Below are 57,671 nucleotides of genomic sequence, written 5' to 3' on the forward strand. Positions count from 1 at the left end.
TGTCCTGAACGTCTACACCGCGCTCGGCATACCCGTAACAGAGCCCGTAGGATAAGTGCGTCTGGGGAAAGGGGAAGTCCGGGCTTCACGCGCTTCGCGCAACAAAGCCGGTGCATTCAATACAGCGTCAGCATCAACCCAGACAATCGGCTTTCCCAAAGTCAAAAGCTTGAATTTTATATAGGTCGCTTTCAGGGAAAAAGCATTCTCCGCACCCATGGCTGGAAACGTCTCCACTGAAACGTTCTGACCGACGGATCGGCAGCAATCTTCCAGTCTTTTCAGATAGGTATCGTAGACACCGTCTCTCGTGCCGAAACTGACGACAGTTGACTCTCCATGACCCTTGGTACCGAAGTTGCCGGAACCTGAATCATCGACGTCCAGCATCCGGCACTGAGATGGCGCCACCAGAAATTGCTCTGGTTCGCTCGAACGGCGAAAACCGGAAACCCCGAAGATGCTTTTCTTCTTTTTCATGCCTACTAGCTAGCGACCGGTGATCTCAGATATACTTGGAACAAGTCCCTTTCTAAGCACCAGCCTCCCCTGTAACGTGTTCAGGGTGCATAAACACAACATGCAGATTGACGTCAACCAAAACAGATAGGCAGAGTCACCTAGTCTCGTCAGCCGTTAAACCGTAAATCTCCCAAAAACTCCGAAATGATTTGCCGTATCTCGCCTATCACAAGGGCCCCGTCTATCACACCCCCCTAAACATCACTAGCGCATCCACCTCCCCCAGATGTGGATGCGCGAAGGCGCCCGGCAGGCGCCCCACGACCTCGAAGCCCGCGCGTTTCCAGGTCTCCACGGCGCGGGTGTTGCTTTCCACGACGAAGTTGAACTGCATGGCGCGGAAGCCCTCCGTCCGGGCGGTCTCCAGCGCGTGGGCCAGCATCCGCCGGGCCAGCCCCCGGCCCCGCGCGGCCTCGCCCGTGACGAAGCCGCTGTTGCAGACGTGCGATCCGCCGCCCGCCTGGTTCCGGACGATGTAATAGGTGCCCATCACTTCGCCCGCGATCTCGGCGACGAACACCTTGCGGCCCCCGCCCGTCCAGTAGGCAAGGGCGGCGTCGGGCGTGATGTCGGGGTCGATGGCGTAGGTGTCGCCGGCGCGGAACACGGGCATCAGCAGCGCCGTGACGGCCTCGGAATCGCCCTCGCAGTAGGGCCGGATTTGCGGATCTGCGGCGGTCACCGCGGGGCCTTTCCCGCGGGACATTCTGAAGAAACGGTAAACGACAAGAGGTAAGTCATTGATTTTTCTTGGGCGCCGGAGTGTCCCGGCGCGGGACACCCCGGGACATCCCTTCAGATCAGTAGACGACGACGGTCCGGATCGACTCGCCCTTGTGCATCATCTCGAAGCCCTCGTTGATCTCCTCGAGCTTGATGCGGTGGGTGATCATGGGGTCGATCTCGATCTTGCCGTCCATGTACCAGTCGACGATCTTCGGCACGTCCGTGCGGCCCTTGGCGCCACCGAAGGCCGTGCCCTTCCAGGTCCGCCCGGTCACCAGCTGGAACGGCCGGGTCGAGATCTCGGCCCCCGCCGGCGCCACGCCGATCACCACCGACACGCCCCAGCCCCGGTGCGAGCATTCCAGCGCGTCCCGCATGACCTGCACGTTGCCGGTCGCATCGAACGAGTAGTCCACCCCGCCGATCTGGTCCCGCTCGGTCTTGGTCAGCTCGATGATCGCCGCCTTCACGTCGTCCACCTTCGAGGGGTTCACGAAGTGGGTCATCCCGAACTTGCGGGCCATCTCTTCCTTGTCGTCGTTCAGGTCCACCCCGATGATCATGTCCGCGCCCGCCATGCGCAGGCCCTGGATCACGTTGAGCCCGATGCCGCCAAGGCCGAACACCGCCGCGGTCGACCCGATCTCGACCCCCGCGGTGTTGATCACGGCGCCGATGCCGGTCGTCACGCCGCAGCCGATGTAGCAGATCTTGTCGAAGGGCGCGTCGTCACGCACCTTCGCCAGCGCGATCTCGGGCATCACGGTGTGCTGGGCAAAGGTCGAGCAGCCCATGTAGTGATAGATCGGCGTGCCATCGAGCATCGAGAACCGCGTCGTCCCGTCCGGCATCAGCCCCTGCCCCTGCGTGCCGCGAATGGCCGTGCAAAGGTTCGTCTTGCCCGACAGGCAGGACGGGCATTCCCGGCACTCGGGGGTATAAAGCGGGATCACGTGGTCCCCCGGCTTCAGCGTCGTGACGCCCTCGCCCACCTCGAGCACCACGCCCGCGCCCTCGTGGCCGAGGATCGAGGGGAACAGCCCTTCGGGATCCGCCCCCGAGAGGGTGAAGTCGTCGGTGTGGCACAGGCCCGTGGCCTTCACCTCGATCAGCACCTCGCCGGCCTTGGGGCCCTCGAGCTCCACTTCCATGATCTCCAGAGGCTTGCCGGCCTCCATCGCAACTGCCGCTTTCGTTCGCATGACGCGCTCCTTCCGTTTTTTGGCGACACTGCTTGAAACGCCGGGGTGCCGCAATAGCCGGAAGACCCGCCGGGGACGCAAATTTCGCCTTGCCCGGCACGCCGATGACGCGCTCCGGATGCAGGTCAGCGCCGCCCCGCCACCCCGGCTTGCAAACCGGCGGCAGGCGGGGCAAACCTCTGTCAAAATTTCTTTCCGTCCGGAGCACTCCATGCAGATCGAGACGATTGCCACCCAGCCGATCGAGGGGCAGAAGCCCGGCACCTCGGGCCTGCGCAAGAAGACCCCGGTCTTCCAGCAGCACCACTACCTCGAAAACTTCATCCAGAGCATCTGGACCGGCATCGGCGGGATCGCGGGCAAGACGCTCGTGCTTGGCGGCGACGGCCGCTACTTCAACGAACGCGCCGCGCAGGTCGTCCTGCGCATGGCCGCGGCCAGCGGCGCGGCCCGCGTGATCGTGGGTCAGGACGCGCTACTCTCGACGCCCGCCGCCTCGAACCTCATCCGCAAGCGCGGCACCGACGGCGGCGTGATCCTCTCGGCCAGCCACAACCCCGGCGGCCCCGAAGAGGACTTCGGCGTGAAGTTCAACATGCCCAACGGCGGCCCCGCCCCCGAAGGCGTGACCAACAAGATCTTCGAGGCGACGCAGTCGATCACCGAGTACAAGATCCTCGAGGCGCACGACGTGGACCTGTCGACGCCCGGGGAGACGACCCTCGGCGACATGGTGGTCGAGGTCGTGGACCCGGTCACTGATTACGCCGAGCTGATGGAGAGCATCTTCGACTTCGACGCGATCCGCGCGCTCTTCAAGGGCGGCTTCACCATCCGCTTCGACGCCATGCACGCCGTCACCGGCCCCTACGCCAAGGCGATCCTCGAGGGCACGCTCGGCGCGCCCGCGGGCAGCGTGGTGAACGCGAAGCCAAGCCCCGACTTCGGCGGCGGCCACCCTGACCCGAACCCGATCTGGGCAAAGCCGCTCATGGACCTGATGATGGGGCCCGACGCACCCGACTTCGGCGCGGCCTCCGACGGTGACGGCGACCGCAACATGATCGTCGGCAAGGGCTGCTACGTGACCCCCTCGGACAGCCTTGCCGTGCTCGCCGCCAACGCCACGCTGGTCCCGGCCTACGCCGGCGGCCTCAAGGGCGTCGCGCGCTCCATGCCCACGAGCGAGGCGGTCGACCGCGTGGCACAAAGCCTTGGCATCGACTGCTTCGAGACGCCCACCGGCTGGAAGTTCTTCGGCAACCTGCTCGACGACGGGCGCGCCACGCTCTGCGGCGAGGAAAGCGCCGGCACCGGCAGCGATCATGTGCGCGAGAAAGACGGCCTCTGGGCGGTGCTCTTCTGGCTGAACGTGCTCGCCAAGCGCGACCAGCCCGTGGCCGAGCTCATGGCCGACCACTGGAAGACCTATGGCCGCAACTACTACTCGCGCCACGATTTCGAGGGCGTGGACGCCGAGGCCGCCAACACCCTGATGGACGAGCTGCGCGGGAAACTCGCCGATCTGCCCGGCACCAAGGCCGGGGATCTGACCGTGAAGGCCGCCGACGAGTTCGCCTACGACGATCCGGTCGACGGATCGCGCGCGGAACAGCAGGGCATCCGTCTCTACTTCGAGGGCGGCGAACGCGCCGTACTGCGCCTCTCGGGCACCGGCACCGTAGGCGCCACCCTGCGCGTCTACCTCGAAAACCTCGTCACCGCCCCCGGCGACCTGCACGAGGACCCGCAGAAGGCCCTTGCCCCGGTCTTTGCCGCCACGGACGAGATCGCCGGCATCAAGACCCGCACCGGACGCGACGCGCCCGACGTCATCACCTGATGGTGTCGCATCATGGATAACCTTCGCGGCATCGGCTTCATGGTCGCTGCCATGGCGCTCTTCGCGGTGGAAGACGCCTTCATCAAGGGCGTCTCCGCGCAACTGCCGACGGGCCAGATCCTGCTCTTCATCGGCATCGGCGGGGGCATCGTCTTCGCCCTCATGTGCCGGGCGCGCGGCATCCGACTGCTCGGCCCGGCCCTGCTTTCGCGGCCGGTCATGCTGCGCAACCTGACCGAGATCGTGGGCACGCTCGGCTTCGTCACGGCCATCACCACGATCCCGCTCGCCACCGCATCGGCGATCCTTCAGGCCGCGCCGCTTTTCGTGACCATGGGCGCGGCCCTCTTCTACGGCGAACCCGTGGGCTGGCGCCGCTGGAGCGCCATCGCCGTAGGCTTCGTCGGCGTGCTGGTCATCATCCGTCCCGGCCTTGCCGGCTTCGATCCCTTCTCGCTCTTTGCCGTGATGGGGGTCATCGGCCTTGCCGGGCGCGACCTCGCCTCGCGCGCCATCCCGCGCGAGATCACGAGCTTCCAGGTGGCGACCTACGGCTTCTTCATGGCGATCCCCACCGCGCTCATCATGCTGATCTTCGACCACGACGTCGCCATGCCCGAACCCCGGCACTGGCTGATGATCGCGGGCGCCATCACCGTGGGTCTGATGGGCTACGTGGCCATCACAACCGCGGCGCGGACCGGCGACGCCAGCGCCGTGACCACCTTCCGCTACACGCGCCTCGTCTTCGCACTCGCCATCGGCATGATCGTCTTCGGCGAACGCCCCGACGCGCTCACCTTCCTCGGCGCGGCCCTCATCATCGGGTCGGGCCTCTTCACGCTCATCCGCGAACGTCGGCTGGCGCGGGCACAGGCCCGCAGCCTCGCGCCGCGTCCGGGGGTGGGCTGACCAACCGGTGCGCCGACCGAAGGCGCCCCTGCCATTTTCAACCGGCGGCTGCTAAAAAGACCGCAAGACACGCAAACCCGAGGGACCTTTCCATGACCACCATCATCGACATTTTCGGCCGCGAAATCCTCGACAGCCGCGGCAACCCCACGGTCGAGGTCGACGTGACGCTCGAAGACGGCAGCATGGGCCGCGCCGCGGTGCCCTCCGGCGCCTCCACCGGCGCCTACGAGGCCGTGGAACGCCGCGACGGCGACAAGGGCCGCTACATGGGCAAGGGCGTTCTAGACGCCGTGGCCAGCGTCAACGGCGAGATCGCCGAGGAACTCGTCGGCATGGACGTGACCGACCAGATCTCGCTCGACATGGCGATGATCGAACTCGACGGAACCGACAACAAGGGCCGTCTCGGCGCCAACGCCATCCTCGGCGTCAGCCTCGCCGCCGCCAAGGCCGCGGCCGAGTTTACCATGCAGCCGCTCTACCGCTACGTCGGCGGCACCGCCGCACGCACCCTGCCCGTGCCGATGATGAACATCATCAACGGCGGCGAACACGCCGACAACCCGATCGACATCCAGGAATTCATGATCATGCCGGTCGCCGCGACCAGCATCCGTGAAGCCGTCCGCATGGGCTCCGAGGTGTTCCACACCCTCAAGAAGGAACTCTCCGCCGCCGGCATGTCCACGGGCCTCGGCGACGAGGGCGGCTTTGCCCCCGAACTCAAGGGCACCCGCGACGCGCTCGACTTCATCCTGAAGTCCATCGAGAAGGCCGGCTACAAGCCCGGCGAGGACATCTACCTCGCGCTCGACGCCGCCTCGACCGAGTACTTCGAGAACGGCAAGTACGAGATGAAGGGCGAAGGTCTCTCCCTCACCCCGGAAGAGAACGTCGACTACCTCGCCAAGCTCTGCGACGACTACCCGATCATCTCGATCGAGGACGGCTGCGGCGAAGACGACTGGGAGGGCTGGAAGCTTCTGACCGACCGTCTCGGTGACAAGGTCCAGCTCGTCGGCGACGACCTCTTCGTGACCAACCCCACCCGTCTCCAGATGGGCATCGACAAGGGCTGCGCGAACTCCATGCTCGTCAAGGTGAACCAGATCGGCTCGCTCACCGAAACGCTTCAGGCCGTGGACATGGCGCACCGCGCGCGCATGACCAACGTCATGTCCCACCGCTCGGGCGAAACCGAGGACGCCACCATCGCCGACCTCGCGGTGGCCACGAACTGCGGGCAAATCAAGACCGGCTCGCTGGCGCGTTCGGACCGGCTCGCCAAGTATAACCAGCTGATCCGCATCGAGGAAATGCTCGGCGAAGTTGCTCAGTATGCCGGTCGCTCCATCCTGCGCTGAAGAAATCCGAACATTCGCGTAACAATCGCCCGGTCCGGCAATACGAGAGTTTGCCGGACCGGGCTTACCCTGTAATACTCCACGTCAATATGTCGAGTATGCAGGGTCATGCCACAGAGCAAGTTTGGTAGGAGGCTGGGCGCGGTCCGGCGGGCCGAGTTCGGCTCGCCAATGGAAACTGCGGCCCGCTCGATCGGGATCCTCGCGACGTCGGCGGCGCTCTACCTTGCCAGCCACGATCCGATCTTCCCGATCTGGTGCGCCTCGTACTTTCTCTTCGAGGGGCTTTTCCTGCTGATCGCCGGGTGGCCCCCCAAGCGGAACATCCGCGCCCATTTCGGGCTGGCGATCCTCTTCTACAATCTCTCGGCGCTCAACTTCGCCTGGCTGCCGCTCTACATGATATGGCTGGGCGAACCGGGCTACGCGCTTGTCGGCGGGCTCGGCATCTTCGGGATGCTGCTCTACACCCTGCACCGGACCGAGTACGAGGCGAGCCTTGTCATCTCGGATTGCCTGCACGCCGTAGTCGTCGCCGGCGCCTTGCTGGTAATTATCGAACCCAGGATCGACAGCACGGCCATGCAGGTCGCCGGCTTCATCTGCGCCCTCGCCGTCGCCAAATACTTCTGCCTTGGCATGTGGGCCAAGCTACGCAACCAGGCCCAACACCGGCGCACCGAACAGCGCTACGCCGCGGCCCAGAAGGAACGCGCCCTGTCGCAGTTCGTCGGCGGCGTGGCCCACGACTTCAACAATCAGCTCACCGCCATCCTTGGCAATCTCGAGCTGATCGACCACCTGCACGATCCCTCGGATCGCGCCCACGCCATGCGCGCCGTCCACGAGGCCGGCGGCAACGCAGCCCAGACGGTGCGCCAGCTGCTGGCCACCACGGGACGCGCCCCCCTGAGGCCGCGGTGGATCGACCTCAACCACTTCGTCGACACCCGGATCAGCTACATCCGCGATCTAATGGGCGATGCGATCCGCCTGGACGTGGGGCCGATCCCCGAACATGCCCGGGTCACCGCCGATCCGGGCATGCTCGAAACCGCGCTCGTCGAACTTTGCCAAAACGCTCGCGATGCCATGGAGGAGGGAACCGGGCGCATCCGGATCTCGGCCACCGACGAAAGCCCTGGCGGCCGTCAGGCGCCGCGCTTCGCGCTCGTGGTCGAGGATGACGGACCGGGCGTCGATGACAGCGCGCTCGCGATGCTCACCGAACCCTTCTACACCACCAAGGGCGTGGGCGAAGGTCCGGGGCTGGGGCTTTCCGCGGTCAGGGGATTTGCCCACCAGTCAGGTGGAGAACTCAGGATTGGCCGTTCCGCGATGGGCGGCCTTCGGATCGCGCTGGTCCTGCCCGAGGTGATGGCTCAGCTGCCCGCGTCGGGCGCCTCGTAGACGCCCTGTTCCTTCAGCGCGTCGATCACTTCCTTGGGCATGTAGGTCTCGTCGTGCTTGGCAAGGATCTCGCTCGCCTCGAACACACCGTCCACGTAGCGGCCGGTGCCGACCATGCCCTGGTTCTCGCCGAAAAGATCGGGCAGCACGCCGGTAAAGACCACCGGCACCACGGCGCCCCCATCGGTCACGGAAAACCGGATCACCTCGCCCTCACCGCGCACGAGCGAGCCCGCCTCGACGAGCCCCCCGATGCGGAAGGTCTCGTGCGGTTGCGGCGGCGCCGCAATCACCTCGGTTGGCGAACGAAAGAAGTTGATCCCGTCCCGCATGGCATATCCGATCAGCGCGGTCGAAATGACCAGCGCCACCGCGAGCAGGGCCACCACCTGGATGCGACGCTGTTTCTTGAGCGATTTCAGGGCCATCTGGGTATGCCTCTCCGATCCGTCGACACTGCCCGCAGGCAGTCTGGGCGACACTATACGGAATCGCCGCACCCCGCGACAGGACCTAGATCAAATTGCTGCGGGTCCCGCGTCAGGGGAAACAGGGCGCCAGCATGAGCCCCGCCGTTTCCTCTTCGCCCAGCATCAGGTTGGCGTTCTGCAACGCCTGCCCCGACGATCCCTTGCACAGGTTGTCGAGCGCCGCGACGACCTGGCACTGCCCCGCGCCACGCTCCGCCGACACGCCGATGTGACAGAAGTTCGACCCGCGCACGTGATGCGTCGATGGCGCCTGTCCCAGCGGCAGCACCTCGATGAAGGGCTCTTCGGCATAGGCCGCGCTCAGCGCCGCGTGCACGGCCTCCGCCTCGCCCTTGAGATAGCAGGTCGCAAGGATGCCCCGGTTGAAGGGCGCGAGGTGTGGCGTGAAGCGGATGTTCACCGGCCGCCCAGCGAGCGCACTGAACTCCTGGTCGAACTCGCCCAGGTGCCGGTGCGTGCCGCCAAGGCCGTAGGCATTCGTGCCTTCCGACAGCTCCGCGTGCAGCAGGTTTTCCTTCAGCGACCGGCCCGCGCCGGAGACGCCACAAATCAGATCGAGGATGATCTCGTCAAGGTCGATGACCCCGGCCTCGATCAGCGGCCGCAGGATGAACTGTCCCGTGGCCGCGTTGCAGCCGGTGCCCGCCACCAGCCGCGCGCCCGCGATCTCGTCGCGGTAGAATTCGGTCAGCCCGTAGACCGCCTCCTTCTGCAGCTCGGGCGCGGCGTGATCGTTGCCGTACCACCGCTGGTAATCCGCCGGGTCGCGCAGCCGGAAATCCGCCGACAGGTCCACGATCTTCAGATGCCCCGGCAGCTGCGAGATCACCTCCTGGCTCGTCTTGTGCGGCAGCGCGCAGAAGCACAGCTCGATCCCGGAAAAGTCGATCTCTTCCCAGGTGACAAGATCCGGAAGGTCGAGGTGGCGCAGGTGCGGGAACACCGCGCCAACGCTCTGGCCCGCCTTGGAATTGGCGGCGAGCGCCGCGATCTCGATCGAGGGATGGGTGGCGATCAGCCGGATCAGCTCGGCCCCGGTATAGCCGGAGGCGCCGATGATGGCGACGGAATGGGTCATGACGTACCTGCGAAGTCTGAAGTGAAGAAAGCAAAGTTCAAGCGCCCGCGCGGGACGCGCTGCACCTTCATCGTCGCATGTTACGGGCGTCGAAACGCATCATGACGGATCTCCTTGCAGGTGCAGTAGCGCCGGGCGGTGCGAGAATCAAGTCACGCTCGGCAGGGCGCCCGGTCAGGCCGCCTCGAAGCTCATGGATTTCCGCAGGAAGCGCGTGGCGTTGTCCGACACCTTGCGCGGATTGCCCGTGGTCAGGAAGCGTTCGCCCTGCCCAGGTCCCACCATGTGCGGATGCCGCTCAAGGTAATCCGCCAGCGACTCGGCCACGATCGAGGCCTGCGAATAGACCGCCACCTCCGGCCCCAGCGCCTCCTGGAAGACATCCTGCAGAAGCGGGTAGTGCGTGCAGCCGAGGATCGCCGCCTGCGGGCGCGGCATCTTGCGCTTGAGCGCGTCCACGTGGCTGCGCACCAGTGCCTCGGCCAGGATCATGTCACCTTCCTCTATGGCATCGACCAGCCCGCCGCAGGCCTGCGCCTCGACGTCGACGCCGATGGCGCGGAAGGCCAGTTCGCGCTGGAACGCCCGGCTGCTCACCGTCGCGGGCGTCGCGAACAACGCGACGTGCTCCACCGCCACCTCGCGCGGGGGCGAGTTGTCGCCCCACGTGCGCTCGGTCATGACCTCGATCAGCGGCACGAAGACACCGAGCACCCGCTTGTCCGCCGGGACCCAGCTTTCCTGCATCCGTCGCAGCGCTGCGGCCGAGGCAGTGTTGCAGGCGAGAATCACAAGATCGCAGCCAGCGTCCCAAAGGCGCTCCACAGCGGCGGTGGTCAAATCGTAGATGTCATCGGCGCTCCGCACCCCGTAGGGCGCGTGCTTGCTGTCGGCGAAATAGACGAAGGGCACGTCGGGCAGCCGCTTCTGCACCGCGTCCAGCACCGTCAGGCCGCCAAGCCCGGAATCGAAAACCCCAACCGCCATGTCTGCCCGCCTTCCCGCGCTCAGTACGGGCGCCGCACCGTTTCTGTCTCGCCGGCCCGCACCCTGTTGTGCCGTTCCTCGAACTCGAACCCGTAGTCGTAGGATTTGAGAGGAATCGGGGAAAGCTCATAGGTCCGTTTGCGCAGGAAATCCATCATCGCCCGGCTGTCGCGCGCATAAGGCGCAAGCACCTCGGGCGGAATCGGCTCACCGATGGCCACGCGCACGGGCGTATCGACCCGCTTGCGGAACTCCTTGATCAACAGCCCCATGCGCAGCGTGTTGTGCAGGTGGCTCGCCAGTTGGAACAGCCGCGAGGTGTGTCCGTCGAAGTAGACCGGCACCACCGTCGCGCCCGACTTGGCGATCATCTTCGCGGTAAAGCTGCGCCAGCCCGGGTCCATGGGCTGCGCAAAGGGTCGCGCCGCGGTCGACACGGTCCCGCCGGGAAAGATGCCAATACAGCCGCCCTCGGCGAGGTAGCGCAGCGCCTCTTTCCGCGTGGCGAGGTTTTCCTGCACCGCCTCCTTGCTCTCTTCGAAGCTGACCGGAAGCACCACACGGTCGAGATCCTGCGCCTTGCGAAAGATCTTGTGCGCCAGGATACGAAAATCGCCCCGCACCACCGACAGGATATGCCCCAGCATCAGCCCGTCGAGAATGCCGTAGGGGTGGTTCGCGATCACGATCACCGGCCCCTCGGCGGGGATGTTGTCGAGACTGCCCGCGATCACGTCGAGCCCCAGCCCGTACCGTGCCACCATGACCTCCCAGAAGCTGCGGCCCCCTGCCACGTCGTCCTCGTATCCCTTCGCCCGCCGGATCAGCCCGATGCGTCCGGTGGCGTTCTCCATCAGCCGGATCATCGCCCGGCCGCCCCGCGTGCTGGCGGAGTAGGAATAGGAAATGTCGCGTGCGGCACTCGGGTGCCGCGGGTGACGCCGTAGGGGCATCCGCATCGGTCCTCGCGGTAGATTGGGTGCGCGGTGGAATAGAAGATGTGGAGGGGAAGTGTAACGGACAAGTAAAGAAATTGCATCAAACCTGTCGAACGGCAGCGGGCCGCCTGTGGCGGCGGCCCGGCCGTGGCAGAGGGGATCACTCCGCCGCGTGCACCATGTCCTGCGGCGCCTTCCGCAGCGCGGCCAGCAGTTCCTCGCGCCGCTTCTCGGCCTTGGCGGCGTTGTCCATCTTCACCGGGCCATAGCCCCGGATCTGAAGCGGCAACTCCGCCAGCGCCACAAGCGCATCCATGTGAACCGCATCCGCCTTCGGCAGCCACTCGGCCATGTCGGCCTCGTACTGCGCGATCAGCGCGCGCTCCATCTTGCGCTCTTCAAGCCGGCCGAAGGGGTCGAGCGGCGTGCCGCGCACGAACTTCATCGCCGCCAGCACCCTGAACCCGGTCAGCATCCGCTCGCCGTACTTGCGCTTTTTCGGACGCCCCTCCGGGTCCTCGCCGTTCAGCACCGGCGGCGACAGGTGGAAGCTCATCTTCGGATCGCCGTCGAAGACCTCGGCCACCTTGTCGCGCGTCTCGAGGTGCATCCGCGCCACCTCGTACTCGTCCTTGTAGGCGAGCAGCTTGTGATAGCCCTTGGCAACGGCCTCCTTCAGACGCTTGTCCTCGATGCCGTCGACAAGCTTGCGGTACTTCCGCGCCAGCCGCTTGGACTGGAACTTCACCAGCGCATCCTCGCGGTAGGCGATCTTCTCGTCGAGCGACTTGGGCATCTGGACCACCTTGGGCTCCATGACGCCCCGCGCCTCGACCGGATGCAGGATGGCCCAGCGGCCGATCTCGAAGGCGCGCAGGTTCTTCTCCACCGCCGCCCCGTTCAGCGTGATCGCCTCGGCGATCGCCTCGTGCGGCACCGGGATCAGCCCGCGCTGCCAGGCCGCCCCGAACAGCATCATGTTCGAGAAGATCGAGTCGCCCATGGTCGCCCGCGCCAGCTCGGATGCGTCGAAGAGGTCCAGCCGCTCCTTCATCCGCGCGCTCAGCGCCACTTCCAGCCGATCGGCGGGCAGCGAGAACTCGGTATCGCGGGTGAAATCGCCGGTGATGATCTCGTGGCTGTTGACCACGGCACCCGTGCGCCCGGCGGCTGTCAGGCCCAGTGTCTTGGCCCCCGCGCTCACCACAAGGTCGCCGCCGATCAGCGCGTCGGCCTCGCCGGTGGCCACGCGCACGGCACTGATGTCCTCGGGGCTCTTGGCCACGCGCAGGTGGATGTGCACCGCCCCGCCCTTCTGGGCGAGCCCCGCCATCTCGATCATGCCCGCGCCCATGCCGGCGATCTGCGCCGCCTGCGCGAGCACCGCGCCAATGGTCACGACGCCGGTGCCGCCGACGCCGGTGATGACGATGTTATGCGTCCCGTCGATCTGCGCCATCTCCGGATCCGGCAGGTCCGGAAGCTCCAGCGCCGTGGTCGCGGCCTTCTTGGGCACCGCGCCTTCCAGTGTCACGAAGGAGGGGCAGAACCCCTTGAGGCACGAGAAATCCTTGTTGCAGGCCGACTGGTCGATGGCACGCTTGCGCCCCAGCTCAGTCTCCTCGGGCAGGATCGCCACGCAGTTGGACTGCACCCCGCAATCCCCGCAGCCCTCGCAGACATCGGTGTTGATGAAGACGCGCTGGTCGGGGTCGGGGAATTCCTTCTTCTTGCGCCGCCGCCGCTTCTCGGCCGCGCAGGTCTGGATGTAGAGGATCGCCGAGACGCCCTCGACCTTGGTGCAGCGCTCCTGCACCTCCTGCATCTCGGCCCGCTCGAAGACCTCGAGCCCCTTGGGAAAGACCGACGGGTCGATCTGTTCCTTCTCGTCGTGCACCACGTAGATCTTCGAAACGCCCATGGCCTCCAGCTCGGCGGCGATCTGCGAGGGCGACAACCCGCCGTCGTTCTTCTGCCCGCCGGTCATGGCGACCGCGTCGTTGTAGAGGATCTTGTAGGTCATCGTGGTGCCCGACAGCACCGCCGCCCGGATCGCCTGGATGCCGGAGTGGTTGTAGGTGCCGTCACCGATGTTCTGGAAGACATGCTCCGTCTTCGAGAAAAGCGATTCCCCGATCCAGTTCGCGCCCTCGGCCCCCATGTGGGTGTAGCCGGCCGTGTCACGATCCATCCACTGCGCCATGTAGTGACAGCCGATGCCCGCGTAGGCGCGGCTCCCCTCGGGCACCTTGGTCGAGGTATTGTGAGGACAGCCAGCACAGAAATACGGCAGACGCGCCGCGATATCCTCGGCGTTGTCCGCGCGCGAGGCTTCCTCGACCCGATGCAGATGCGCCCGCAGCGCCTCGGTGCCGCGGCCCTCGTCAACAAGAACCTCCCCCAGCTTCTGCGCGATCCAGACCGGATCCAGCGCGCCGCGTTCGGGGAACATGACCTCGCCGCCGCGAGCGCCCTTGCGGCCACCCCAAACGCGCAGCCCCGGGTTCCCGAACAGCGCCTCCTTGATCTGGCCCTCGATAAGCTTGCGCTTCTCCTCGACCACCACGATAAGGTCGAGCCCCTCGGCCCATTCCTCGATGCCCTTCGTGTCGAGCGGGTAGACCTGCCCCACCTTGTAGGTGGTGATCCCCAGCCGCTCGGCCTCGGCCTCGTCGATGCCCAGAAGCCCGAGGGCATGGACGAGATCGAGCCAGTTCTTGCCCGCCGCCACGAAGCCGATCTTCGCGCCGGGCCGGCCCCAGATGCGCTTGTCCATGCGGTTCGCATGCGAAAACGCCTCGGCCGCAGGGCGCTTGTAGTCCAGAAGCCGCGCTTCCTGATCATGCGGGCTGTCGCCCAGACGGATGTTCAGCCCGCCCGCGGGCATGGTGAAGTCCGGCATGACAAAGGACATGCGGTCCGGACGCCCGTCCACCACGGACGTGGCCTCGACCGTGTCCTTCATGGTCTTGAGCCCGACCCAGAGCCCCGCATAGCGCGACAGCGCGTAGCCGTAGACCCCGTAATCGAGGATCTCCTGCACGCCAGCCGGGCTGACCACCGGCATGTTGGCGTCGACCATGGCGTATTCGGACTGGTGCAACACGGTGGAGCTTTCGCCCGTGTGATCGTCGCCCATAGCCATGACCACGCCGCCGTGGGGCGACGTCCCCGCCATGTTGGCGTGCTTCATCACGTCGCCCGACCGGTCCACGCCGGGCCCCTTGCCGTACCAGAGCCCGAAAACCCCGTCGAACTTGCCCTCGCCACGAAGCTCGGCCTGCTGCGCCCCCCAGATGGCGGTGGCGGCCAGGTCCTCGTTCAGCCCTTCCTTGAAGATCACGTCCGCCTCGGCGAGGTATTTCGCCGCGCGGTTCATCTGCATGTCGACCGACCCGAGGGGCGATCCGCGGTAGCCGGTCACGTATCCGGCCGTGTTCAGCCCCGCTGCGCGGTCGCGCGCCTTCTGCATCAGCATCAGCCGAACCAGCGCCTGGGTGCCGTTCAGCAGGACGTTATCCTTCGTCAGGTCAAAACGGTCGGACAGCGAAATCTGCGATTTGCTCATTTGTACAAGCCTCCTGCGCCCAACTTACAGGCAGGGGGAGGAGGTAAAAGGTCAGATATACTGTCCCATGCGGAGATTTTTCCAGTTTTTACGACTTCGGGTTATGGTGCACTGGAAGATGGCGATTTAAGTCGCACATTATGCAGACGCAGAAACCGGGCAGCCTATGATGGACTGGGACAAACTCCGAATCTTCCACGCCGTGGCCGACGCCGGCAGTCTTACCCACGCGGGTGAGGTGCTGCACCTGTCGCAGTCAGCGGTCTCCCGACAGATCAGGGCGCTGGAGGAACATCTTGATACCAACCTGTTTCACCGCCACGCCCGCGGGCTGATCCTGACCGAGCAGGGCGAACTCCTGTTCGACGCCACACGTTCGATGGTGAAACGCATCGACGCCGCAACCGCTCGCATCCGCGACAGCGAGGAAGAGGTCTTCGGCGAACTGCGCGTGACCACGACCTTCGGCTTCGGATCGCTCTGGCTCGCCCCGCGCCTGCCCAAGCTCTACGAACAGTTCCCCGAGCTGAACATCGACCTGCTGCTGGATGAACGCGTGCTCGACCTCCCCATGCGCGAGGCCGATGTCGCCATCCGCATGAAGGAGCCCTCGCAGGCCGACCTGATCCGCAAGCGCCTCATGAGCATCCGCATGCGGCTCTATGCCAGCCCCGAGTATCTCGACGCCTTCGGCACCCCCGAAAAGCTCGAGGACATGTCGCAGCACCGGCTGATCTGCCAGAACACCCGCTCGGCCCAGGTCGCCGCCGGCATGATGCTCGTGCAGGAGCTTATGACCCACAACGTCCGCTCCACGCTGACCGTGAACAACTACTTCGGCGTGCTGCAGGCGGTGGTCTCGAATCTCGGCATCGGCGTCCTGCCCGACTACATCATCGAGGATTTCCCCCACGTGGTCCGCGTTCTACCCGAGGTCGAATCGATCGAGGTGCCGGTTTTCCTCGCCTACCCCGAGGAACTGCGCCATTCGAAGCGCGTCGCCGCCTTCCGCGACTTCGTCCAGAACGAGATCATCGCCCACCGCCGCACACTCAAGGCGCTTGTCGGCACCGAGTGAACTCGCCTTAAGGTTACATTCACAAATTGTGGTATGCGGGCCACGCATGGCGGCAATGCTGCAGATGCGTGGTGATTGCGCTTGATCGACTCGGCGCAGATGACATATTCGGCAGACGAAGCTTGAAGCGCTCAACGGCGCATCATCTTCATACCTCCCTGTTGGACTACGGCCGAGCTTTGTGCTCGGCCTTTTTTTTCAGCAACTGCGGGGGATCAAACCTGTCTCTCTCAACTCTGCATCTGTGCGAAGGCATGAAATGCGCTGGCCGAACCCGATCCCAGCCCGTCAGTTCTGTCAACATCCCGCCACTTCAGCTCAGGCGCGGGATCGCAGACGCAGAAAAAAGACCGCCCCACAATCACGTGGGGCAGCCCGGGCACAAATCTTGTGCGAAAGAAAAACAAAACGATGCCATCCTAGGGCGTTTCCGCCCGGTCCGGCGCTATCGGGGCCGCGCTACGTGCGCCCCACGATCTCAACGGCGGAACAACCGGTCGTGGCCGAGGGCGCGACGCGGGCTGTAGGCCAAGGCCGCCACGGGCGACCGCCGACGGCGGCGGCGCATCATCATTTCCGCGCAGCCCACGGCTGCGACAGTTCCGAGCAGGCAAAGCGCCAGGCTGACATAATTCTGGGACATGAGGCCTCCATCATCTGCGGGAGTTGCCCCATTACTACGCCTGATCCCCCCACAAGGTTGCAATCACCGCCCTTCCGCGTGCTCCGGGGGCTTTTCTGTCCCCCTCCCTTGCCATAAACAGCGCCCAACTTAATGCGGGGGATGGCATGCAGGAACCGGAGATCACCGAAGAGCTGATCGAGGCACACGGGATCAGGCCCGAGGAATACGCCGAGATCCTGCGCATCCTGAACCGCGCGCCCACCTTCACCGAGCTCGGTATCTTCTCGGCCATGTGGAACGAGCACTGCTCCTACAAGAGCTCCAAGAAGTGGCTGCGCACCCTGCCGACCGACGGCCCGCAGGTCATCTGCGGCCCGGGCGAGAACGCGGGTGTCGTGGACATCGGCGACGGCCAGGCGGTCGTCTTCAAGATGGAAAGCCACAACCATCCCTCCTACATCGAACCCTATCAGGGCGCGGCCACCGGCGTGGGCGGCATCCTGCGCGACGTCTTCACCATGGGCGCGCGCCCCATCGCCGCCATGAACGCGCTCAGCTTCGGTGAAAAGGATCACCCCCGCACCCGTACCGTCGTGCATGGCGTGGTCGAGGGTATCGGCGGCTACGGCAATTCCTTCGGCGTGCCCACCGTGGGCGGCGAGGTCCGCTTCCACCCCGCCTACAACGGCAACTGCCTCGTCAACGCCTTCGCCGCCGGCCTCGCCGATACCGACAAGATCTTCTACTCCGCCGCCAGCGGCGTCGGCCGCCCGGTGGTCTACCTCGGTGCCAAGACCGGTCGCGACGGCGTCGGAGGTGCCACAATGGCCAGCGCCGAATTCGACGAGGGCATCGACGAGAAACGCCCCACCGTCCAGGTCGGCGACCCCTTCACCGAAAAGCGCCTGATGGAGGCCTGCCTCGAGCTCATGGCCACGGGCGCCGTAATCTCGATCCAGGACATGGGCGCCGCGGGCCTGACCTGCTCGGCGGTGGAGATGGGCGACAAGGGCGGCCTCGGCGTCCGCCTCGACCTCGACCGCGTGCCGGTGCGCGAAACCGCCATGACGGCCTACGAGATGATGCTCTCCGAAAGCCAGGAGCGCATGCTCATGGTGCTCGACCCCGAGAAGGAGGATGTCGCCCGCGCCGTCTTCGACAAGTGGGACCTCGACTTCGCCGTGGTCGGCGAAACCATCGACGAGGACCGCTTCCTCATCATGCACGGCGGCGAGGTGAAGGCCGACCTGCCGCTGCGCGCCCTTTCCGGCAACGCCCCCGAATACGACCGCCCGTGGGAGCCCTGCGAGCCCCCGGCCCCGCTCGAGGACGTGCCCCAGGTCGATCCCGTCGACGCGCTGCGCATCCTCGCGACCTCGCCCAACTACTGCTCGCGCGCCTGGGTATACGAGCAATACGACAGTACCGTCATGGCCGACACGGAAAATGGCCCCGGCTGGGGCGCGGGCCTCGTGCGCGTGCACGGCACGGGCAAGCACCTCGCCTTCACCTGCGACGTGACCCCGCGGTACGTGCGCGCCAACCCCGAGATGGGCGGCGCCCAGGCCGTGGCCGAGGCCTGGCGCAACCTCTGCGCGCTCGGCGCCAAGCCGCTGGCGACCACCGACAACCTCAACTTCGGCAACCCCGAAAAGCCCGAGATCATGGGCCAGTTCGTCGGCGCCCTCAAGGGCATCGGCCGCGCCTGCACCGCGCTCGACATGCCCATCGTCTCGGGCAACGTCTCGCTCTACAACGAAACCGACGGCGTGCCGATCCTGCCCACCCCTTCGATCGGCGCCGTGGGCCTCATCGCCGAGGGCGAAGAGCCGATCCTCGGCCGCGCCCGCGACGGGCACGTGGCGCTCATGGTCGGCCGGCAGGGCTCGCACCTCGGCCAGTCCGCCCTGCTCTACGAGGTCTTCAACCGCGAGGACGGCGACGCCCCCGAGGTCGATCTCGACGAGGAGCGCCGCAACGGCGAGTTCATCCGCGACAACCGCGACTGGATCCGCGCCTGCACCGACCTCTCCGACGGCGGCCTCGCCATGGCCGCCTTCGAGATGGCCGTGGCCTCGGGCACCGGCGTCAGCATCGACAGCGACGACACTGCGACGCTCTTCGGCGAGGACCAGGGCCGCTACCTCGTCGCCTGCAACTTCGACGCGGCCGAGGCCCTGATGATCGCTGCCGGCCGCGCCGGCGTCACGCTCACCACCGTGGGACGCTTCACCGGCGACGACGTGAAGTTCGGAGGCTCCTCCGCCCCCCTAGACGAACTCGCCCACGCCTGGAAAGGCGCCTTCGCCGAGCACTTCGCCTGACGCTGGGGCGCCACGCCCCGCTTCTTCTTGGTCCAAATATTCCGGGGTCCGGGGCAGAGCCCCGGTCCGTCGCTTGCAGGGGACGCGCCCCACCGACCACCGAAGCGCCGAGGGCCAATCCCCGGGGCTCTGCCCCGGACCCCGAGGTATTTGGGGCGAAAAGAAGCAGGGCGGCGCGGCGGCCGGCGTTGCGCCCCCTTCCCCGCCGCGCGAAATCCCCCATATTCAAAGCATGCTCAAGTTCACACCGATCCTGCTCGCGATCCTCTACGCGCTCGTCATGTACCGCTTCTCGAACTGGCGCACCGCCAAGGAACTCGATGCGAAATCGACCGAGCTCGCCGATCCGCGGCTGAAGAAGATCACCGACCGGCTCGCCGCGGCGCTCGATCTGCCGCGCGTGCGGGTGAACATCTACGAGATCGATCCCGTGAACGGTCTTGCTGCCCCCGACGGGCGCATCTTCATCACCCGCGGCTTCTTCCGGAAGTATCAGCAGGGCGAGGTCAGCGCCGAAGAGCTCGCCAGCGTCATCGCGCACGAGCTTGGCCACGTGGCGCTTGGCCATTCGCGCCGCCGCATGATCGATTTCTCGGGCCAGAACGCCGTACGCATGGCGCTGTCGATGGTGCTGGGGCGGCTGATCCCCGGGCTCGGGATCTACATCGCCAATGCGGTCGCCTCGCTGCTGGCCGCCCGCCTCTCGCGGCAGGACGAATACGAGGCCGACGCCTATGCCGCGGCGCTGCTCTCCAAGGCCGGCATCGGCGTCGGCCCGCAGAAATCGCTCTTCCGCAAGCTAGACGCCCTGACCCAGGGCCGCTCGGGCAGCGCGCCGGCCTGGCTCATGTCCCACCCCAAGACGGACGAGCGCATCGCCGCGCTCGACCGGCTCGAGGCGCGCTGGGGCACGGAGTGACCGCGCACCGCAGCCTTCACTCGCCGTAGCCGCCGGGCGTCGGCGTCACCACGACCACCACGTCGCCCTCGTCGACGCTCGCCTGATCGCAGGCCTCGAGCACCTCGGTCTCGCCGTCCGCGCGCCGGATCTCGGTGCGCCCGCAGCGCCCCTCGGCGCCGCCCTTCAGGCCGCGCGGCGCAAGCCCCCGGTGCGAGGACAGGATCGAGAGGTCCATCGGCTCGAGGAACCGGATCGCCCGCGTCGTGCCGTCACCGCCGTGCTTGCGACCCGCGCCGCCCGACCCTTCGTCGATGCGGAACTCCTCGAGCATAACCGGGTAGCGACTTTCCAGAACCTCCGGGTCGGTGAGGCGCGAGTTGGTCATGTGCACGTGCACGCCCGCCTGCCCGTCGAACTCGCGCCCGTCGTTCATGCGGCCCGCGGGGGACCCGGCGCAGATCGTCTCGTAGTACTGGTGCCGGTCGTTGCCGAAGGTGAGGTTGTTCATGGTCCCTTCGCTGTTCGACATGGCCCCGAGCGCGCCGAAGAGCGCATTGGTCACGTGCTGCGAGGTTTCCACGTTGCCCGCCACGACCGCCGCCGGGTAGCGCGGCGCCAGCATGCAGCCGTCGGGCACCTTGATGGTGATCGGCCGCAGGCAACCCGCATTCATCGGGATGGGGCTTTCGACCATGACGCGGAAGACGTAGAGCACCGCCGCCCGCGTCACCGGTTCCGGCGCGTTGAAGTTGTTCTTCTGCATCTCCGAGGTGCCGGTGAAGTCCACCGTGGCCTCGCGCCGCTCGCGGTCGATGGTGATCTTCACGCGGATCTCCTGCCCGGTGTCGGTCGGATAGGTGTATTCCCCGTCCTCGAGCCGCGTCAACACGCGCGCCACCTCGGCGGCGGCATTGTCCTGCACGTGACCCATGTAGGCCTGCACGACCTCCAGCCCGAACATCCCGATCATCCGACGCAGCTCTGCCGCGCCGCGGGCGTTGGCGGCGACCTGCGCCTTGAGGTCGGCGACGTTCTGGTCCGGGTTCCGGCAGGGATATTCGTGATCCGTCAGCAGTTCGCGCAGCGGCCCGTCGCGGAAACGGCCGTTCTCGACCAGCAGGAAGTTGTCGATCAGCACCCCTTCCTCGTCCACACTGGTGGCCCGCGGCGTCATCGACCCCGGCGCGACGCCCCCCACATCTGCGTGGTGCCCGCGCGAGGCGGTCCAGAACAGGATGTCGGTGCCGTCCTCGTCGAAGACGGGCGTGACCACGGTGATGTCCGGCAGGTGCGTGCCGCCGTTGTAGGGCGCGTTCAGCGCAAAGACGTCGCCGGGGCGCACCTTGCCCTCGTTCTGGCGGATCACCGCCTCGACCGAGCGGTCCATGCTGCCCAGGTGAACCGGCATGTGCGGGGCGTTGGCCACCAGCGCGCCATCGGCGTCTAAGACCGCGCAGGAGAAGTCGAGCCGTTCCTTGATGTTCACCGAGCGCGCCGTCTTTTGCAGCGCGACGCCCATCTGTTCGGCGATGTTCATGAAGAGGTTGTTGAAGACCTCGAGCAGGATCGGATCGGCCTCGGTCCCCGCGGCGTGATCGCGGCGTGCGGCCTCGGCGCGGGTCATGACGATGTGGTCATGCGCGCTGATCTGCCCCTGCCAGCCGGGCTCGACCACGACGGTCTGGTTCTTCTCGATGATGAGCGCGGGGCCCGCGAATTCGCTGCCGGCATGCAGGCTTTCGCGCCGGATCACCGCCGCATCGTGCCACTTGCCGCCCGAAAAGACCGGCACCGTGGTCTCGGCCTCGGCGCCGGCGCTGTCCAGCGCCTCGTTGGGTTCGACATCGTCGTCCTTGGCGTGGGCTTCGCCCTCGACCTCGACCGCCTCGACCACCAGCGCCGCATCGGGATCAGTAAAGCCGAATTCCGCCTCGTGCGCGGCCTCGAAGGCCTTGCGCGCCGCATCGGCATCGCCTTCCCAGGTGACCGGCAAGGGCGTGTCGGTGCCCGCGTAGCGCAGGTGCAGGCGACGGCGCATCTCGGCCTCGCCCCGGGCCACGCCCTGCTCGGACAGGGCCGTCGCAACCTCGCTCTCCAACCGGCCGAGGGCCTCCTCGATGCCCACCAGCGCCGCGTCCGAGAACTCCGTCTCGAGCCCCTGCTGGCGGGATTCCGTCACGCGGGCGAGACCGATGCCGTAGGCCGACAACAGCCCCGACAGCGGATGGATCAGCACCTGCGTCATGCCGAGCGCATCGGCCACGAGGCAGGCATGCTGCCCGCCCGCGCCGCCGAAGGCGTTGAGGAGGTAGCGGGTGACGTCATGGCCGCGCTGGACCGAGATCTTCTTGATGGCGTTGGCCATGTTCTCGACCGCGATGCGCAGGAAGCCCTCGGCCACCTCTTCGGGCGCTTTTCCTTCGGCCTCTGCAATCTCGGCGAACTTGGCGGCCACCGTCTCGCGGTCGAGTTTCTGATCCTGGTCGGGGCCGAAGATGGCGGGGAAGAAGTCGGGGTTGAGCTTGCCCAGCATGACGTTGGCATCCGTCACCGTCAGCGGCCCGCCGTTGCGGTAGCAGGCCGGCCCCGGGTGGGCGCCGGCGCTGTCCGGCCCTACGCGGAAGCGCCCCGGATCGGCATGCAGGATCGAGCCGCCACCTGCGGCGACGGTGTGCACGCGGACCATCGGGGTGCGCATCCGGACACCGGCGACCTGGGTCTCGAACGCACGCTCAAAAGCGCCGTCGAAGTGGGCGACGTCCGTGGAGGTGCCACCCATATCGAAGCCGATGACCTTGTCGTGCCCGGCGATCTGGCCGGTGCGGGCCATGCCGACGACGCCGCCCGCGGGACCCGACAGGATCGCGTCGCGGCCCTTGAAGCGGTCGGCGGCGGTAAGACCGCCCGAGGACATCATGAAGAGCAGCGTGGGGCCGTCTTCGTCGGGCGGCGTCGCACCAAGCGCACCGGCCACCTTCTCGACGTAACGCGACAGGATCGGCGTGAGGTAGGCATCCACCACCGTCGTATCGCCCCGGCCCACCAGCTTGATCAGCGGCGAGACCTCGTGGCTCACCGAGACCTGGCCCAGCCCGACCTCGCGCGCCACCGCCTCGATCTGCTTCTCGTGCTCGGGCGCGGTCCAGGCGTGCATCAGCACGATGGCCACCGCGTCGATGCCGTCGGCCTTGGCCTCTTCCAGCGCGCCGCGCACGGATTCGGGGTCCAGCGGGGTTTCCACCGTGCCGTCCGCGCGCACCCGCTCCTCGACCTCCACGACCCGCTCGTAAAGCTGTTCGGGCAGCGTGATCTCCTTGGCGAAGATGTCTGGCCGGTCCTGATAGGCCAGCCGCAGCGCATCGCGGAAGCCCTTGGTGATCAGCAGCAGCGTCCGATCGCCCTTGCGTTCCAGCAGCGCATTGGTGGCCACGGTGGTGCCCATCCGCACGGTACCGACGCGGGCCGGGTCGATCTCGTCCTCGCCAAGATGCCGGCGGATGCCCTCGATGGCGGCATCCTCGTAGACGCCCGGATTCTCGGACAGGAGCTTCATCGCGGCAAGCGCGCCATCCGGTGCGCGGCCGATGACGTCGGTGAAGGTGCCGCCCCGGTCGATCCAGAAATCCCAGCGATTCGTCTCTGTCTGCCTGTTCATTGAGCTGTCTCCGGGGCGTTGAATTACGTTTCGATGGCAAATCGTTGACAAAATGAAAACGTCTGGTCAAGCTTTCCTTGTCCGGAGCGCGTGCGGCCCGCCCCGGTTTTGCCAAGGCCGCCAGAGAAACAGACAAAACAGGGACCGAAGATGACCGTATCCTTCACCAAACCGCTTCTTGGCGGCGCGCTGGCCGTTCTGGCCGGCCCGGCCCTTGCCGAAACCTGGGACATGCCCACGCCCTACGGCGACAGCGTCTTCCACACGCAGAACGTCATGCAGTTCGCCGAGGACGTGGCCGAGGCCACCGACGGCGAACTCGAGATCACCGTGCATTCCGCAGGCTCGCTCTTCGCCCACCCCGAGATCAAGGACTCCGTCCGCCGCGGCCTGGCGCCCATCGGCGAAACCCTGATGTCGCGCCTTGCCAACGAGGACCCGATCTTCGGCATCGACTCCATCCCCTTCCTCGCTGCCTCCTACGAAGACGCCGGCAAGCTCTGGGAAGCCTCGCGCCCCGTGGTCGAGGAAAAGCTCGCCGAACAGGGCCTGACGCTGCTCTATGCCGTGCCATGGCCGGGCCAGAGCCTCTACACGCAGGAAGAGGTTGAAAGCACCGCCGACCTCGAGGGCGAAGCCTTCCGCGCCTACAACACCGCGACCGAGCGACTGGCCCAACTGATGGGCGCCGTGCCCACGCAGATCGAGACCGGCGACATCCCGACCGCCTTCTCCACGGGCCGCGTCGACGCGATGATCACCTCGCCTTCCACGGGCGTCTCCTCGCAGGCCTGGGACTTCGTGTCGGTCTTTACCGACATCCAGGCCTGGCTGCCCAAGAACATGATCATCGTGAACACCCGAGCTTTCGAGGCGCTGCCGGACGAGGTGCAGACCGCCGTCATGGAAGCCGCCGCCAGTGCCGAAACGCGCGGCTGGGAAATGTCCTCGGCCGAGACCGCTGACCAGATCGCCACGCTCGAGGAAAACGGCATGACGGTCGCCGCGCCCTCGGACACCCTGTCGCAAGAGCTGGCCGAGATCGGTGAAACCATGACCCAGGAATGGCTCGACGAGGCCGGCGAAGAAGGCCAGGCGGTCATCGACGCCTATCAGGGCGAGTGATCCCCCGGGGGCCGGCACCGCGCCGGCCCCTTTTTCGTGGTCCCCCGCGGGCCGAACGCCCCTCGTGATCCGGAGCGCTCCATGCGACGTTTCCTAGACCGGCTCTATGCTGGCGCCCTCGCGCTGGCCGCCGCCACCTTCGCCGCCATCGCGGTGCTCGTCCTTCTGCAGGTGCTCGGACGGTTGCTCGACCGCGCCGCGCGCGCCCTGGGCGCGCCACCGCCGGGCTTCACCATCCCCTCGCTGGCCGAAATCGGCGGATTTCTCTTTCTTGCCGCCGTCTTCCTGGGCCTCGCGGGCACCTTCGCCCGCGGCGGCCACGTGCGCGTCACCCTGCTGATCCGCGCCCTGCCCGACCAGATCGGCCGCTGGCTCGCCGCGCTGGTCGCCCTTGGCGCCGCCGCCCTCGCAGTCTTCTCCACCTGGTCGAGCTTCCTGCAACTGCGCGACAGCATTGCCTTCAACTCGGTGAGCTTCGGCATGGTCGAGGTCCCGCTCTGGATACCTCAGCTCGTCATGACGCTGGGCCTTGCGCTCTTTGTCGTCGCCTTGATCGACGCGGCAATCACCCTGATCCGGGGCGGCACGCCCGTGCATGACCTGGCCGAAAGCGGGGGGGTCGAGTGATGGAACTCGCAACGCTTGCACCGCTTCTTCTGGTCGTGCTCTTCGCGACGCTGGCCGCCGGGCTCTGGATCGGCTTCGCGCTGATCGCCGTGGGCCTCGTTGCGATGGTCACGGCCTCCTCTGCCCCGGCCGAGCTGGTCTTCGCCACCCGCGTCTGGGGCGGGCTGACGGTCTGGGACCTGACCTCGCTGCCCATGTTCATCTGGATGGGCGAGATCCTTGTCAGGTCGCGGCTGTCGTCGGACATGTTCGCGGGGCTCGCCCCCTTCACCCGCTACCTGCCCGGCCGCCTGCTGCACGTGAACGTGCTCGGCTGCGCCCTCTTCGCCGCCGTTTCGGGCTCCTCCGCGGCCACGACGGCCACGATCGGCCGCATGTCGGTGCCGGAGCTGACCTCGCGCGGCTACGACAAGACGCTGGCCATTGGCACGCTGGCGGGGTCGGGCACCTTCGGCTTTCTCATCCCGCCCTCGATCATCCTGATCGTCTACGGCGCCGCCACGGAACAGTCGATCGCGCGACTTTTCCTTGCCGGTCTCGTCCCGGGGCTGATGCTGGCACTGATGTTCTCGGGCTTCATCATGGCCTGGGCGCTGCTGAACCCGTCCAAGACCCCGGACTACGAGCCGGGCGAGGATGACGGCCAAAGCCTGCGCGCCTTCCTGCGGCTGCTGCCCGTCGTCGGGCTGATCGCCGCCGTGATCGGGTCGATCTACGCGGGCGTCGCCTCACCCACCGAGGCCGCCGTCATCGGCGTCGCAGGCGCGCTGATCCTGGCCTCGGCAACAGGCGCCATGAGCTGGCGCGGCTTTGCCGACGCGCTTCAGGCCGCCACCGTGACCACCTGCATGATCGCCTTCATCATGGCGGGTGCGGCCTTCCTGACCGTGGCCATGGGCTACACCGGCATTCCCCGCGCGCTCGCCGCCTGGATCGGCGAGATGGGGCTCTCGCCCTATGCGTTGCTCGCCGCGCTGACGGTCTTCTTCATCGTCATGGGCATGTTCCTCGACGGGATCTCCATCGTGGTGCTGACCGTGTCGATCATCCTGCCCATGGTGACCGAGGCCGGCATTGATCCGATCTGGTTCGGCATCTTCCTTGTGCTCGTCGTCGAGATGAGCCAGATCACCCCGCCGGTGGGCTTCAACCTCTTCGTGCTGCAGAAGATCACGGGCGAGGACATCCTCACCATCGCGCGCTACGCGGCGCCCTTCTTCGGGCTGCTCTGCGTGGCGGTGGCGATCCTGTCGGTCTTCCCGCAGATCGCGCTCTGGCTGCCAGGGACGCTGAACTGATGGCGGAGGACGGCAAACACGACGTGGGCCCGGTCGTCAGCTCGGCCCACCTCGCCAACTCGGCCCTGCCCGAAGCCTCGGAGCTGGAATTCGCGCTGACCATGGCGAACCACGCCTTCCAGCGATGGATGACCCGCTGCATGGCCGCGGCCGGGGCCGAGGGCATGGCCCCGCTCGAGATCCTGATCCTGCACCTCGTGCATCACCGCGAGCGCCCCAAGACGCTCGCGGACATCTGCCTGGTGCTCAACATCGAGGACACGCACCTGGTCAACTACGCCCTGCGCAAGCTGACCGAACGCGGGCTGATCGACACCGGGCGCAAGGGCAAGGAAAAGACGGTGAAGATCACCGCCGAAGGCGCCACCCTCTGCACCCGCTACGGCGAGGTGCGCGAGGCGATCCTCGTGCGCGGTCTCAAGGCCACCGGCGTCGATCCGGCCGAGGTCTCGCGCCTTGCAGCCCTCCTGCGGGCCATGTCGGGCAGCTACGACCAGGCCGCCCGCGCGGCCGCCAGTCTCTAGGCGTTGTCAGCCGGGGGCCGGGTCTCCGGCAGCGCCCGCCGCGCAGGGGGCCTCCCGTTGCCTACTTCAGAAGATGGCTCGTGGTGTAGCCCGTCCGGGAACTGACCTCCGGCCAGGCGATGCTGGCGTTCAGCGCAGCGACGATCAGGATCACGACGGCGGCGATGGACAGATGCTGGATGACCCCGATCGAGCGATTGAGGGTCGGGGCGATTTCCCCGCATTTTCCACACAGGTCGCTTCCGGGCCGAAGCTTATGGCCACAGCTCACGCAGCGTATCAGACGAAACGCCATGACTTTGAACTCACTTCAATTACATACTTGTTACACGCGATCGCAAGTGGCTTTCGTTAACCACTTCCCCCGGGGCAATACAACCGGAACGATACGCGGGATCATTGCAGCGTTGTTCAGTAGCCCAGAGGGCACAGCGGCGGCGCGTCCCGGTTTGACCTTGCCCTAGGGCCTCGCCGCGGGAAGCAGTTCGAAAACGCCTTTAGCCGCATCCTCGCCGTTGATCTGAACGGTCACGCCGTGGGGGCCCGGATGCAGTCGGAAGGTGGTCGCATCGCCCTTGAGCCGGTGCGCCTTATCCAACCGCATCGGCTCCCCCGCCTTCACACGCGTCGCCCTCAGCTTGAACACCTTTTCCGCGTCCCCGCCGGGGCGCGCGAACCGCAGGCGGTAGTCCACCATCACCGGCAAGTCCTCAGCCGCATCCAGCACCACGGCAAACCGAAGATCCTCGCCGATCCGCGCGGCCTCCGGCATTTCCAACCGTACGCTTACGGCCCCCGCCCGGTAGCCCAGGAAATCCAGCGCCCCGCGCTCGCCGCGCTTGACCGCCGTGCGCAGCGCGTGCCGCGTCATCCAGTCGAGCTCGCGTTTCTCCTGCCGCCCCTCGGCATGCCACGCGCCCAGATGCGCCAGCACCCGATCGGGCATCACCTTCGACAGGTCGTTCATGTGGTTGGCCACCGACCGCGTCACGTAACGCGTCGGATCGGCATGTAGCATGTCGAGGAACCGAAGCGGCACCTCCGGCGGCAGCGAGATATTCCGCGCCCAGGGCAACCGCGGCCGCGTGCCTTCGCTCACCAGCCGCCGCACGTGGTAATTGTCGTCTTCCGTCCAGCGGCCCAGCCGTGCCAGCGTCACCTCGCGATGCGCGTCGATGAAGGGTCGGATGTAGAACTCCATGGAAAACCGCCGCGTCGCCGCGTGCAGCAGGTCGAGCGCGCGCTCGGGATGATCCATCCCGTGCCGCACCGCCAGCACACCCGGCACCGCGTGGATGAACCGCCCGAAATCATCGTCCGTCCGTGACGCATCCAGCGGCGGGGGCATCGCCGCCTCCAGCGCCTCCGCCATGGCAGGAAACTCCGACGGCAGCCGCGGCTCGAGACAATCGGCAATCCACTCCAGCCGCTCCAGCAGCCCGCGCCCCTCCAGCCCCGCCACGACCTCCGCGTGAAAGGCGTCCCGGTCGAACCCCGGCAGCACGGCGAACTCATCCGCCAGGTCCCGCAGGGACTCGGCGTTGAACAACTGGTCGGCGAGCGAAAACCCCGCCCCGCCGCCCGTCCCGTCGGGCCCCCGCGCCATGTTCAGATCGTCGCGTTGGTGGCGCCGCCGTCGATCAGGATGTTCTGCCCGACGATGAAGCCCGAATGCTGCGAGCAGAGATAGGCGCACATCTTGCCGAACTCCTCCGGCGTGCCGTAGCGCCGCGCCGGGATCGTCGCCTGCCGCTTCTCCCGCGCCTCGTCCATCGAGATGCCCTCGCTCTTGGACACGCCACCGTCCAGCGCCTCGGCCCGTGCCGTGTCGTGGATGCCCGGCAGCAGGTTGTTCACGATCACCCCGTGCGGCGCCACCTGCCGCGCGGTCCCCGCGACATAGCCTGTCAGCCCCGTCCGGGCCGAGTTCGACAGCCCAAGCTGCGGGATCGGCGCCTTGACCGACTGCGAGGTGATGTTGACCACCCGGCCCCAGCCACGGTCGATCATCTTCGGCATCAGTTCCGTCATCAGCGCGATCGGCGCCAGCATGTTGGCATCGAGCGCCGCGATGAAATCGTCGCGCGTCCAGTCGTGCCACATGCCCGGCGGCGGTCCGCCCGCGTTGTTGACCAGGATGTCCACCTCGCCCGCGGCTTCCAGCACCTTTGCGCGGCCCTCTTCCGTGAAGATGTCGGCGGCCACCGCCACGACTTCGACACCATAGGCCTCGCGGATCTCCGCGGCCGTCGCCTCAAGCGCCTCCGCGCCCCGCGCGTTCAGCACGAGGTTTACGCCCGCCTCGGCCAGTGCCTCGGCGCAGCCGCGGCCCAACCCCTTGCTCGAAGCGCACACCAGTGCCCGCTTGCCCGCGATCCCAAGATCCATTGCCGGTCTCCTTCCCGTATCGTTGTGCCCCCGGCCGCGCCGGTGAACTTGGCGCCACAATCCCCCGTCTGGCCGCCGCCTTCAAGCGCGCGATCCCCTGCGTCCCGAGGGCGCCTTGCACCGCGGCCAATCGCCCGGGATAGTCGGGACAGCACGATCCGGGCCGCCCGCGCCCGAAGCCGAGGGACGCCATGCAGAAACTCGCCAAACTCCTCGTCGCGACCGACCTGTCGCACCGCTCCGACCGGGCGATGCGCCGGGCCTTCGCGCTGGCCAAGGCGCACGACGCCGAGCTGATCGTGGTCAGCGTGCTCGACGACGACCTCCCCGAGGACATGATCGGCGAGCTTCACGCCCGCGCCGAGAGGAGGCTCGAAGGCATGTGCGAGACCCTGGGCCCCGGCGTCCGCCACAGCATCGACCTGCGCAAGGGCGATCCCAGCGAGGAACTTCGCGAAGCGCAGCAGGCCCACCAGCCCGAGCTGTCGGTGATCGGCGTGCACCGCACGCGGAACTTCTTCGATGCGCTCAGGGAAACCACCATGATGCGGCTCGTGCGGCTCAGCAAGACGCCCGTCCTGCTCGCCCGCGAACCCGCCGAGGAAGCCTATGACCAGGTCGTCGCCGCGGTGGATTTCTCGCCCGCCTGCGGCGTCGCCCTCGCGCTCGCCCACAAGCTGGCGCCCGCGGCCCAGGTCACCCCGGTTCACGCCGTCCACGTGCCCTATGCCAGCATGATGAGTTCCATGGCCCGCGGCGAGGATGAACTAACCCGTGCCTACCTGCGCGAGGCGACCGCCGAGGCCCAGGCCTGGAGCATGGCGCAACATCTGCCCAAGGGGCGTCTCGCGCCGGTCCGTGTCGCCGTCGGCGCGCCCTACAATTCGCTGCATCAGGCGGTAAAGGACGTGGGCGCGACACTCCTCTGTGCCGGCGCGCATGGGCGCGCCAGCGCAGCGCCGGCGGTGCTTGGCGCGGTGGCGAACGACCTCATGCGCGATCCGCCCTGCGACCTTCTCATCGCCCGCCCGGGCCTGTCCTGAAGGCCGCGCGGGCTCAGTCCTCGCGGAGTGCCTCTATGAGCTCGTCCTTGGTCATGTCGGAGCGGCCCTCGATGCCGATCTCCTGCGCGCGCTCGTACAGATCGTCCTTGCTCCACTCCTCGTAGGGCGGCTGCTTGCCACCCTTCTTCGAAGGCTGCTGGCTGTCGTTGGCCTTGGCATTCGTGATGCGCGCGGCCTTCTCCTTGGACATGCCCTTGTCGCGCAGTTCCTCGTACATGTCCTCGTCCTTGATCGACGGATCCGGCATGGCAAAGCTCCTTGTGTCTGCTGCCATCCGAACCGCGCCACCAGCGGGCAGGTTCCCGCGCCGGCCGTGCCGTCACGAGGTGACGAAGAACTCTTCCAGCACGATTTTGCCGCCCGCCACGTGATAGAGGCCGATCTCGCGCGACTGCATGCGCTCGCCGCTCGCCTTGTAAGTGGCATCGATCGTGAAGATCACCGCGAAACGGTCCGGCCCATGCAGGAAAGGCCCCTCCACCTCGCCGCCGTGCACCTCGAAATTCTCGGCCCACCAGGCGTGCTTCTCGCGGATCCCGGCAAGACCCATGGCCTTGCGACCCCGGCCCATGTCGTGCGGCTCCACCGAGATGGCCTCGGACGAATAGAGCCGCCCGAGGTTCTCTTCTTCATTGCCGTCCCGGCAGCCCGCCACCAGCGCGGCGGCGATCTCTTCCAGCGTCATGAGCTCCTCCCCTGTCATGCACCGCACCAGAATGCGCGGCCCGCACGACAGGGGCAAGAGACCGAGAGGTGCCGGGATCAGAACCCGGCGAAATCGAGCGTGCTCAGCGGACTGCTGAACAGACCCTCGTCCTTGCCGCGGCCCATCTGCCAGCGCAGCCCGGCGCTGACGGCACCAGCGTAATCGTCCCCGTCGGTGACCCGGCCAAGCTCGCCGTAGAATTCCACGTCGGGCGACAGGTCGACGCTTCCGCCGACATAAAGCCCGGTGGCCGCGTCGTTGTCGTAGCGCGTGCGTGTCACCTCGCCGTGCAGGTCGAAGGTGCCGAAGCCCTGCTCGTAGCCCGCGGTCAGCAGGTCGGCATAGTCGCCGTCCATGCTCAGCCGGTCCACGCCGCCATAGGCCTTGGAAATGCCCGGCACGAACTCGTAATGGCCCTCGACGCTCAGCGCGTTCATCGGATCGTCCTCGGCGTCGTAATGCGTCACGCCGCCTTCGACGCGCACCGGACCCGCGAGGTACATGGCCTGCATCGAATAGAAGGTCGCCGGTTCGAAATCGTCATCGTCGAAGGGCACCAGCCGCCCGACGCCGACACCGAAGCTCAGCGCCCGGTCCATGTCGTAGCGGCCCAGAAGCCGGAACGAGAAGGCATCCGCATCTTCATCGGCATTCAGCCCCAGATAGCCCAGGTCGCCCTGCACCCCGAAGCCCCGGCCGAACCCGTAGCCGACATTGGCATCCACCTTGCTCAGCGAGACGGTCTGGTCGTCAAACGCGATCCGGGAATGACCGGTGTCCACGTCGAGCCCCTGAAAGCTCTGCGCGGATGCGCTGCCTGCACCGATGAGAGAAACTGCTGCCGCCGCAATGATCGGGATCTTTTTCATGTTCTTCACTCCGCTCGAAGATTGTCCCTGCCGCTCCTGATGCACCGCGCGCGCGTGTGACGCCAGACCGGAACCGGCCGCCGCGCCGCTTTTTTCGCGCCCCTGTGCCCCGCCGGACTCAGAGTCGACCGCCCCGCCCGCATCTCTTTTGCACCGCCACGGCGAACAACACCGGCTCCGGTGTCGTTGGTCCCCGGACCGCGGCCCACACGCTGCGCAGACACTCAGAAGACCAGGAGACATCCATGCAGATCGATCTTTACGGCAAGACCGCCCTCGTCACCGGCTCCACCAAGGGCATCGGCCTCGCCACCGCCAAGGGCCTCGCCGCCAGCGGCGCCAAGGTCGTCGTCAACGGCCGAAAGCAGCACGACGTCGACGTCGCCGTGACCGAGGTACAGCAGCACGTCCCCGGCGCCGAAGTGTCGGGTATCGCCGCCGATCTCGGCAGCGCCGAGGGCTGCAAGACCGTGACCGACGCCCTGCCCGACTGCGACGTGCTGGTGAACAACGCCGGCATCTTCAAGCCGGAGGATTTCTTCGAGGTCCCCGACGAAACCTGGCAGCAGTTCTACGACGTCAACGTCATGTCCGGCGTCCGTCTCGCCCGCCACTACCTGCCCGGCATGCAGAACCGCGAATGGGGCCGCGTGGTCTTCCTGTCCTCGGAATCCGCCTTCAACATCCCGCCCGAGATGATCCACTACGGCATGACCAAGACCGCCGTCACCGCCGTCGCCCGCGGCCTGGCAAAGCGCATGGCCGGCACCGGCGTCACGGTGAACTCCGTCATGCCCGGGCCGACGCTGTCGGAAGGCGTGGCCGCGATGCTCAAGGACGACATGGAGAAAAACGGCAAGTCGCTCGAGGAAGCGGGCCGCGACATGGTCATGTCCGACCGCCCCAGCTCGATCCTCCAGCGGCCCGCCTCGGTCGAGGAGGTCGCCAACATGATCGTCTACACCTGCTCGCCGCTCGCCTCCGCCACCACCGGCGCCGCGCTGCGCGTCGAGGGCGGCATCGTCGACACGCTCTGAGCGAATCCACGCGACCCGCACGCGGATTTCTGGACACCCGCCCCGCGGGCACCAGTTACTCCGGGCGGCGGCCCCGAAAGCCGCCGCACCGGACATTCGCAAGACACGGGCAGACATGAGAGTTACGAGACACTGGATCGCGGCGCTGCTGATCCTCGCAGCCGCCATGGCGGGCACCTTCACCCCGACCCGAAGCCTGGCCCAGGAGACGGCCCCCGCCGAAGGAACAGAAGGCGAAGACCCGCCCAGCAATCTCGATCTCCTGCTCGACGTGATCGAGGACGACGCCACCCGCGCCGCCCTCATCGACCAGCTCCGCGAGGCACAGGCCCGCGCCGAAACGCCCGTCGACGACCAGATCGTCGAAACCCTCGCCCCCGGCGCCGCCACCCCGCCCGAGGAACTCTCCTTCTCGCGCCGCATCGCGCTCATCACGCAGGAGGTGGCTGAAGGCGTCGCCACCCGCGCCGAAACGCTCTGGACCCAGCTCACCCGCGCGCCCCGCGTCTTCCAGGGCCTCAGCGGCGGCGAGGCCGGCGTCCTGCTCGAAGCGCTCCAGCAGCTTGCCATCATCATCGTCGCGACCATCGCGGTCTTCATCGTGCTGCGCCGGCTGGGCAAGTCGCTCTACGCGCGCATGGGCGCCAAGGCCCGCGACAGCGGCGTCCTGCGCACCGTGCTGCTGTTTTGCGCATCGGCCGCGATCGATGCGCTGATCGTCGTCGTGGCATGGGCGGCGGGCTATCTCATCGCGATCCTCTTCCTCGGCACCATGGGCAGCATCGGCATCCGCCAGACGCTCTACCTCAACGCCTTCCTGCTGGTGGAGATGGCCAAGGTCGCCGTGCGCCTCGCGCTCTCGCCCTCGGCGCGCAACCTGCGGCCCCTGCCGGTCTCGGATGCTGGCGCGCAGTACCTCGCCAGTCGACTCAACTTCATGGTCGGCCTCGTCGGCTACGGCCAGCTCCTGATTGTCCCGATCATCAACACCAACGTCTCCTTCGCGGGCGGGCGCGCCATCTCGGCGCTGATCTCGCTCGTCGTCGTGGCCTTTGCCATGTGGCTCGTGGTGCGCAACCGCCGCGCCGTGGCCGACTGGCTCGAACGCGGCGGCCAACCCGCGGAAGAACACGCCGAGGAGCGCCGCTTCGCCGAGCAGGCCGCTCGTGAAGAAGCCGAGCTTGCCACCGACACCGTCGGAGAGACCCCCGACCAGATCACCGGCGCGGCCGAAGAATACCCCATGGGGTCCGACGCCGACACGCCCGAGAAGCGCTCGCGCCGCAGCGGCGCGCTGCACTTCCTTGCCCGCCAATGGCACTGGTTCGCGCTGGCCTATCTCCTGGTGATGCTGGTGCTCGTGCTGGCGCAGCCCAACGCCGCCTTCCGATCACTGATCAACTCGGGTCAGGTGCTGCTCGTGGCACTGCTGGGCATCACCCTCTCGGGGATGCTGACCCGCATCATGGTGCGCGGCGTGCAACTGCCCGACAACATCACCGCCCGCCTGCCCCTGCTGGAGAAGCGGCTTAACACCTTCGTGCCCCGCGCGCTCTTCGTGCTGCGCTTGCTGATCTTCGTCGTGGTGGTGGCCGTGGCGCTCAATGCCATCAGCCTGATCGACCTGCGTGCCTGGATGGCCAGCCAGATCGGCCTGCAGCTCACCAGCACGCTCTTCTCGGTGGCCGCCGTGCTGCTGGTCTCCTTCCTGATCTGGGTGGCGCTGTCGTCCTGGGTGGACTACCGCCTCAACCCCGATTTCGGCTCGGTCGCCACCGCCCGAGAACGCACGCTGCTCACGCTGCTGCGCAACGCGGCCACCATCGCGCTGCTGATCATCACGCTGATGTTCGTCCTGTCCGAGATCGGGCTCGACATCGCGCCGCTGCTGGCCTCCGCCGGGGTGCTCGGCCTGGCCATCGGTTTCGGTGCCCAGAAACTGGTTCAGGACATCATCACCGGCATCTTCATCCAGCTCGAGAACGCCATGAACGTTGGCGACGTGGTGACCGCCGGCACCACCACCGGCGTGGTGGAAAAGCTCACCATCCGCTCGGTCAGCCTGCGCGACCTCAACGGCACCTACCACCTCATCCCCTTCTCCTCGGTCGACATGGTCTCCAACTACATGCGCGAGTTCGGCTATTCGGTCTGCGACATGGGCGTGGCCTACCGCGAGGACATCGGCGAGGTGAAACAGGCCATGCACGACGCCTTCGACAAGCTCCGCGCCGACCCCGACCACGCGCCGTCCATCCTGGGCGACCTGGAATGGTTCGGCGTCAACGCCTTCGGCGACAGCGCCGTGGTGGTCCGAACCCGCATCAAGTGCCGCCCCGGCGACCAGTGGGGGATCGGGCGCGCCTACAACGGCATCCTGAAAGAGATCTTCGACGAACGCGGCATCGAGATCCCCTTCCCGCACCAGACCCTCTACCTGGGCGAATCCAAGTCCGGCGCGACCCAGCCTTTCCGGGTCCGCATGGAAGGCGGCTCCGAGGACACCGGGACGGCCTGACCGGACCGTCCCTACGGCTCAAAGCCCATCGAGCGCCGGACCCCGAAATCGGTCCGGCGCTTCTTTTTTAGGGTACCAGCCGCGCATCGCCGCCGCACGCGGCGGCGATCCAACCGTTGATCCCTTGGCCCGGAACAAGGGGCTTCAGCCCCGCCGGGCCAGCGCCAGACCGCGGGGACGGTCCGGCGCTGGCCCGGCTGCGCATCCACCTTTGGAAGACGTTGTTTCAGCGCAAGGACCTGCCCACGGGAACATCCGCACGCAGCCGCACTCGGACACGCCGAAGGCATGCTTCCAGCATTACCACGCGCGGCGGGCCTTCGGCCTTGATTCCGCGCAGGGAGCTTCGCACTCGAACCGGACCTCTCCCGGGGAAACAAACCAGCCCCCGCCCAAAACCCAGAAAATCTGCCTACCTAGGCGTCCGGCGCCCCGCCGTTTAGGGCCAAACCCTAAGTCCCGGTTAACGCGTCCAACCAACCCATTGATTTCATTACGCTGGAAAAACGTCCCGGCCCGGGACACCCCCGTGACACGCCTCAGATCCACCGCCCGAGGCCCATTGCCGAAGCCACCCGTCGCACGTATATCCCGCCCATGCTCGACGCCGCCTCAAACCGCCCCGAACTGCCGGCCGAAATCGCCCGGCGCCGCACCTTCGCGATCATCTCGCACCCGGATGCGGGCAAGACCACGCTGACCGAGAAGTTCCTTCTCTACGGCGGCGCGATCCAGATGGCCGGCCAGGTCCGCGCCAAGGGCGAGGCACGCCGCACCCGCTCGGACTACATGCAGATGGAAAAGGACCGGGGCATCTCCGTCTCGGCCTCGGCCATGTCCTTCGACTACCAGAAGTTCCGCTTCAACCTCGTCGACACGCCCGGCCACTCGGACTTCTCCGAGGACACCTACCGGACGCTGACGGCGGTGGACGCGGCCATCATGGTCATCGACGGCGCCAAGGGCGTGGAAAGCCAGACCCGCAAGCTCTTCGAGGTCTGCCGCCTGCGCGACCTGCCGATCCTGACCTTCTGCAACAAGATGGACCGCGAAAGCCGCGACACCTTCGAGATCATCGACGAGATCCAGGAAAACCTCGCCATCGACGTGACGCCCGCCAGCTGGCCCATCGGCGTCGGCCGCGATTTCTTGGGCTGCTACGACATGCTCAACGACCGGCTCGAGCTCATGGACCGCGCCGACCGCAACAAGGTGGCCGAATCCATCCGCCTCGAAGGCCTCGACGATCCCCGTCTGGACGAAAATATCCCCGCGCACCTGCTCGAACAGCTTCGCGAAGAGGTCGAGATGGCGCGCGAACTGCTGCCCAAGCTCGACCCGCAGGCCGTGCTCGAAGGCCACATGACCCCGATCTGGTTCGGCAGCGCGATCAACTCCTTCGGGGTGAAGGAGCTGATGGACGGCATCGGCTCCTACGCGCCCGAACCGCAGCCCGCCCGCGCCGAGCCGCGCCAGATCGCACCCGAGGAAACCAAGGTTACCGGCTTCGTCTTCAAGGTGCAGGCCAACATGGACCCCAAGCACCGCGACCGCGTGGCCTTCGTCCGGCTGGCTTCGGGGCACTTCAACCGCGGGATGAAGCTCACCCACGTTCGCACGAAAAAGCCCATGACCGTCTCGGCGCCGGTGCTTTTCCTCGCCTCCGACCGCGAACTGGCGGAGGAGGCCTGGGCCGGCGACATCATCGGCATCCCCAACCACGGCCAGCTGCGCATCGGCGACACGCTGACCGAGGGCGAGGCGCTCAAGGTCACGGGCATCCCCTCCTTCGCACCGGAACTGCTCCAGAACTGCCGCGCGGGCGACCCGATGAAGGCCAAGCACCTGGAAAAGGCTCTCTTCCAGTTCGCCGAGGAAGGCGCCGCCAAGGTCTTCAAGCCCGCCTTCGGCTCGGGCTTCATCGTGGGTGTCGTCGGCGCACTGCAGTTCGAGGTTCTGGGCAGCCGGATCGAGATGGAATACGGCCTGCCCGTCCGCTTCGAACCCTCGCAGTTCACCTCGGCCCGCTGGGTCCACGGCGACAAGCTGCCGGTGGAGAAGTTCACCAACGCCAACAAGCAGCACATCGCGCACGATCACGACGGCGACACGGTCTACCTGACCCGCCTGCAATGGGACATCGACCGCGTCGAACGCGACTACCCGGACGTGACGCTCAGCGCGACCAAGGAAATGCTGGCGTAAGCCGAGGCGCGGCCGCTCAGGCCGCGCCCCTCGTCGCGTCGTAGCCGTAAAGCCAGTCGAACTGCTTCACCATCTGCCCCGGCGCCGCCCGGCTGGCGAGGCCCAGCACCATGTGCGCCGCGCCCCGGATCAGAGGGTTGCGCAAGTGGTACTTCCACGCGTTGCCATTGGCCGCCGCGATCACCTTCGCCGCCCGATCCCGCCTGCGCGCCTGGTAACGCTGCAGCCCCGCCGCCACGTCCGGCGCCCCGTCCAGCGAGGCGGCAAGCACGAAGGCATCCTCCAGCGCAAGGTTCGCCCCCTGCGCAAGGAAGGGCAGCGTCGGGTGCGCCGCATCGCCGAGGATAGCCACGCCCTCACCATGCCAGCGCCGCGCCACCGGGTGGCGGAACAGCCCCCAGAGCCCCGGCGCCTCGGCCCCCTCCATCAGGCGCCGCAGCTCCGGCGACATGCCCGAGAAAGCCGCGCGCAGGTTCGCCGCCTCGTCGCGATGGCTCCAGCCCTCGGCGACCCAGCCCTTGCGTTCCTCGACCGCCACCATGTTCACCACGCTGCCGTCGCGCAGCGGATAGGTCACCACGTGCCGTCCGGGCCCCATGTGCACCCGAGCCTCGGCCGGATGATCCGTCACGTTCGGCACCACCGCCCGCCAGGCCACCTGCCCGGTAAAGAAGGGCTCGGCCGGCCCGTTTAGCGCGGGTCGCAGAACCGAATGCAGCCCGTCAGCCCCGACCACGAGATCCCCGCCGCAGCGATCCCCGTTGGCGAGCGAAATGGCCGGCGGCGCGCCCGGCGTCACCTCGGCCACCTTCTGGAGCAGCCGCAGCTTGACGCCCGCCTCGCGCGCCGCCGCACCCAGCAGGTCGATCAGATCGGCGCGATGCACGAAGTAATAGCCCGGCTCGGCCCCGGTCAGATCGACCCGCGCGACCTCGGCCCCCCGTGCGCCGTCACGCAGCGACACCGCCTGCCCGCGGCAGGACACTTCCGCCAGCCGCGTATCCAGCCCAAGCGCCGCCAGCACCCGCAGCCCGTTGGGGCTGATCTGCAGTCCCGCGCCGACCTCGCGGATCGCCTCAGCCTGCTCCAGCACCACGACGTTGGCGCCGCGCTGCCGCAGGGCAATGGCCGCGGCCAGCCCGCCGATGCCGCCGCCGATCACCGTGATCTCAAGATCAGAAAACGCCATCCGGCCCCCCAGAGACGCAAAAGCGCCAGGGCTCGGGCCCCGGCGCCTTTTGTGTCCTCGCCGTGCCCCTTGCGGGACAATCAGTCGTCGCGATGCACCTTCTCGCGGCGTTCGTGGCGCTCCTGCGCCTCGAGGCTCATGGTCGCGATCGGACGCGCGTCCAGCCGCTTGAGGCTGATCGGCTCGCCGGTCACTTCGCAGTAGCCGTATTCGCCCTCGTCGATCCGGCGCAGCGCCGAGTCGATCTTGGCCACCAGCTTGCGCTGCCGGTCGCGCGTGCGAAGTTCGATCGCGCGGTCGGTTTCCTCGCTGGCACGGTCAGTCACGTCGGGAATGTTCCGCGTGCCTTCCTGTAGGGCCTCGATCGTGTCGCGGCTCTCTGCCAGAAGGTCGTTCTTCCATGCGTGAAGCTTGCGCCGGAAGTACTCCAGCTGGCGATCGTTCATGAAAGGTTCATCTTCTGCCGGACGATAATCGTCGGGAAGAAAGGTTTCCGCCTTCATCTGCGCTCCCTCATCAACGCCAATACCCATCATGAAGATTTTCCCCAGATATTTGGCACCCCTGCGGGTGGCTCTTAACTGAAGGCTACCACTTTGTCACGCCGCAATCTCAAATGGTTGCCCCAATTTCGCCCGGAAAGGCTGCGGCGGAATGGCTCGCACCCGCCGCGGTTGCCGCAGTGCCGCGAAACCCGGCATCTCCCCCCGAAACGGCGCCCAATCGCAGGGCATCTCCGTCATGACGGGTCGCAATTTATGCCCGATCGGGACCATGCGCGCCGGACATGAAAACGGCCACCTTAACCACCCCCAAGACATCGCGGCTTTCCCGAATGCGGCGTCGCTGGCTTCAATGTCGCTCCGCAGTCGGCGACTCGCGCACGACACGGCGTCACGCGGCGCAGCGGAGCTGCCGCACTTGCAAAGCTCCCGCCACCGACCTACCCCTTTCAGCGGCATCCAACGCGAGAGGCAGGCCCATGCGCTTCGACGGCACACGCGACTACGTCTCGACCGACGACCTGACCATGGCGGTCAACGCCGCCATTACCCTCGAACGCCCGCTCCTGGTGAAGGGCGAGCCGGGCACCGGCAAGACCGAGCTGGCGCGCCAGGTCTCCGCCTCCCTCGGCGTGCCGATGATCGAATGGTCGATCAAGTCCACCACCCGCGCCCAACAGGGTCTCTACGAATACGATGCCGTCTCGCGCCTGCGGGACAGCCAACTCGGCGACGAACGCGTCAACGACGTGCGCAACTACATCCGCAAGGGCAAGCTCTGGCAGGCCTTCGAGGCCGAGGGCCGCGTGGTCCTGCTCATCGACGAGATCGACAAGGCCGATATCGAGTTCCCCAACGACCTGCTGCAGGAACTCGACCGGATGGAGTTCTTCGTCTACGAGACCTGCGAGACGGTGAAGGCCAAACAGCGCCCCATCGTCATCATCACCTCCAACAACGAAAAGGAGCTGCCCGACGCCTTCCTGCGCCGCTGCTTCTTCCACTACATCAAGTTTCCCGATGCCGAGACCCTGCGCAGCATCGTCGAGGTGCACTTCCCCGGCATCAAGGAAAGCCTGCTGACCACCGCGCTGACCCAGTTTTACGAGCTGCGCGAACAGCCGGGCCTCAAGAAACGCCCCTCCACCTCCGAAGTGCTCGACTGGCTGAAGCTGTTGCTGGCCGAGGACCTAGGGCCCGAAGATCTCAAGCGCGAGGGCACGAACCTGTTGCCGAAACTGCACGGCGCCCTGCTCAAGAACGAGCAGGACGTGCACCTTTTCGAACGGCTCGCCTTCATGGCGCGACGGCAGGGCCGCTGACCCCCGCCGCCCGCACCGACGATCAGGCCGCGTTCTGGCGCGGGCCGGTCTGCTCCTGCTCGGCCTCCCGCTTCATCGCAGCGAGGTCGCGGTCGTCGTCGCCACGCCCGTCGCGCGAGATCACGTACCTCAGCTGGCTGCGGCGCTTGCGACTGCTGATCTGCTTGGTGAGAACATCCTCCGACGCAAAGTGCAGGATGCCGTCGCGACGGGTAATGTCGTAGCGCTTGTAGCCCCCAAGCAGCTTGTGAGCCTGCTGCGCGGCCACGACCACGGTGATCTCCATGGAGGTACAGCGGTCGATGGCGATGTTCGCCGCGGTATTTTTCGCCGCGCGCTCGCCGATGTTCTGGAAGCTGCCGATGTCGAGCGCCTCGCCACCACCCAGGGGCCCCTGGTTGGTCCGCTCCCGGAAATCGCCGCCCAGCGGCTCGCCGTCCTCGACCCGGTCCGTCACCAGCGTGCAGAATTCCTCGTCATCGCAGACAAGCTGGACCTGGATTGCCAGGATATAGACCGCATCCGCCCCCATGTTGCTGACGACACAGCGCGCGTCCTGCCCGTCGTTGGCCGCCATCCCGATATGGATCACCGCCCGGTTGCTGCGCCGGAAACTCACGAAGATCAGATGCAGGTAGCCCATCCAGACGAACAGCATCAGCGTATTCGTGAAGAGATTGATGACGCTGCTGTGCTCGCTCAACCATTCCATGGTGACCTCGCCCCCTTGCGATTGTCGGATTTCATATGAGCAATCCCAACGGCAGCGGCGGGATCGGGTTCCGCGCAAAAGGCCCCGTGACCCGATGGAAACCGTACCGGAGCAGGGAAGCTCCTGCACCACGATCGACGACACCCCTGAAGCGCTGCGTGCCCGCCCCCGAGACGGGAGCAACTCCGTCCTGCCCAGATACTTTCCAGCGAACACCGCGACGACGCGGCCAGCCCCCTTAAGGACGAGCTCAAATCGCAACGTATATCGCCGCCCCGTCCCTTCCGTCCCACGGGCGCACGTCGCAGCGCCTCAGAGCCGGGCTTCTTCCTGGCGCAAATACTCCCGGAGCTTGGGGCAGACGCCCGACCCGCCCGTGCAGCAAGGCCGACGCCGAGCAACTGGCACGGGGCACGGGACGCCCCCGTGCGCCTCAAGCGCGCCCGGAAAGCCGCGACAGGATCACGCCGACCTCTCCCGCCGGGATCGCGCCCGAAATCCGCCCGGCCTCGCCGCCCAGCCGCGTGGCGGCGTAGGTCGCCCCGACCTCGCCCGGCGCGAAGCGCAGCAGCAGCGAGGCGGCCAGCAGCACCGACAGCCGCTCCGCGAAAAGCCGCGCCTCAGCCTCCTCCGGCGGCCCGTGCCAGCGCGCGCCATGCGCGTCGAGCGCCGCATCGTAGACCGCCGAATTCCCCCGCGCCGCCTCCAGCTCCAACCGAAGCGCCTCGCCCGCCTCCGGCGCCCGCGCCAGCGTCCGCAGGATGTCGAGGCAGATCACGTTGCCTGAGCCCTCCCAGATCCCGTTCAGCGGCGCCTCGCGGTAAAGCATGGGCAACGGCGTGTCGGTGACGTATCCCATGCCCCCCAGCGCCTCCATGGCCTCGTAGATAACCACCGGCGCGCGCTTGTTATTGTGGAACTTCGCCAGCGCTACCCCGATCCGCGCCAGCGCCCGCTCGCCCGCGTCACCGCCCGCGTCGAACGCCCGCGCCACGCGCAGCCCCAGCGCCGTCGCCGCCTCCCAGTCGAGCGCGAGGTCCGCCAGCACTGCCCTCATCAGCGGCTGGTCCACCAGCCGCTTCTGGAACACCCGCCGGCCCTCGGCCCAGTGCCAGGCCTCGGCCAAGGCCGCCCGCATCAGCCCCGCCGGTGCCATCGCCGTGTCGAGCCGCGTGTGATGCACCATCTCGAGGATCGTGCGGATGCCGTTGCCCGCCTCGCCCACCAGGTGCCCCAGCGCGCCCTGGTACTCGATCTCGGACGAGGCATTCGCCCGGTTTCCGAGCTTGTCCTTCAGCCGCTGGATCCGGATCGGGTTGCGCTCACCGTCAAGCCACCGCGGCACCAGGAAACAGCTCAGCCCCTCCGGCGCCTGCGCCAGCGTCAGGAAGCCGTCGGACATGGGCGCCGAGCAGAACCACTTGTGCCCCGTCAGCCGCCAGTCGCCCCCATCCCGCTCCGCCCGCGTCGTGTTGGCCCGCACGTCCGAGCCGCCCTGCTTCTCGGTCATGGCCATGCCCAGCGTCGCGCCCGCCTTGTCGCCAAGCGGCGCCACCGAGGGATCGTAGACCCGCGACAGCAGCTTCTCGCGCCAGACCTCCAGCGCACCACCCTGCCCGGCCAGCGCCGGCACACCGGCATAGGTCATGGTCATCGGGCAGCAATGGCCCGGTTCCAGCTGGCTCGCCATATAGACCATAGCGGCATGGCTCACGTGGCCCCCGGCACCACCCTCCCAGGCGAGCGCCGCGTAGCCCGCGCCGATCCCGGCCGACATCAGGTCGTGATATCCCGTGGCATAGCGCACCTCGTCCAGCCGCCGGCCCCCGCGGTCGAAGAGCACGAGCTCAGGCGCCAGCCGTTCCGCCTCGCGCGCGGCAACCGCCAGCGCCTCCGATCCCAGCGCCGCGCCATAGGTCTCCAGCGGCACAACCTGCCCGCCTTCACGCGCTACCGCCTCCCGCAGGACGGCATCCGCCGCCCAGGGATCGCGCGGCCCCGGCACCTGTGGTTGATTCCAGACCTCGTGCGTCTGCAGATCCTCGCGCGCGGAAACCATGGTCACTCCCCCCTGCTGATGTCGCTTCCTGGCCCCAGACTAGGCCGCGCGTGCCTGACCTGCCAAGCTTGCCGGCATCTCCGACGCAACGGAATTTCCCCTTGAGAAACAGCGCCATCCACCAGTCTACCGGCACCCCATGTTGCAACGCTGCACGGTATTATCACTCTGACACAGGGGCTTGATTGCGTTTCCTCACCTCCTGGGTGACCCTTGCGATGAACAGGACCACGGCGCCACCGCCCGAACACGACCACCCCCGCGCATGACCCACAGGCAAACGCAGATGACCACGACCAGCCCCAGGAAGAGCCCCCCGAGGACGCCGCTCCGCCCGCAGCGCCGCGTCACCGTCCTGCGCCTGAGCCTCGGTGGCCGCGTCCTGACCTGCCGCCTCGCCTACCAGAGACGATGATGCCCCGGCTGCGCACCGCGGCGACGCTGCTTTCGTTTCTGCTGGCCACCGCCTGCGCGGCACCCCGGACATCGGATACGATCACACGCGCGGCCGCCCAGCCGGGCCCGCAGGCCGGGCTGCCGGTGATAAAGCGCTTTACCGGTTCGCGCCCCACGCCCCCCACCAGCGCCAATGCCGACATCGCCCGCGACTTCCTCGACCTCTCCTTTGCGCTCGAGGACGGCCGCGCGCTGCCGGTACTTACGCGTTTCGAAGGGCCCATCACCCTGCGCGTCACCGGTGCCCCCGCGCCCACGCTCGACGAGGATCTCGCCCAACTCCTCGCGCGGCTACGCGAAGAGGCCGGCATCTCCATCCACCGCACCGACCGCCCCGGCGCCAGCATCACGGTCGAGGCGATCACCCGCAACGACATCAACACCTATGTGCCGCGCGCTGCCTGCTTTGTCGCGCCCAACGTCGGCTCTCTGATGGAATACCGGCTCACGCGCCGGACGTCGCGGGTGCGCTGGTCGCGGATGCGGGAAAGGCGCCGCATCGCCCTCTTCGTCCCCGCCGATGCCAGCCCGCAGGAGCTGCGAGATTGCCTGCACGAGGAGCTGGCCCAGGCGCTCGGCCCGCTCAACGACCTCTACCGGCTGCCCGACAGCGTCTTCAACGACGACAACATGCACACGGTCCTGACGGGCTACGACATGCTCATCCTGCGGCTCTACTACGATCCCGCGCTCGCCAGCGGCCAGACCCGGGCCGAGGTGGCCGCCCGCCTCCCCGCGCGGCTGGCGGCGCTCAACCCGGGGGGCGAGGATCTGCCGTCGCGCCCCCTCGCGCCCGCACCGCGCGACTGGATCGCGGCAACCGAGACGTCGATCGCCGTCGCCTCCATGCCCGCCGAACGCTACCGCGCCTCGGTCCGCGCGCTCGACATCGCCCGCTCGCAGGGCTGGACCGACCACCGCCGCGCCTTCTCGCACTACATCCTCGGGACACAGCTTCAGGTCGTCGCACCCGGGGCGGCCCGCGATCACTTCCTGGCGGCCAACCACTACTACGGCGACCGCGCCGACACCGCACTGCACCGCGCCTACGTCGCCGCGCAGCTCGCCACCGGGGCGCTGGAACGCGACCGCCCACGCGAGGCGCTCTCGCTGGTCCGACCGCAGCTCGCCGTCGCCCGCCGGCACGAAAACGCGGCGCTCCTCTCGACGCTCATGCTGCTGCAGGCCGAGGCGCTAGAGCGCACCGGCCGGCCGCTGCGCGCGCGGCAGGTGCGTCTGGACTCGCTCGGCTGGGCGCGATACGGCTTCGGCCCGGACTGGGCGGTGCACGCCAAGGCGCGCGAAATCGCAGCCCTCAGCCCGGCCCGCAGCTTCTGACAGGCCACGCCGAAGGACCCGCACATGATCACCATCGTCGCCATGCTACTCGGCGCCGTCTGGGGCGGCCTGCTCGCCAGGCGCCGCAAGGGCAACCGCGCGGACATCGCGCAATACGCCGTGGTCTTCGCCATCGCCTTCGGGCTCGTGGGCTTCATCCTGACGCTGGTGCTGGAAAAGGTCGTTCTCTGAGACGGCCCCCCGCCCCTGGCCACGTGTCTTCTTCTCGCTGAAAACACCTCGGGGGAGTCGCGGCCCTGCCGCGACGGGGGCAGAGCCCCCCAGCCAAGGCCGACTGCGCGGCTCGACGGTCAACCGGGCGCAGCTTTGGCAGGTGTTGCCGGGGGCTCTGCCCCCGCCACCCGTACCGGGCGGCTCCCCCGGGAGTATTTCTGCCAAGAAGAAGCCCGGGCCAGCGCTCTTCCTTCCTGCCGGGCTCTTCATATGGTGCGCGCCAGCGGGTCATCCCGGCGTGCGTTGTCCGCAAAGGTCCGCTTGGGGCGGCGGTCTCGTGGCGGACGGATCGGGGACATTCCTAAAATTCGGTTAATTCGTCTCTGTAACCCATTGATCTTGTTACTCCGCGAGGATGTCCCGGCCCGGGACACCCTTTTGTCCCCGGTTTCCCTGCCTCGCTCGGCGATGGACGCGGCCCTGCGTGGCGCCTAGAGTCGGCCCATGTTCGTGCCCTTTTTCAAGACCCTCCGCCGCGCCGGCGTGCCGGTCAGCCTGCGGGAATACCTGGCCTTCCTTGCCGGCCTCCGCGCGGGCCTCGCCACCTATGATACCGAGGCCTTCTACTACCTCGCCCGCACCGCCATGGTGAAGGACGAGCGCCATCTCGACCGCTTCGACCGCGCCTTCGCCCACAGTTTCCAGGGGCTCGACCAGATCCCGCCGGAAGCTGTGCTCAAGGCCATGGACCTCCCCGAGGACTGGCTCCGCAAGATGTCCGAGAAGCATCTCTCGGAGGACGAGAAAGCCGAGATCGAGGCCTTGGGCGGCTTTGAGAAACTCATCGAAACGCTCAAGGAGCGCCTGAAGGAACAGGACAGCCGCCACCAGGGCGGCAACAAATGGGTCGGTACCGCCGGCACCTCCCCCTTCGGCGCCTACGGCTACAACCCCGAGGGCGTCCGCATCGGCCAGCACGAAAGCCGCCACCGCAAGGCAGTGAAGGTCTGGGACAAGCGCGAGTTCCGCGAGTACGACGACAGCATCGAGCTTGGAACCCGCAACATCAAGGTCGCCCTCAAACGCCTGCGCCAGTGGGCCCGCGACGGCGCCCACGAGGAGCTCGACCTCGAAGGCACGATCCGCTCCACCGCCGAACAGGGCTGGCTCGACGTGAAGACCCGGCCAGAGCGCCGCAACGCGGTGAAGGTCCTGCTCTTCCTCGACGTGGGCGGGTCCATGGACGACCACATCAAGGTGGTCGAGGAGCTCTTCAGCGCCGCCCGCGCCGAGTTCAAGCACCTCGAACACTACTACTTCCACAACTGCCTCTACGAGGGCGTCTGGCGCGACAACCGTCGCCGCTGGGACGCCCAGACCTCCACGTGGGAGGTGCTCAACACCTATGGTCCCGACTACAAGTGCATCTTCGTGGGCGACGCCTCGATGTCGCCCTACGAGATCGCCTACCCGGGCGGCGCCAACGAGCACTGGAACGCCGAGGCGGGTCAGGTCTGGCTCCAGCGCGCCCGCGACCAGTGGCCAGGCCACCTCTGGATTAATCCGGTCCCGCAGAAATACTGGCAATACACCCAGAGCATCGGCATGATCCGCGAGATCTTCGAGGATCGCATGGTTCCGATGACCCTCGAAGGCATCGACAGCGGCATGCGCATGATGGTCTGACCCCGGAATGCAGGCACCCGGACGCCGGGCAGCGGTCCCTCTTCATCCCCGCGATCTGCCGCCTGAGCGCAAGCACGGCATGACTTTGCGCGCCCCACCTGCGGTGGTCCATCGTGCGAGGGAGAGCAGATGTGCAAGAGACCGGCCCGGCTTCGTCCACGCCGCGTGCAGATGGCAACAAGTACGAACATTCTTCGTCGTCATTGGTCGAGCAAAGGTTGCGCCAACAGCGAACTCGAGCGTAACAACCTGAAGCTTCCGGCTGCCAGGGTTTCCAGATGACACGTCGTTTCAGCTTTGTCCTACTCGCCATCGTCCTGGGCACAGCCACAGCGTCAGCGCAAACGCCGCAAACCGCGTTGCGGCTCATCACGCCGCAGGCGCCTTCCACGCTGAATCCCTACCTTTCGGGCGGCATCAAGGAGCTGGATGCAGCCACTCTGGTTCTGGAACCGCTGGCGCGCTACGACGAAGATGGCGAGATCATTCCCTGGCTCGCGACCCAGGTGCCGACAGTGAACAATGGCGGCATCAGTGAGGATCTCACGACGATCACCTGGACGCTCAAGCCTGACCTGAAGTGGTCGGACGGGACATCGGTCACCAGCGGAGACGTCGCGTTCACCTACGCCTATTGCACGCATCCCGACGTCGGCTGCGCGCGCAGCACGCGGTTCGACCATATCGCGGAGATTGCGACCCCCGATCCGCAGACCGTCGTCATCCGCTTCGAACGGCCAATGCCGAACCCCTACGGCCCGTTCGTGTCCTCCGAAGCCCCGATCCTGCAGGCCGCGCAGTTCGAAGACTGCATCGGTGAGGCCGCCCCAAGCTGCACCGAGGCCAATTTCGCGCCGATCGGGACGGGCCCCTTTGTGATCGAGGAATTCAGACCGAACGACGTGGTCATGTTCACCAGAAACCCCGAGTACCGCGAAGCCGACAAGCCTGCCTTCTCCGGGGTGGAACTCAAGGGTGCAGGCGCGACCGGAGGCGCGGCACAGGCGGTTCTGGAGACCGGCGAATACGATTACGCATGGCAGTTCCAACTCGCCCCCGATGTCATCGCCGACATGGAGGAAGAAGGGCACGGCGTCAGCGTCGCCGCCTTCGGGTCGACCCTCGAGAGCATCCTGCTGAACCACACGAACCCCGATCCGGGCCTGCCGGAGGGCGAGCGCTCGGTTGTCCGGCCGCACCCCTTTCTTCAGCATCCAGCGGTCTATCGGGCGCTCTCGCTTGCAATTGACCGCAGTCAGCTGATCGAGGTCGGTTTCGGCAAGACAGGCCGCGCCACATGCTCCTGGATTCCTGCGCCGGCAGGCTACGACATCGACGTCGACGGCTGCGCGACCCAGGATCTGGATGGCGCGCGCGCCCTGCTGGACGAGGCGGGCGTCGTCGATACCGATGGTGACGGCGTGCGCGAGCTTGACGGAACGCCTCTTTCCATTCTCTACCAGACAGCGACCAGCTCGGTCCGGCAGGACATCCAGGCGCTCGTCAAGAACTGGTGGGAAGACATCGGCTTTGCCGTCGAACTCCGCAACATCGACCCTTCGGTCTTCTTCAGCGGCGATCCCGGTTCGCCGGATACCTTGCAGAAGTTCTATGCGGATGTGCAGATGTTTGCCGGAAGCTTTCCGGATCCTGATCCGCAGGCCTACCTCGCCTTTGCCCTCTGCGACGAAGCCCCCTCACCCGAGACGCAGTGGCAGGGCATGAACATCGCACGGTTCTGCATGCCCGAATACGATGCGCTCTATGAGGAGCTGACGCGGACCGCAGACATCGCCGAGAGGCAGGCGATCGGGCGCGAGCTTAACCGAATGGTGGTTGAGAACGGAATGACCATCCCGCTGGTGCACCGTGGCCGGCTTTCAGCAAGGGCGCATGATCTGGCGGGTGTCCGGATGAATGCTTGGGACAGCGAACTCTGGAACATCGCTGACTGGTACCGCAGCGAGGAGTGAAACCACCGTCGCCACGTCTCATGTCTCCTTGAGCTGTCCGGTGGGTGGTGGGCGGTGAGGGATTCGAACCCCCGACATCTTCGGTGTAAACGAAGCGCTCTACCAGCTGAGCTAACCGCCCCCGCGCCGCTGGCTTCTACTGTCCTCCTGCAGGCGTATCAAGCCCTTAGAGACCACATCGGCAGGCAATTTCGCCGCCTGCTCCCCGTATGCGTGCGGGACGGCCTCGCCAGCCGAGAGAGGGCTGTCGAAAGCGCTCTGGCGAACCTGTCATGCGAAGATCAGCGCCTCTGTCGGAGTTCGTTTCTTCACCCAAGGCGTCAATACGATGCACCCCGATGCCCCGGCTCGTGCGGTTCCAACCATGCCTTCTGAAAAGGAAAAGCGCGCCCGGACAGGCACGCTTCGAAGGAATTCTGGTGGGTGATAGAGGATTTGAACCTCTGACATCTTCGATGTGAACGAAGCGCTCTACCACTGAGCTAATCACCCGGTAGCGGGGCTAATACCGTCAGGCTGAGGGGGGTGCAAGGGGGGAAAATCGAGTTTTTGAACCGATCCCGGTCCCCATCGCCACCCGCAGGCGCGTCACCCGTCGCGACCAGAAAAAGGCGCCGCGAGATCACTCTCGCGGCGCCCGTTCGTGACTTGCAGCCATCTATCGTCAGTGCGCGACGGCACCGGTTGCCGCGTCCTCGGCACGCGGGCTGCGCGCGGCTTCTGCGGCTTCCTCTGCTGCCTCATCCCACTCAATGGGCTCGGGCTTGCGGACAAGGACCTGCTCCAAAACTTCGGAGACGTGCTTGACGGGCACGATTGTGAGGCCTTCCTTAACGTTGTCAGGCAGCTCCTCAAGATCCTTCTCGTTCTCCTCGGGGATGAACACCGTGGTGATCCCGCCCCGCAGTGCCGCGAGAAGCTTTTCCTTCAGCCCGCCAATCGGCATCGCGTTGCCGCGCAGTGAGACCTCGCCGGTCATGGCGATGTCCTTGCGGACCGGGATACCGGTCAGCGACGACACAATAGAGGTGACCATCGCCATCCCGGCCGAAGGGCCATCCTTGGGCGTCGCACCGTCAGGCACGTGGACGTGGATGTCCCACTTGTCGAAGCGCGGCGGCTTGATCCCGATCTGCGGCGAGATCGAGCGGACGTAGGAGCTTGCAGCGTCGATGCTCTCCTTCATGACGTCCCCAAGCTTGCCGGTGGTCTTCATCCGGCCCTTGCCCGGCAGCTTGAGCGCCTCGATGTGGAGCAGGTCGCCGCCGACCGAGGTGTAGGCAAGCCCTGTCACGACCCCCACCTGGTTCTCGTCCTCGGCAAGGCCGAAGCGATGCTTCCGCACCCCGAGGAAGTCGTTCAGGTTGTCCGGTGTGACCCGGACGGTCGATTCCTCGCCCTTGACGATCTTGGTCACGGCCTTCCGCGCGATCTTGGCAATCTCGCGCTCGAGATTCCGGACACCGGCCTCGCGCGTGTAGTAGCGGATCACGTCGGTCAGGGCCGCGTCTTCGATCTCGAACTCGCCCTTCTTGAGGCCATGCGCCTTGACCTGCTTGTCGAGCAGGTGCCGCTTGGCGATCTCGAGTTTTTCGTCCTCGGTGTAGCCCGAGAGCGGGATGATCTCCATCCGGTCGAGCAGCGGCCCCGGCATGTTGTAGCTGTTGGCCGTGGTCACGAACATGACGTTGGACAGGTCGTATTCCACCTCGAGGTAGTGGTCCACGAAGGTACCGTTCTGCTCGGGGTCGAGCACTTCGAGCATGGCCGAAGCCGGATCGCCACGGAAGTCCTGCCCCATCTTGTCAATCTCGTCGAGCAGGATGAGCGGGTTCGTGGTCTTGGCCTTTTTCAGCGCCTGGATGATCTTACCGGGCATGGAGCCGATATAGGTCCGGCGATGGCCGCGGATCTCGGATTCATCGCGCACGCCACCAAGCGAGATGCGGATGAACTCGCGCCCGGTTGCCTTGGCCATGGACTTGCCCAGCGACGTCTTGCCGACACCCGGAGGGCCGACGAGGCAGAGGATCGGCCCCTTGAGCTTCTTGGAACGCGCCTGAACGGCCAGATATTCGACGATCCGTTCCTTCACCTTCTCGAGGCTGTAGTGGTCATCGTCGAGTATCTTCTGGGCACGGGGAAGATCCTTTTTCACGCGGCTCTTGGTGCCCCACGGAATGGACAGCATCCAGTCGAGGTAGTTGCGCACGACGGTGGCCTCAGCCGACATGGGCGACATGTTCTTGAGCTTCTTCAGCTCGGCCTCGGCCTTGTCCTTGGCTTCCTGCGAGAGCTTCGTGTTGGCGATGCGCTCTTCCAGCTCGGCGATTTCGCCCTCGCCGTCCTCGCCGTCACCCAGCTCCTTCTGGATCGCCTTCATCTGTTCGTTGAGGTAGTACTCGCGCTGGGTCTTCTCCATCTGCGACTTGACGCGCGTCTTGATCTTCTTCTCGACCTGAAGAACGCTCATCTCGCCCTGCATCAGGCCATAAACCTTCTCAAGACGGTCGCTCACGGACAGCGTCTCCAGAAGTTCCTGCTTCTGGTTCACCTCGACGCCGAGATGACCCGCCACGAGGTCCGCGAGCTTGGCCGCTTCCTGGCTTTCGCCAACGGCGGCAAGCGCCTCTTCGGGGATGTTCTTCTTGACCTTGGCGTAGCGCTCGAACTCTTCGGCGACGGTGCGGGTGAGCGCCTCGATGGCCGTGGGATCCCCCGGCATCTCGGAGACAAGCTCGGCCTCCGCTTCGAAGAAGCTGTCGTTTTCGAGGTACTCGGTGATGCTGACGCGCGCCTGCCCTTCGACCAGCACCTTCACAGTGCCGTCCGGCAATTTCAGCAGCTGCAGCACATTGGCCAGCACGCCGGACTGGTAGATGCCCGCGGGTTCGGGATCGTCCTCGGCAGGATCAACCTGTGCGGCAAGCAGGATCTGCTTGTCATCTTTCATCACCTCTTCCAGCGCGCGCACCGATTTCTCGCGTCCCACGAAAAGGGGCACGATCATGTGGGGGAACACGACGATGTCGCGAAGCGGCAGCACCGGATAAGAGGGATTGAGGGAGTGTTGCATGCTCGGCTTCCTGTTCTTGGCAAGACCGCCTGGCCCCGCTTTGCGGCAGCGTTGGCCGTCTCCGTTTATGGACCTTTAACGTGGGGTTGAGACCATGAATTTCAACCTCGCACGTCAGGCCAGGGCCGAACCATGGCGCCCCCGGCGCAAGGGTGCAAGGCCAGCCTCTCGGCCAGATGCAATTCTGCGGTGGATAACCGCGGGGCGCTCAAGCGATACCTACGCGCCGGACCCTAAGGCCATGCAAAAACAATGGGGCGGCCAGATGGCCGCCCCTTTCATATTGCGTAGGCATATGGCGCTGTCAGCCCCCGGCGCGGTCGCGACCGTCGAGAAAGGGATAGTCGGTGTAGCCCGCTTCCCCGCCACCGTAGAAGGTCGACTTGTCCGGTTCGTTCAGCGGCGCGTCGATCTCGAGCCGATGCGCGAGATCGGGATTGGCGATGTAGGGCACGCCGAAGGCCACCAGATCTACCTCGCCTTCGCTCAAGCGAGAGATGGCAAGATCGCGGTCATACCCGTTGTTGCCCATCCAGAGCCCATCGAACTGTTTCTTGAGCGTCCCGAGATCCGCGCCCTTGAAGTCGCGCGGGCCGCCGGTGTGTCCCTCGATCACGTGCAGGTAGGCCAGCCCACGCCCCGAAAGGTGCGGCACGAGGAATTCCGCCAAGGCTTCGGGGTCGCTCTCCTCGGCTCCGTTGGCGGGCGAAAACGGCGAGATCCGGATGCCGACGCGCGAAGGTTCCCAGACGCTGGTAACCGCATCCAAAACCTCGTCCATCAGCTTTACGCGGTTTTCGTAGCTTCCGCCGTAGGCGTCCTCGCGCTTGTTTGTGCCGTCTTTGAGAAACTGGTCCAGCAGGTAGCCGTTCGCGCCGTGAACTTCGACACCGTCGAAGCCCGCGGCCTTGGCGTTTTCGGCAGCCTTGAGGAAATCCTCGACCACCCGGGGCAGTTCATCGAGGTCGAGCGCGCGCGGCGCCGAAACCTCTACCATCTGCTCGCCATCGAAGGTATTTACGCCCTCCGCACGGATCGCCGAAGGCGCTACCGGGTCCTTGCCCTCTTTCTGCAGCGAGGTATGGCTGATCCTGCCCACGTGCCAGAGCTGCAGCACGATGCGGCCTCCGGCGGCATGCACGGCCTCGGTCACCTTCTTCCAGGCGACGACCTGCGCCTGCGAATGAATGCCGGGCGTCCAGGCATAGCCCTTGCCTTCGGGAGTGATCTGCGTGGCCTCGGTGATGATCAGCCCGGCACCGGCGCGCTGGCGGTAGTATTCCACGTGGATGTCCATGGGGGCATCGTCTTCGTTCATCGCGCGATTGCGGGTGAGCGGGGCCATGACGATGCGGTTCTTCATGTCGATCGCGCCACAGGCGACCGGTTCGAACAGGCTTGGGGTACTCATCAAGCGCACTCCTGTTGTTTGGGTCCGGTGGATGTAACGCGCCAAGCAGGCAGGACGACCCGCGTGACCTTGCGCAATTCCGCACAGTTGCGGTTCGTCGCAGAACATTCGTTTTACTTTCGCCGAGCGCACCGTTACCCCCGTTTTCCAAAGATAACTTGGGGGAATGATCCATGCGCATCGCGATCCTCGGCGGCGACGGTTTCGTCGGCTGGCCCACCTGTCTCCATCTCTCCGCGCAAGGCCACGAGATCCACATTCTCGACAACCTGTCGCGGCGCTGGATCGACACCGAACTGGGCGTCCAGTCGCTCACGCCGATGGACAGCATTCAGGAGCGCTGCCGCATCTGGAAAGAAGTCTCGGGCGAGACGATCCGCTTCCACCTGCTCGATCTCTCGGGCGAATACGAGCGTCTCAAGGGCTGGCTGACCGAACACAAGCCCGACGCCATCGTACACTTCGCCGAGCAGCGCGCGGCCCCCTATTCGATGAAGACCGACCGCCACAAGGTCTACACCGTCAACAACAACGTAAACGCGACCCACAATCTTTTGGCCGCCATGGTTGAGGCCGAGTGCGACGCGCATCTCGTGCACCTCGGCACCATGGGTGTCTACGGCTATTCCTCGGTCGGCGCCGCGATCCCCGAGGGCTATCTCGACGTGGATATCGAGACGCTGGAGGGCACCAAGGCGCGGCAGGAGATCCTCTACCCGACCAAGCCCGGCTCGGTTTATCACATGACCAAGTCGCTCGATCAGATCCTCTTCCAGTTCTACGCCCAGAACGACGGGCTGCGGATCACCGACCTGCACCAGGGGATCGTCTGGGGCACGCATACCGACCAGACGCGCCGGCACGAACAGCTGATCAACCGGTTCGATTACGACGGCGACTACGGCACCGTGCTCAACCGCTTCCTGATCCAGGCGGCGATCGACTACCCGCTGACGGTACACGGCACCGGCGGCCAGACCCGCGCCTTCATCCACATCCAGGACAGCGTCCGCTGCATCGAGCTTGCGCTTGGTGATGCGCCCGAGCACGGCGAACGTGTCCGCATCTTCAACCAGATGACCGAAACACACCGCGTGCGCGACCTGGCAGAACTGGTTTCGAAACTCACCGGTGCGTCGATCAAGTACCTGCCCAACCCGCGCAAGGAAGCCCCCGAGAACGACCTCGTGGTGAAGAACGACCAGTTCCTTACACTCGGGCTGAACCCGACGACGCTGGCCGAGGGCCTTCTGTCCGAGGTGGTCGACGTGGCCAAGAAATACGCCCACCGCATCGACCGCTCGCGCGTGCCCGCCGTTTCGGCCTGGACCCGCGATCTCGGCAGCCGGGTGGAGCGTGATCCCGAGGGCAAGGCGCTCAAGTCGGTCTCGTGAACCTCGCGCTGCGACCCGAAGGCCCGGCGCGCAGTGCGTCGGGCTACGTCACTCTCGTCACCAACGACGACTTCGCGCTCGGCGCCAAGGCGCTGGGGCATTCTCTGCGGCTGAGCGGGACGACGGCCGATTTCTGCGTCCTGTACACCGGCGGCGTTTCGACCGAGGCCCTCACCCCACTGCGCGCCCTCGGCGCGAGGCTGATTGAGACCGATCTGCTGCCAACATCCGACGCCTTCAACGCCGCCCATACGCGCGAGGCGCTGCACGGTGCCGCCCCCTTCACCCGGGGCGAAAAACCGAAGTTTCACACACCTTTGGACAATTTCGTGAAACTCCGGCTCTGGCAGCTCGATTACGAGTCCGTGGTCTTTCTCGATGCCGATACGGTCGTGTTGAAGAACATTGACCGGCTGCTCGCCTATCCCGAGTTCAGCGCCGCGCCCAATGTCTATGAGAACCTCGTGGATTTCCGGCGCATGAACTCCGGCGTCTTCAGCGCCCGCCCCGATCCCGCGACCTTCGATGCCATGCTGGCGCGGCTCGATACCGAGGGCGCCTTCTGGCGGCGCACGGACCAGACCTTCCTGCAGGACTTCTTTCCCGACTGGCACGGCCTGCCGGTCTTCGACAACATGCTGCAATACGTCTGGATGAACCTGCCGGATCTCTGGGACTGGGACAGCATCCGCGTGCTGCATTTCCAGTATGAAAAGCCCTGGCAGGATCATGCCAAGGCCGACCGTCTGCGCCCCCTGATCGAAGTCTGGCAGGGCTTTGCTGAGGGCCGCACACCCGACCTAGACACCCTGCCCCGCCCATGAAGATCGCGCTCACCGGCGCAAGCGGCATCGCGGGCGAGGCTCTACTAAGGGGCCTTGCCGGGCACGAAATCACGGTGCTCGGACGCAACCCGGTGCCGGGCCATCCGCATCTGCCTTGGCGTCTCGGATCACCTACGCCCGACCTCGCCGGTTTCGATGCTCTGATACACGCCGCCTTCGCCCACGCGCCCGGTCGATACAGGGGCGGCGAGGGCGACGACCCGCAGGGGTTTCGCACAGCCAACCTCGACGGAACCTGTCGTCTATTCGAAGACAGCGCAAAAGCCGGTGTCCGACACGTGATCTTCCTGTCAAGCCGCGCGGTCTATGACGGGCTTGGCGAAGCTACGACCCTGACGGAAGATCGCCCGACCTGCCCCCGGAGCCTCTATGGCCAGATCAAGGCCGAGGCCGAAAAGCATCTCTTTTCCCTGCCGCTTCAGGGCATCGCCCTGCGCTGCACCGGCCTCTACGGTCCCGGCAAGGCCAACAAGTGGGCGCCGCTCTTCGCGGACTACCTCGCCGGTCAACCCATCGAGCCGCGGCGCGGCACCGAGTTGCACGTGGACGATCTCGCCTCGGCTGTGAGCTTGCTTCCCGCGTCAGACGAAAGTGGTCCGGTGCACGCCTCCGACATGATGCTTGACCGGCACGACCTGCTCGCAGCAGTGCGGCACCTGACAGGATGCCCGCATGCCCCCCCGGCGCGCAGCGCCCGTGCCGTCAATCCGCTGATCTGCAACAGGTTACACGCACTGGGCTGGCAGCCCGGCGGCCTTGACCTGCTTCAGGCCACCCTGCCTGCGCTACTCCACACCGACTTCTCTTCGCCGGGAATACCTCGGGGGTGAATTGGCCGCAGGCCAAGAGGGGGGGCAGCGTCCCCCTCCCCAAATTACAGCCGCGGAATATCCCTTTCCGCGCGGGCCTCGTGGAACGCCGCCTCGAAACTCTCGAACGTCCCCTCAAAGATGGCAGTGCGCAGTCCCGCCATAAGCTCCTGATAATAATGAAGGTTGTGCCAGGTTAGCAGCATGCCGGAGATCATCTCGCCGGACCGGAAGACGTGGTGCAGATAGGCGCGGCTGTAGCTTCGGCACGCCGGGCAGCCACAGTCTTCATCCAGCGGCCGCGGGTCGTCCGCATGACGCGCGTTCTTAATGTTGACCTGACCGCGTCGCGTCCAAGCCTGGCCGGTCCGGCCCGAGCGCGAGGGCAGCACGCAGTCCATCAAGTCGATGCCGCGCTTCACGGCACCGACGATATCATCGGGCTTGCCGACCCCCATCAGATATCGCGGCTTGTCCTCGGGAAGCATGTCGGGCGCGTAGTCGAGGCAGGAGAACATGGCCTCCTGCCCCTCGCCCACGGCAAGCCCACCGACGGCATAGCCCTCAAATCCGATATCCCGCAGAGCCCTGGCGCTCTCCTCTCTGAGGTCGCGCTCGAGCCCGCCCTGCTGGATCCCGAAAAGCATGTGGCCGGGGCGATCCCCGAAGGCCTCGCGCGACCGCAGAGCCCACCGCATCGACAGGCGCATGCTCTCCTCGATGCGCGCGCGATCCG

Annotated in this window: 46 protein-coding genes and 2 tRNA genes (1 of these 48 running past the window's edge); 23 read left to right on the forward strand and 25 right to left on the reverse strand. The window is 66.5% G+C overall.

All coding sequences use genetic code 11. The features are described from left to right. Positions 1 to 12 precede the first annotated feature (12 nt). The 3 genes from C8N44_RS23155 to C8N44_RS13130 form a co-directional block, all read right to left on the reverse strand. Positions 13 to 480: a hypothetical protein gene (locus C8N44_RS23155; protein WP_146178844.1), complete on the reverse strand. Its 468-nt coding sequence runs from the start codon at positions 478 to 480 to the stop codon at positions 13 to 15. A gap of 226 nt (positions 481 to 706) precedes the next feature. After that, positions 707 to 1,135, reverse strand: coding sequence for a GNAT family N-acetyltransferase (locus C8N44_RS13125; RefSeq protein WP_244641086.1), 429 nt, complete (start codon positions 1,133 to 1,135; stop codon positions 707 to 709). Positions 1,136 to 1,322: 187 nt separating this feature from the next. Further along, positions 1,323 to 2,450, reverse strand: a complete 1,128-nt coding sequence (locus C8N44_RS13130; RefSeq protein WP_107977245.1) for an S-(hydroxymethyl)glutathione dehydrogenase/class III alcohol dehydrogenase — start codon at positions 2,448 to 2,450, stop codon at positions 1,323 to 1,325. Between the two features lie 211 nt (positions 2,451 to 2,661). Between C8N44_RS13130 and C8N44_RS13135 the strand changes: the two genes are divergently transcribed. The 4 genes from C8N44_RS13135 (at position 2,662) to C8N44_RS13150 (ending at position 7,982) form a co-directional block, all read left to right on the forward strand. Next, positions 2,662 to 4,293: an alpha-D-glucose phosphate-specific phosphoglucomutase gene (locus C8N44_RS13135; protein WP_107977246.1), complete on the forward strand. Its 1,632-nt coding sequence runs from the start codon at positions 2,662 to 2,664 to the stop codon at positions 4,291 to 4,293. A gap of 12 nt (positions 4,294 to 4,305) precedes the next feature. Further along, positions 4,306 to 5,205 (forward strand): DMT family transporter, encoded by a 900-nt coding sequence (locus C8N44_RS13140; RefSeq protein ID WP_107977247.1) that lies wholly within the window; start codon positions 4,306 to 4,308, stop codon positions 5,203 to 5,205. A 92-nt stretch (positions 5,206 to 5,297) separates the two neighbouring features. After that, positions 5,298 to 6,572 carry a phosphopyruvate hydratase gene (gene eno / locus C8N44_RS13145; RefSeq protein WP_107977248.1) on the forward strand — a complete coding sequence of 425 codons (1,275 nt, stop codon included), beginning with the start codon at positions 5,298 to 5,300 and terminating at the stop codon, positions 6,570 to 6,572. 108 nt (positions 6,573 to 6,680) lie between these two features. After that, positions 6,681 to 7,982: a sensor histidine kinase gene (locus tag C8N44_RS13150; RefSeq protein WP_107977249.1), complete on the forward strand. Its 1,302-nt coding sequence runs from the start codon at positions 6,681 to 6,683 to the stop codon at positions 7,980 to 7,982. On the opposite strand, the gene ccmE is transcribed toward C8N44_RS13150, so the two are convergent. From ccmE to C8N44_RS13175, 5 genes are all read right to left on the reverse strand, one after another. Beyond that, complete coding sequence (gene ccmE, locus C8N44_RS13155) at positions 7,955 to 8,410, reverse strand: cytochrome c maturation protein CcmE (RefSeq protein WP_107977250.1); 456 nt, start codon at positions 8,408 to 8,410, stop codon at positions 7,955 to 7,957. The genes C8N44_RS13150 and ccmE overlap by 28 nt on opposite strands. A gap of 112 nt (positions 8,411 to 8,522) precedes the next feature. Next, entirely contained in the window at positions 8,523 to 9,551 is a 1,029-nt protein-coding gene (gene argC / locus C8N44_RS13160; protein WP_107977251.1) for an N-acetyl-gamma-glutamyl-phosphate reductase, read from the reverse strand. A gap of 174 nt (positions 9,552 to 9,725) precedes the next feature. Continuing rightward, positions 9,726 to 10,538: a glutamate racemase gene (gene murI, locus C8N44_RS13165; protein ID WP_107977252.1), complete on the reverse strand. Its 813-nt coding sequence runs from the start codon at positions 10,536 to 10,538 to the stop codon at positions 9,726 to 9,728. 20 nt (positions 10,539 to 10,558) lie between these two features. Then, positions 10,559 to 11,491, reverse strand: coding sequence for a lysophospholipid acyltransferase family protein (locus tag C8N44_RS13170; protein WP_107977253.1), 933 nt, complete (start codon positions 11,489 to 11,491; stop codon positions 10,559 to 10,561). Positions 11,492 to 11,636: 145 nt separating this feature from the next. After that, positions 11,637 to 15,044, reverse strand: a complete 3,408-nt coding sequence (locus C8N44_RS13175) for an indolepyruvate ferredoxin oxidoreductase family protein (protein WP_107977254.1) — start codon at positions 15,042 to 15,044, stop codon at positions 11,637 to 11,639. A gap of 169 nt (positions 15,045 to 15,213) precedes the next feature. On the opposite strand from C8N44_RS13175, the gene C8N44_RS13180 reads away from it, so the two are divergent. Continuing rightward, entirely contained in the window at positions 15,214 to 16,122 is a 909-nt protein-coding gene (locus C8N44_RS13180) for a LysR family transcriptional regulator (protein ID WP_107977310.1), read from the forward strand. Positions 16,123 to 16,600: 478 nt separating this feature from the next. On the opposite strand, the gene C8N44_RS23390 is transcribed toward C8N44_RS13180, so the two are convergent. Then, positions 16,601 to 16,765: a hypothetical protein gene (locus C8N44_RS23390; RefSeq protein WP_158274050.1), complete on the reverse strand. Its 165-nt coding sequence runs from the start codon at positions 16,763 to 16,765 to the stop codon at positions 16,601 to 16,603. A gap of 146 nt (positions 16,766 to 16,911) precedes the next feature. Here C8N44_RS23390 and purL point away from each other — a divergent pair, with 146 nt between their 5' ends. Both purL and C8N44_RS13190 read left to right on the forward strand, forming a co-directional pair. Next, the gene (gene purL / locus C8N44_RS13185) at positions 16,912 to 19,071 is read left to right on the forward strand and encodes a phosphoribosylformylglycinamidine synthase subunit PurL (RefSeq protein WP_107977255.1); all 2,160 of its coding nucleotides are present in this window, start codon (positions 16,912 to 16,914) and stop codon (positions 19,069 to 19,071) included. Positions 19,072 to 19,303: 232 nt separating this feature from the next. Further along, a complete protein-coding gene (locus C8N44_RS13190; protein ID WP_107977256.1) occupies positions 19,304 to 19,990 on the forward strand; it encodes a M48 family metalloprotease in 687 nt (228 codons plus the stop codon). A gap of 16 nt (positions 19,991 to 20,006) precedes the next feature. On the opposite strand, the gene C8N44_RS13195 is transcribed toward C8N44_RS13190, so the two are convergent. Next, complete coding sequence (locus tag C8N44_RS13195) at positions 20,007 to 23,627, reverse strand: hydantoinase B/oxoprolinase family protein (protein WP_107977257.1); 3,621 nt, start codon at positions 23,625 to 23,627, stop codon at positions 20,007 to 20,009. A gap of 150 nt (positions 23,628 to 23,777) precedes the next feature. On the opposite strand from C8N44_RS13195, the gene C8N44_RS13200 reads away from it, so the two are divergent. The 4 genes from C8N44_RS13200 (at position 23,778) to C8N44_RS13215 (ending at position 27,201) form a co-directional block, all read left to right on the forward strand. Beyond that, entirely contained in the window at positions 23,778 to 24,752 is a 975-nt protein-coding gene (locus tag C8N44_RS13200) for a TRAP transporter substrate-binding protein (protein WP_244641085.1), read from the forward strand. 81 nt (positions 24,753 to 24,833) lie between these two features. After that, positions 24,834 to 25,379 (forward strand): TRAP transporter small permease, encoded by a 546-nt coding sequence (locus tag C8N44_RS13205; protein ID WP_107977258.1) that lies wholly within the window; start codon positions 24,834 to 24,836, stop codon positions 25,377 to 25,379. Beyond that, positions 25,379 to 26,677, forward strand: coding sequence for a TRAP transporter large permease (locus C8N44_RS13210; protein WP_107977259.1), 1,299 nt, complete (start codon positions 25,379 to 25,381; stop codon positions 26,675 to 26,677). The genes C8N44_RS13205 and C8N44_RS13210 overlap by 1 nt, the downstream gene beginning before the upstream one ends. Then, a complete protein-coding gene (locus C8N44_RS13215) occupies positions 26,677 to 27,201 on the forward strand; it encodes a winged helix DNA-binding protein (RefSeq protein ID WP_188758747.1) in 525 nt (174 codons plus the stop codon). The genes C8N44_RS13210 and C8N44_RS13215 overlap by 1 nt, the downstream gene beginning before the upstream one ends. 61 nt (positions 27,202 to 27,262) lie before the next feature. On the opposite strand, the gene C8N44_RS13220 is transcribed toward C8N44_RS13215, so the two are convergent. The 3 genes from C8N44_RS13220 to C8N44_RS13230 all read right to left on the reverse strand — a co-directional run bounded on the left by C8N44_RS13220 (position 27,263) and on the right by C8N44_RS13230 (position 29,589). Continuing rightward, on the reverse strand, positions 27,263 to 27,496 hold the full coding sequence (locus C8N44_RS13220; RefSeq protein ID WP_107977260.1) for a hypothetical protein: 234 nt from the start codon (positions 27,494 to 27,496) through the stop codon (positions 27,263 to 27,265). A 165-nt stretch (positions 27,497 to 27,661) separates the two neighbouring features. Further along, a complete protein-coding gene (locus C8N44_RS13225; RefSeq protein WP_107977261.1) occupies positions 27,662 to 28,807 on the reverse strand; it encodes a hypothetical protein in 1,146 nt (381 codons plus the stop codon). Between the two features lie 2 nt (positions 28,808 to 28,809). Next, positions 28,810 to 29,589, reverse strand: a complete 780-nt coding sequence (locus C8N44_RS13230; protein WP_107977262.1) for an SDR family oxidoreductase — start codon at positions 29,587 to 29,589, stop codon at positions 28,810 to 28,812. A gap of 191 nt (positions 29,590 to 29,780) precedes the next feature. Here C8N44_RS13230 and C8N44_RS13235 point away from each other — a divergent pair, with 191 nt between their 5' ends. After that, positions 29,781 to 30,632 (forward strand): universal stress protein, encoded by an 852-nt coding sequence (locus C8N44_RS13235; protein ID WP_107977263.1) that lies wholly within the window; start codon positions 29,781 to 29,783, stop codon positions 30,630 to 30,632. 13 nt (positions 30,633 to 30,645) lie between these two features. Here C8N44_RS13235 and C8N44_RS13240 read toward each other — a convergent pair whose 3' ends face one another. From C8N44_RS13240 to C8N44_RS13250, 3 genes are all read right to left on the reverse strand, one after another. Then, entirely contained in the window at positions 30,646 to 30,900 is a 255-nt protein-coding gene (locus C8N44_RS13240; RefSeq protein ID WP_107977264.1) for a DUF7218 family protein, read from the reverse strand. 72 nt (positions 30,901 to 30,972) lie between these two features. Continuing rightward, a complete protein-coding gene (locus C8N44_RS13245; RefSeq protein WP_308421232.1) occupies positions 30,973 to 31,356 on the reverse strand; it encodes a nuclear transport factor 2 family protein in 384 nt (127 codons plus the stop codon). Positions 31,357 to 31,415: 59 nt separating this feature from the next. Continuing rightward, on the reverse strand, positions 31,416 to 32,228 hold the full coding sequence (locus tag C8N44_RS13250) for a porin family protein (protein WP_107977266.1): 813 nt from the start codon (positions 32,226 to 32,228) through the stop codon (positions 31,416 to 31,418). Positions 32,229 to 32,473: 245 nt separating this feature from the next. On the opposite strand from C8N44_RS13250, the gene C8N44_RS13255 reads away from it, so the two are divergent. The 3 genes from C8N44_RS13255 to C8N44_RS13265 all read left to right on the forward strand — a co-directional run bounded on the left by C8N44_RS13255 (position 32,474) and on the right by C8N44_RS13265 (position 37,988). Next, positions 32,474 to 33,265, forward strand: a complete 792-nt coding sequence (locus tag C8N44_RS13255; RefSeq protein ID WP_107977267.1) for an SDR family NAD(P)-dependent oxidoreductase — start codon at positions 32,474 to 32,476, stop codon at positions 33,263 to 33,265. A 115-nt stretch (positions 33,266 to 33,380) separates the two neighbouring features. Continuing rightward, entirely contained in the window at positions 33,381 to 35,783 is a 2,403-nt protein-coding gene (locus C8N44_RS13260) for a mechanosensitive ion channel domain-containing protein (protein WP_107977268.1), read from the forward strand. Positions 35,784 to 36,380: 597 nt separating this feature from the next. Further along, positions 36,381 to 37,988: a peptide chain release factor 3 gene (locus C8N44_RS13265; RefSeq protein ID WP_107977269.1), complete on the forward strand. Its 1,608-nt coding sequence runs from the start codon at positions 36,381 to 36,383 to the stop codon at positions 37,986 to 37,988. A gap of 16 nt (positions 37,989 to 38,004) precedes the next feature. Here the strand turns inward: C8N44_RS13265 and C8N44_RS13270 are convergent, their stop codons facing one another. Both C8N44_RS13270 and dksA read right to left on the reverse strand, forming a co-directional pair. Continuing rightward, entirely contained in the window at positions 38,005 to 39,177 is a 1,173-nt protein-coding gene (locus C8N44_RS13270; RefSeq protein WP_107977270.1) for an FAD-dependent monooxygenase, read from the reverse strand. A gap of 80 nt (positions 39,178 to 39,257) precedes the next feature. Further along, a complete protein-coding gene (gene dksA / locus C8N44_RS13275; protein ID WP_107977271.1) occupies positions 39,258 to 39,680 on the reverse strand; it encodes an RNA polymerase-binding protein DksA in 423 nt (140 codons plus the stop codon). Between the two features lie 479 nt (positions 39,681 to 40,159). On the opposite strand from dksA, the gene C8N44_RS13280 reads away from it, so the two are divergent. After that, positions 40,160 to 41,002 (forward strand): AAA family ATPase, encoded by an 843-nt coding sequence (locus C8N44_RS13280; RefSeq protein WP_107977272.1) that lies wholly within the window; start codon positions 40,160 to 40,162, stop codon positions 41,000 to 41,002. A gap of 22 nt (positions 41,003 to 41,024) precedes the next feature. Here the strand turns inward: C8N44_RS13280 and C8N44_RS13285 are convergent, their stop codons facing one another. Both C8N44_RS13285 and C8N44_RS13290 read right to left on the reverse strand, forming a co-directional pair. Further along, positions 41,025 to 41,714: a hypothetical protein gene (locus C8N44_RS13285; RefSeq protein ID WP_188758742.1), complete on the reverse strand. Its 690-nt coding sequence runs from the start codon at positions 41,712 to 41,714 to the stop codon at positions 41,025 to 41,027. A gap of 433 nt (positions 41,715 to 42,147) precedes the next feature. Then, positions 42,148 to 43,773 carry an acyl-CoA dehydrogenase family protein gene (locus tag C8N44_RS13290; protein ID WP_107977273.1) on the reverse strand — a complete coding sequence of 542 codons (1,626 nt, stop codon included), beginning with the start codon at positions 43,771 to 43,773 and terminating at the stop codon, positions 42,148 to 42,150. A 414-nt stretch (positions 43,774 to 44,187) separates the two neighbouring features. Here C8N44_RS13290 and C8N44_RS13295 point away from each other — a divergent pair, with 414 nt between their 5' ends. From C8N44_RS13295 to C8N44_RS13310, 4 genes are all read left to right on the forward strand, one after another. Beyond that, a complete protein-coding gene (locus C8N44_RS13295) occupies positions 44,188 to 45,567 on the forward strand; it encodes a DUF2927 domain-containing protein (RefSeq protein ID WP_107977313.1) in 1,380 nt (459 codons plus the stop codon). A 24-nt stretch (positions 45,568 to 45,591) separates the two neighbouring features. Further along, entirely contained in the window at positions 45,592 to 45,759 is a 168-nt protein-coding gene (locus C8N44_RS13300; RefSeq protein WP_107977274.1) for an apolipoprotein acyltransferase, read from the forward strand. A 486-nt stretch (positions 45,760 to 46,245) separates the two neighbouring features. After that, positions 46,246 to 47,427 (forward strand): vWA domain-containing protein, encoded by a 1,182-nt coding sequence (locus C8N44_RS13305; protein ID WP_107977275.1) that lies wholly within the window; start codon positions 46,246 to 46,248, stop codon positions 47,425 to 47,427. 278 nt (positions 47,428 to 47,705) lie between these two features. Continuing rightward, on the forward strand, positions 47,706 to 49,400 hold the full coding sequence (locus tag C8N44_RS13310; RefSeq protein ID WP_107977276.1) for a peptide ABC transporter substrate-binding protein: 1,695 nt from the start codon (positions 47,706 to 47,708) through the stop codon (positions 49,398 to 49,400). A gap of 45 nt (positions 49,401 to 49,445) precedes the next feature. Here C8N44_RS13310 and C8N44_RS13315 read toward each other — a convergent pair. The 4 genes from C8N44_RS13315 to C8N44_RS13330 form a co-directional block, all read right to left on the reverse strand. Beyond that, a tRNA-Val gene (locus tag C8N44_RS13315) sits at positions 49,446 to 49,521 on the reverse strand. A 296-nt stretch (positions 49,522 to 49,817) separates the two neighbouring features. Then, positions 49,818 to 49,892 (reverse strand) — tRNA-Val (locus C8N44_RS13320). Positions 49,893 to 50,064: 172 nt separating this feature from the next. Continuing rightward, a complete protein-coding gene (gene lon, locus C8N44_RS13325) occupies positions 50,065 to 52,476 on the reverse strand; it encodes an endopeptidase La (protein WP_107977277.1) in 2,412 nt (803 codons plus the stop codon). Positions 52,477 to 52,780: 304 nt separating this feature from the next. Beyond that, complete coding sequence (locus C8N44_RS13330; protein WP_107977278.1) at positions 52,781 to 53,887, reverse strand: alkene reductase; 1,107 nt, start codon at positions 53,885 to 53,887, stop codon at positions 52,781 to 52,783. Between the two features lie 173 nt (positions 53,888 to 54,060). Between C8N44_RS13330 and C8N44_RS13335 the strand changes: the two genes are divergently transcribed. From C8N44_RS13335 to C8N44_RS13345, 3 genes are read left to right on the forward strand one after another with little or no spacing between them, the layout of a single operon-like run. Next, positions 54,061 to 55,281, forward strand: a complete 1,221-nt coding sequence (locus C8N44_RS13335) for an NAD-dependent epimerase/dehydratase family protein (RefSeq protein ID WP_107977279.1) — start codon at positions 54,061 to 54,063, stop codon at positions 55,279 to 55,281. Beyond that, positions 55,278 to 56,105, forward strand: coding sequence for a glycosyltransferase (locus C8N44_RS13340; RefSeq protein ID WP_107977280.1), 828 nt, complete (start codon positions 55,278 to 55,280; stop codon positions 56,103 to 56,105). The genes C8N44_RS13335 and C8N44_RS13340 overlap by 4 nt, the downstream gene beginning before the upstream one ends. Then, positions 56,102 to 56,956, forward strand: a complete 855-nt coding sequence (locus C8N44_RS13345) for an NAD-dependent epimerase/dehydratase family protein (protein WP_107977281.1) — start codon at positions 56,102 to 56,104, stop codon at positions 56,954 to 56,956. The genes C8N44_RS13340 and C8N44_RS13345 overlap by 4 nt, the downstream gene beginning before the upstream one ends. 44 nt (positions 56,957 to 57,000) lie before the next feature. On the opposite strand, the gene tgt is transcribed toward C8N44_RS13345, so the two are convergent. After that, on the reverse strand, positions 57,001 to 57,671 hold the 3' portion of the coding sequence (gene tgt, locus C8N44_RS13350; RefSeq protein WP_107977282.1) for a tRNA guanosine(34) transglycosylase Tgt. 457 nt of this gene lie beyond the right edge of the window; the window shows 671 of its 1,128 coding nt (coding positions 458–1,128); its start codon lies off the right edge, out of view; the stop codon is at positions 57,001 to 57,003.

The organism is Allosediminivita pacifica (genome assembly GCF_003054175.1).
Lineage (GTDB): Bacteria > Pseudomonadota > Alphaproteobacteria > Rhodobacterales > Rhodobacteraceae > Allosediminivita > Allosediminivita pacifica.

Coding starts and splice junctions, on each gene's coding strand:
- C8N44_RS23155 (WP_146178844.1), bottom strand. CDS start 480: ATGAAAAAGAAGAAAAGCATCTTCGGGGTTTCCGGTTTTCGCCGTTCG.
- C8N44_RS13125 (WP_244641086.1), bottom strand. CDS start 1,135: ATGCCCGTGTTCCGCGCCGGCGACACCTACGCCATCGACCCCGACATC.
- C8N44_RS13130 (WP_107977245.1), bottom strand. CDS start 2,450: ATGCGAACGAAAGCGGCAGTTGCGATGGAGGCCGGCAAGCCTCTGGAG.
- C8N44_RS13135 (WP_107977246.1), top strand. CDS start 2,662: ATGCAGATCGAGACGATTGCCACCCAGCCGATCGAGGGGCAGAAGCCC.
- C8N44_RS13140 (WP_107977247.1), top strand. CDS start 4,306: ATGGATAACCTTCGCGGCATCGGCTTCATGGTCGCTGCCATGGCGCTC.
- eno (WP_107977248.1), top strand. CDS start 5,298: ATGACCACCATCATCGACATTTTCGGCCGCGAAATCCTCGACAGCCGC.
- C8N44_RS13150 (WP_107977249.1), top strand. CDS start 6,681: ATGCCACAGAGCAAGTTTGGTAGGAGGCTGGGCGCGGTCCGGCGGGCC.
- ccmE (WP_107977250.1), bottom strand. CDS start 8,410: ATGGCCCTGAAATCGCTCAAGAAACAGCGTCGCATCCAGGTGGTGGCC.
- argC (WP_107977251.1), bottom strand. CDS start 9,551: ATGACCCATTCCGTCGCCATCATCGGCGCCTCCGGCTATACCGGGGCC.
- murI (WP_107977252.1), bottom strand. CDS start 10,538: ATGGCGGTTGGGGTTTTCGATTCCGGGCTTGGCGGCCTGACGGTGCTG.
- C8N44_RS13170 (WP_107977253.1), bottom strand. CDS start 11,491: ATGCCCCTACGGCGTCACCCGCGGCACCCGAGTGCCGCACGCGACATT.
- C8N44_RS13175 (WP_107977254.1), bottom strand. CDS start 15,044: ATGAGCAAATCGCAGATTTCGCTGTCCGACCGTTTTGACCTGACGAAG.
- C8N44_RS13180 (WP_107977310.1), top strand. CDS start 15,214: ATGGACTGGGACAAACTCCGAATCTTCCACGCCGTGGCCGACGCCGGC.
- C8N44_RS23390 (WP_158274050.1), bottom strand. CDS start 16,765: ATGTCCCAGAATTATGTCAGCCTGGCGCTTTGCCTGCTCGGAACTGTC.
- purL (WP_107977255.1), top strand. CDS start 16,912: ATGCAGGAACCGGAGATCACCGAAGAGCTGATCGAGGCACACGGGATC.
- C8N44_RS13190 (WP_107977256.1), top strand. CDS start 19,304: ATGCTCAAGTTCACACCGATCCTGCTCGCGATCCTCTACGCGCTCGTC.
- C8N44_RS13195 (WP_107977257.1), bottom strand. CDS start 23,627: ATGAACAGGCAGACAGAGACGAATCGCTGGGATTTCTGGATCGACCGG.
- C8N44_RS13200 (WP_244641085.1), top strand. CDS start 23,778: ATGACCGTATCCTTCACCAAACCGCTTCTTGGCGGCGCGCTGGCCGTT.
- C8N44_RS13205 (WP_107977258.1), top strand. CDS start 24,834: ATGCGACGTTTCCTAGACCGGCTCTATGCTGGCGCCCTCGCGCTGGCC.
- C8N44_RS13210 (WP_107977259.1), top strand. CDS start 25,379: ATGGAACTCGCAACGCTTGCACCGCTTCTTCTGGTCGTGCTCTTCGCG.
- C8N44_RS13215 (WP_188758747.1), top strand. CDS start 26,677: ATGGCGGAGGACGGCAAACACGACGTGGGCCCGGTCGTCAGCTCGGCC.
- C8N44_RS13220 (WP_107977260.1), bottom strand. CDS start 27,496: ATGGCGTTTCGTCTGATACGCTGCGTGAGCTGTGGCCATAAGCTTCGG.
- C8N44_RS13225 (WP_107977261.1), bottom strand. CDS start 28,807: ATGGCGCGGGGGCCCGACGGGACGGGCGGCGGGGCGGGGTTTTCGCTC.
- C8N44_RS13230 (WP_107977262.1), bottom strand. CDS start 29,589: ATGGATCTTGGGATCGCGGGCAAGCGGGCACTGGTGTGCGCTTCGAGC.
- C8N44_RS13235 (WP_107977263.1), top strand. CDS start 29,781: ATGCAGAAACTCGCCAAACTCCTCGTCGCGACCGACCTGTCGCACCGC.
- C8N44_RS13240 (WP_107977264.1), bottom strand. CDS start 30,900: ATGCCGGATCCGTCGATCAAGGACGAGGACATGTACGAGGAACTGCGC.
- C8N44_RS13245 (WP_308421232.1), bottom strand. CDS start 31,356: ATGACAGGGGAGGAGCTCATGACGCTGGAAGAGATCGCCGCCGCGCTG.
- C8N44_RS13250 (WP_107977266.1), bottom strand. CDS start 32,228: ATGAAAAAGATCCCGATCATTGCGGCGGCAGCAGTTTCTCTCATCGGT.
- C8N44_RS13255 (WP_107977267.1), top strand. CDS start 32,474: ATGCAGATCGATCTTTACGGCAAGACCGCCCTCGTCACCGGCTCCACC.
- C8N44_RS13260 (WP_107977268.1), top strand. CDS start 33,381: ATGAGAGTTACGAGACACTGGATCGCGGCGCTGCTGATCCTCGCAGCC.
- C8N44_RS13265 (WP_107977269.1), top strand. CDS start 36,381: ATGCTCGACGCCGCCTCAAACCGCCCCGAACTGCCGGCCGAAATCGCC.
- C8N44_RS13270 (WP_107977270.1), bottom strand. CDS start 39,177: ATGGCGTTTTCTGATCTTGAGATCACGGTGATCGGCGGCGGCATCGGC.
- dksA (WP_107977271.1), bottom strand. CDS start 39,680: ATGAAGGCGGAAACCTTTCTTCCCGACGATTATCGTCCGGCAGAAGAT.
- C8N44_RS13280 (WP_107977272.1), top strand. CDS start 40,160: ATGCGCTTCGACGGCACACGCGACTACGTCTCGACCGACGACCTGACC.
- C8N44_RS13285 (WP_188758742.1), bottom strand. CDS start 41,714: ATGGAATGGTTGAGCGAGCACAGCAGCGTCATCAATCTCTTCACGAAT.
- C8N44_RS13290 (WP_107977273.1), bottom strand. CDS start 43,773: ATGGTTTCCGCGCGCGAGGATCTGCAGACGCACGAGGTCTGGAATCAA.
- C8N44_RS13295 (WP_107977313.1), top strand. CDS start 44,188: ATGCCCCGGCTGCGCACCGCGGCGACGCTGCTTTCGTTTCTGCTGGCC.
- C8N44_RS13300 (WP_107977274.1), top strand. CDS start 45,592: ATGATCACCATCGTCGCCATGCTACTCGGCGCCGTCTGGGGCGGCCTG.
- C8N44_RS13305 (WP_107977275.1), top strand. CDS start 46,246: ATGTTCGTGCCCTTTTTCAAGACCCTCCGCCGCGCCGGCGTGCCGGTC.
- C8N44_RS13310 (WP_107977276.1), top strand. CDS start 47,706: ATGACACGTCGTTTCAGCTTTGTCCTACTCGCCATCGTCCTGGGCACA.
- lon (WP_107977277.1), bottom strand. CDS start 52,476: ATGCAACACTCCCTCAATCCCTCTTATCCGGTGCTGCCGCTTCGCGAC.
- C8N44_RS13330 (WP_107977278.1), bottom strand. CDS start 53,887: ATGAGTACCCCAAGCCTGTTCGAACCGGTCGCCTGTGGCGCGATCGAC.
- C8N44_RS13335 (WP_107977279.1), top strand. CDS start 54,061: ATGCGCATCGCGATCCTCGGCGGCGACGGTTTCGTCGGCTGGCCCACC.
- C8N44_RS13345 (WP_107977281.1), top strand. CDS start 56,102: ATGAAGATCGCGCTCACCGGCGCAAGCGGCATCGCGGGCGAGGCTCTA.